43 protein-coding genes, 2 pseudogenes and 1 riboswitch are annotated in these 51,133 nt (G+C 70.6%); of the genes and pseudogenes, 22 read left to right on the top strand and 23 right to left on the bottom strand.

All coding sequences use genetic code 11. The features are described from left to right. Positions 1–357: 357 nt before the first annotated feature. From HLK59_RS20480 to HLK59_RS20455, 6 genes and pseudogenes are all read left to right on the top strand, one after another. Positions 358–804 carry a 3-oxoacyl-[acyl-carrier-protein] synthase III C-terminal domain-containing protein gene (locus tag HLK59_RS20480; RefSeq protein ID WP_346779779.1) on the top strand — a complete coding sequence of 149 codons (447 nt, stop codon included), beginning with the start codon at positions 358–360 and terminating at the stop codon, positions 802–804. After that, positions 777–1,046, top strand: a complete 270-nt coding sequence (locus HLK59_RS20475) for a phosphopantetheine-binding protein (protein ID WP_132800241.1) — start codon at positions 777–779, stop codon at positions 1,044–1,046. Before HLK59_RS20480 ends, HLK59_RS20475 begins: the two co-directional genes overlap by 28 nt. Continuing rightward, on the top strand, positions 1,043–2,257 hold the full coding sequence (locus HLK59_RS20470; RefSeq protein ID WP_171142929.1) for a beta-ketoacyl-[acyl-carrier-protein] synthase family protein: 1,215 nt from the start codon (positions 1,043–1,045) through the stop codon (positions 2,255–2,257). The genes HLK59_RS20475 and HLK59_RS20470 overlap by 4 nt, the downstream gene beginning before the upstream one ends. A gap of 194 nt (positions 2,258–2,451) precedes the next feature. Next, a complete protein-coding gene (locus tag HLK59_RS20465; protein ID WP_165951228.1) occupies positions 2,452–3,189 on the top strand; it encodes a tRNA-dependent cyclodipeptide synthase in 738 nt (245 codons plus the stop codon). A gap of 266 nt (positions 3,190–3,455) precedes the next feature. Next, positions 3,456–5,906, top strand: coding sequence for a SpoIIE family protein phosphatase (locus HLK59_RS20460; protein WP_346779778.1), 2,451 nt, complete (start codon positions 3,456–3,458; stop codon positions 5,904–5,906). A gap of 239 nt (positions 5,907–6,145) precedes the next feature. Continuing rightward, a pseudogene (locus HLK59_RS20455) lies at positions 6,146–6,518 on the top strand (YceI family protein); the annotation flags it as partial. Between the two features lie 36 nt (positions 6,519–6,554). On the opposite strand, the gene HLK59_RS20450 reads toward HLK59_RS20455, so the two are convergent. After that, entirely contained in the window at positions 6,555–8,285 is a 1,731-nt protein-coding gene (locus HLK59_RS20450; protein ID WP_171142927.1) for a SpoIIE family protein phosphatase, read from the bottom strand. 345 nt (positions 8,286–8,630) lie between these two features. Here HLK59_RS20450 and HLK59_RS20445 point away from each other — a divergent pair, with 345 nt between their 5' ends. Continuing rightward, positions 8,631–8,903: a hypothetical protein gene (locus HLK59_RS20445; RefSeq protein WP_171142926.1), complete on the top strand. Its 273-nt coding sequence runs from the start codon at positions 8,631–8,633 to the stop codon at positions 8,901–8,903. Positions 8,904–8,993: 90 nt separating this feature from the next. Here HLK59_RS20445 and HLK59_RS20440 read toward each other — a convergent pair whose 3' ends face one another. Beyond that, positions 8,994–9,386: an SCO5389 family protein gene (locus tag HLK59_RS20440; protein ID WP_171142925.1), complete on the bottom strand. Its 393-nt coding sequence runs from the start codon at positions 9,384–9,386 to the stop codon at positions 8,994–8,996. A gap of 1,183 nt (positions 9,387–10,569) precedes the next feature. Between HLK59_RS20440 and HLK59_RS20435 the strand changes: the two genes are divergently transcribed. Continuing rightward, positions 10,570–11,100 (top strand): hypothetical protein, encoded by a 531-nt coding sequence (locus HLK59_RS20435; RefSeq protein WP_171142924.1) that lies wholly within the window; start codon positions 10,570–10,572, stop codon positions 11,098–11,100. A gap of 379 nt (positions 11,101–11,479) precedes the next feature. Continuing rightward, entirely contained in the window at positions 11,480–11,812 is a 333-nt protein-coding gene (locus tag HLK59_RS20430; protein WP_171142923.1) for a helix-turn-helix domain-containing protein, read from the top strand. Here HLK59_RS20430 and HLK59_RS20425 read toward each other — a convergent pair. After that, the gene (locus HLK59_RS20425; RefSeq protein WP_171142922.1) at positions 11,770–12,117 is read right to left on the bottom strand and encodes an STAS domain-containing protein; all 348 of its coding nucleotides are present in this window, start codon (positions 12,115–12,117) and stop codon (positions 11,770–11,772) included. The two genes, HLK59_RS20430 and HLK59_RS20425, sit on opposite strands and share 43 nt — an antisense overlap. 365 nt (positions 12,118–12,482) lie before the next feature. Between HLK59_RS20425 and HLK59_RS20420 the strand changes: the two genes are divergently transcribed. Both HLK59_RS20420 and HLK59_RS20415 read left to right on the top strand, forming a co-directional pair. Then, positions 12,483–12,716 (top strand): hypothetical protein, encoded by a 234-nt coding sequence (locus HLK59_RS20420; RefSeq protein ID WP_171142921.1) that lies wholly within the window; start codon positions 12,483–12,485, stop codon positions 12,714–12,716. A 449-nt stretch (positions 12,717–13,165) separates the two neighbouring features. After that, on the top strand, positions 13,166–13,579 hold the full coding sequence (locus tag HLK59_RS20415) for a universal stress protein (protein WP_346779777.1): 414 nt from the start codon (positions 13,166–13,168) through the stop codon (positions 13,577–13,579). 739 nt (positions 13,580–14,318) lie between these two features. On the opposite strand, the gene HLK59_RS20410 is transcribed toward HLK59_RS20415, so the two are convergent. From HLK59_RS20410 to HLK59_RS20375, 8 genes are all read right to left on the bottom strand, one after another. Further along, positions 14,319–15,653: a serine/threonine-protein kinase gene (locus tag HLK59_RS20410; RefSeq protein WP_171142920.1), complete on the bottom strand. Its 1,335-nt coding sequence runs from the start codon at positions 15,651–15,653 to the stop codon at positions 14,319–14,321. Between the two features lie 252 nt (positions 15,654–15,905). Continuing rightward, positions 15,906–16,163, bottom strand: a complete 258-nt coding sequence (locus HLK59_RS20405) for a hypothetical protein (protein ID WP_171142919.1) — start codon at positions 16,161–16,163, stop codon at positions 15,906–15,908. After that, positions 16,138–17,862 carry a relaxase/mobilization nuclease domain-containing protein gene (locus tag HLK59_RS20400; RefSeq protein WP_171142918.1) on the bottom strand — a complete coding sequence of 575 codons (1,725 nt, stop codon included), beginning with the start codon at positions 17,860–17,862 and terminating at the stop codon, positions 16,138–16,140. The genes HLK59_RS20405 and HLK59_RS20400 overlap by 26 nt, the downstream gene beginning before the upstream one ends. Then, positions 17,859–18,353 carry a plasmid mobilization relaxosome protein MobC gene (gene mobC, locus HLK59_RS20395; protein WP_346779776.1) on the bottom strand — a complete coding sequence of 165 codons (495 nt, stop codon included), beginning with the start codon at positions 18,351–18,353 and terminating at the stop codon, positions 17,859–17,861. Before mobC ends, HLK59_RS20400 begins: the two co-directional genes overlap by 4 nt. A 254-nt stretch (positions 18,354–18,607) precedes the next feature. Next, on the bottom strand, positions 18,608–19,588 hold the full coding sequence (locus tag HLK59_RS20390; protein ID WP_346779775.1) for a DUF2637 domain-containing protein: 981 nt from the start codon (positions 19,586–19,588) through the stop codon (positions 18,608–18,610). 407 nt (positions 19,589–19,995) lie between these two features. Continuing rightward, positions 19,996–21,522: a DnaB-like helicase N-terminal domain-containing protein gene (locus HLK59_RS20385; protein ID WP_346779774.1), complete on the bottom strand. Its 1,527-nt coding sequence runs from the start codon at positions 21,520–21,522 to the stop codon at positions 19,996–19,998. Positions 21,523–21,667: 145 nt separating this feature from the next. Further along, on the bottom strand, positions 21,668–21,859 hold the full coding sequence (locus tag HLK59_RS20380) for a hypothetical protein (protein ID WP_171142916.1): 192 nt from the start codon (positions 21,857–21,859) through the stop codon (positions 21,668–21,670). A gap of 253 nt (positions 21,860–22,112) precedes the next feature. Further along, positions 22,113–23,546: a recombinase family protein gene (locus HLK59_RS20375; protein WP_171142915.1), complete on the bottom strand. Its 1,434-nt coding sequence runs from the start codon at positions 23,544–23,546 to the stop codon at positions 22,113–22,115. A 29-nt stretch (positions 23,547–23,575) separates the two neighbouring features. On the opposite strand from HLK59_RS20375, the pseudogene HLK59_RS20370 reads away from it, so the two are divergent. Both HLK59_RS20370 and HLK59_RS20365 read left to right on the top strand, forming a co-directional pair. Beyond that, positions 23,576–24,256: pseudogene (locus tag HLK59_RS20370) on the top strand (LLM class flavin-dependent oxidoreductase); the annotation flags it as partial. Positions 24,257–24,350: 94 nt separating this feature from the next. Beyond that, positions 24,351–25,217, top strand: coding sequence for a Cof-type HAD-IIB family hydrolase (locus tag HLK59_RS20365; RefSeq protein WP_346779773.1), 867 nt, complete (start codon positions 24,351–24,353; stop codon positions 25,215–25,217). Here HLK59_RS20365 and HLK59_RS20360 read toward each other — a convergent pair. The 6 genes from HLK59_RS20360 to hisC all read right to left on the bottom strand — a co-directional run bounded on the left by HLK59_RS20360 (position 25,214) and on the right by hisC (position 35,722). Beyond that, positions 25,214–26,269, bottom strand: a complete 1,056-nt coding sequence (locus tag HLK59_RS20360; RefSeq protein ID WP_171142913.1) for a M23 family metallopeptidase — start codon at positions 26,267–26,269, stop codon at positions 25,214–25,216. The genes HLK59_RS20365 and HLK59_RS20360 overlap by 4 nt on opposite strands. A 158-nt stretch (positions 26,270–26,427) precedes the next feature. Continuing rightward, positions 26,428–28,110, bottom strand: a complete 1,683-nt coding sequence (locus HLK59_RS20355) for a GAF domain-containing protein (protein WP_171142912.1) — start codon at positions 28,108–28,110, stop codon at positions 26,428–26,430. Positions 28,111–28,167: 57 nt separating this feature from the next. Further along, positions 28,168–31,725 carry a thiol reductant ABC exporter subunit CydD gene (cydD, locus tag HLK59_RS20350; RefSeq protein WP_171142911.1) on the bottom strand — a complete coding sequence of 1,186 codons (3,558 nt, stop codon included), beginning with the start codon at positions 31,723–31,725 and terminating at the stop codon, positions 28,168–28,170. Positions 31,726–31,866: 141 nt separating this feature from the next. Next, a complete protein-coding gene (gene cydB / locus HLK59_RS20345; RefSeq protein ID WP_171142910.1) occupies positions 31,867–32,874 on the bottom strand; it encodes a cytochrome d ubiquinol oxidase subunit II in 1,008 nt (335 codons plus the stop codon). 18 nt (positions 32,875–32,892) lie between these two features. Then, positions 32,893–34,407 carry a cytochrome ubiquinol oxidase subunit I gene (locus tag HLK59_RS20340; protein ID WP_171142909.1) on the bottom strand — a complete coding sequence of 505 codons (1,515 nt, stop codon included), beginning with the start codon at positions 34,405–34,407 and terminating at the stop codon, positions 32,893–32,895. Between the two features lie 235 nt (positions 34,408–34,642). Continuing rightward, positions 34,643–35,722, bottom strand: a complete 1,080-nt coding sequence (gene hisC / locus HLK59_RS20335; protein WP_171142908.1) for a histidinol-phosphate transaminase — start codon at positions 35,720–35,722, stop codon at positions 34,643–34,645. Between the two features lie 401 nt (positions 35,723–36,123). Here hisC and HLK59_RS20330 point away from each other — a divergent pair, with 401 nt between their 5' ends. The 3 genes from HLK59_RS20330 (at position 36,124) to HLK59_RS20320 (ending at position 39,568) form a co-directional block, all read left to right on the top strand. Continuing rightward, positions 36,124–37,236 (top strand): LacI family DNA-binding transcriptional regulator, encoded by a 1,113-nt coding sequence (locus HLK59_RS20330; protein ID WP_171142907.1) that lies wholly within the window; start codon positions 36,124–36,126, stop codon positions 37,234–37,236. A gap of 201 nt (positions 37,237–37,437) precedes the next feature. Beyond that, a complete protein-coding gene (locus HLK59_RS20325) occupies positions 37,438–38,508 on the top strand; it encodes a metallophosphoesterase (RefSeq protein ID WP_171142906.1) in 1,071 nt (356 codons plus the stop codon). 193 nt (positions 38,509–38,701) lie between these two features. After that, positions 38,702–39,568 carry a hypothetical protein gene (locus HLK59_RS20320; RefSeq protein WP_171142905.1) on the top strand — a complete coding sequence of 289 codons (867 nt, stop codon included), beginning with the start codon at positions 38,702–38,704 and terminating at the stop codon, positions 39,566–39,568. Positions 39,569–39,682: 114 nt separating this feature from the next. On the opposite strand, the gene thiC is transcribed toward HLK59_RS20320, so the two are convergent. Next, on the bottom strand, positions 39,683–41,497 hold the full coding sequence (gene thiC / locus HLK59_RS20315; RefSeq protein ID WP_171142904.1) for a phosphomethylpyrimidine synthase ThiC: 1,815 nt from the start codon (positions 41,495–41,497) through the stop codon (positions 39,683–39,685). Further along, positions 41,490–41,679, bottom strand: a riboswitch (TPP riboswitch). (Overlaps the previous gene by 8 nt.) A 71-nt stretch (positions 41,680–41,750) precedes the next feature. Here thiC and HLK59_RS20310 point away from each other — a divergent pair. Beyond that, positions 41,751–43,490, top strand: coding sequence for a YibE/F family protein (locus HLK59_RS20310; protein ID WP_171142903.1), 1,740 nt, complete (start codon positions 41,751–41,753; stop codon positions 43,488–43,490). 230 nt (positions 43,491–43,720) lie between these two features. On the opposite strand, the gene HLK59_RS20305 is transcribed toward HLK59_RS20310, so the two are convergent. From HLK59_RS20305 to HLK59_RS20290, 4 genes are all read right to left on the bottom strand, one after another. After that, positions 43,721–44,158: an SsgA family sporulation/cell division regulator gene (locus HLK59_RS20305; protein ID WP_171142902.1), complete on the bottom strand. Its 438-nt coding sequence runs from the start codon at positions 44,156–44,158 to the stop codon at positions 43,721–43,723. A gap of 99 nt (positions 44,159–44,257) precedes the next feature. After that, on the bottom strand, positions 44,258–44,992 hold the full coding sequence (locus HLK59_RS20300; protein ID WP_346779780.1) for an IclR family transcriptional regulator C-terminal domain-containing protein: 735 nt from the start codon (positions 44,990–44,992) through the stop codon (positions 44,258–44,260). Positions 44,993–45,415: 423 nt separating this feature from the next. Continuing rightward, the gene (locus tag HLK59_RS20295) at positions 45,416–45,628 is read right to left on the bottom strand and encodes a DUF5326 family protein (protein WP_046256474.1); all 213 of its coding nucleotides are present in this window, start codon (positions 45,626–45,628) and stop codon (positions 45,416–45,418) included. 180 nt (positions 45,629–45,808) lie between these two features. Beyond that, a complete protein-coding gene (locus tag HLK59_RS20290; RefSeq protein WP_171142900.1) occupies positions 45,809–46,126 on the bottom strand; it encodes a cupin domain-containing protein in 318 nt (105 codons plus the stop codon). A gap of 60 nt (positions 46,127–46,186) precedes the next feature. On the opposite strand from HLK59_RS20290, the gene HLK59_RS20285 reads away from it, so the two are divergent. The 5 genes from HLK59_RS20285 to HLK59_RS20265 all read left to right on the top strand — a co-directional run bounded on the left by HLK59_RS20285 (position 46,187) and on the right by HLK59_RS20265 (position 49,903). After that, positions 46,187–46,564 (top strand): phage holin family protein, encoded by a 378-nt coding sequence (locus HLK59_RS20285; protein ID WP_171142899.1) that lies wholly within the window; start codon positions 46,187–46,189, stop codon positions 46,562–46,564. Positions 46,565–46,570: 6 nt separating this feature from the next. Further along, positions 46,571–47,062, top strand: coding sequence for a low molecular weight protein-tyrosine-phosphatase (locus HLK59_RS20280; protein WP_171142898.1), 492 nt, complete (start codon positions 46,571–46,573; stop codon positions 47,060–47,062). Further along, a complete protein-coding gene (locus tag HLK59_RS20275) occupies positions 47,059–48,198 on the top strand; it encodes a cystathionine gamma-lyase (RefSeq protein ID WP_171142897.1) in 1,140 nt (379 codons plus the stop codon). The genes HLK59_RS20280 and HLK59_RS20275 overlap by 4 nt, the downstream gene beginning before the upstream one ends. Before the next feature lie 228 nt (positions 48,199–48,426). Next, entirely contained in the window at positions 48,427–49,332 is a 906-nt protein-coding gene (locus HLK59_RS20270; protein ID WP_171142896.1) for a LysR family transcriptional regulator, read from the top strand. 88 nt (positions 49,333–49,420) lie between these two features. Continuing rightward, positions 49,421–49,903, top strand: coding sequence for an NUDIX hydrolase (locus HLK59_RS20265; RefSeq protein WP_171142895.1), 483 nt, complete (start codon positions 49,421–49,423; stop codon positions 49,901–49,903). A gap of 21 nt (positions 49,904–49,924) precedes the next feature. Here HLK59_RS20265 and HLK59_RS20260 read toward each other — a convergent pair whose 3' ends face one another. After that, complete coding sequence (locus HLK59_RS20260; protein WP_171142894.1) at positions 49,925–51,079, bottom strand: globin domain-containing protein; 1,155 nt, start codon at positions 51,077–51,079, stop codon at positions 49,925–49,927. Positions 51,080–51,133: the final 54 nt, after the last annotated feature.

Genomic DNA, 51,133 nt, shown 5'->3' with positions numbered 1-51,133 from the left:
GACTTGCCGGAGCTCCCCCCCTCGCCCATCCACTGCCCCGCCCTCCCCTGCTCCCCCTCCCCGCCGCTCCCCGCCCCCCGCCGGCCCTACTCCCTGTAGTAGCCGCCCAGGTGCTCGACCCCGCTCTCGACGCCGCCCGCCCCCCCCCGCCCCACCTCCCCCCCCCCGCCCCCCCCCCCCTCCCCCCCCGCCCACCCCCCCCCCACCCCCCACCCCCCCCCCCCCCCCCCGCCCCCCCCCCCCCCCCCCCCCCCCCCGCCCACCCCCCCCCCCCCGCCCGCCCCCCCCCGCCCCCCCCCCCCCCCCCCCCCCCCCCAGCACCTGCCACCCGCCGACCCGGCCGCGCGTCACTTCAGCATGCAGGGCCGCACGGTCTACGCCCACGCCGTACGCCGCATGACGCAGTCCGCCAACTCAGCGCTCCAACAGGCAGGTTGGGCCCCTGACACGGTACGGGCCTTCGTCGGCCACCAGGCCAACCAGCGCATCCTGGACTCCGTCGCCGAGCGCCTGGGCATCGCGCCCGCCCACCGGTTCGGCAACATCCGCGACCTCGGCAACACTGCGGCCGCCTCCATCCCCCTCGTCCTGGCCGACCCGGCCGTCCACCAGGCCGTTCCACCCGGCGAGCGCTCCCTGCTGACCGCCTTCGGCGGCGGCCTGACCTGGGCCTCCGTCGCCCTGCACTGGCCCGCCGCCGTCCCGGCCACCGAAGCACCGCCCACTGATCTCGACACCACCCCCCTGTGCACCCCTGACCTCTCAAGGAGCCACCCGTGGACCGCGTCTACGACCACCTCGTGACCCTCCTCAGCGACAAGTTCGAGGTCGACCCCGACCGCATCGCCCCGGACGCCACCCTCGACACCCTGGAACTGGACTCCCTCGCCGTCGTCGAGCTCTACGTCACCCTCCAGGAGCAGTGGCAGATCCCGCTCGACGACTCGGGCGCCTCCGGTGAGCTCACCGTCGCCGACGTGGCCCGTGCGGTGACCGCGCTGCTGGACGCGGGCGAACCCGCCCCGGGACACCAGGCCGCACAGTGATCGGCGAGGTGGCCGTGACCGGCATCGGCCTCGTCACGCCCGGCGGCATCGGCGTGCAGGACACCTGGGAGACGGTGTGCGCCGCCCGGTCCACCGCGCGCACCGACCCCGTGCTGAGCGACCTGCCGGTGACGATGTCCTGCCGGGTCCCGGACCTCCCCGCAGGCCGGGGCCGTCTGTGGCGCTTCGACCGCGGCACCCGGTTCCTGCTGACCGCCGCACGGGAGGCCCTCGACTCCGCCGGCCTGGACCCGGCCGACTGGGATCCCGCCCGCGTGGCGGTGGTCATCGGCACCGCGGCCGGCGGCATCGACACCCTCGAAGCCCAGCACCACAAGTTCCTCACCACCGGCCCCGCCGCTCTGTCCCCGCTCACCATGCCCGCCTTCCTCCCCAACATGACGGCCGGCCACCTCGCCCTGGACCTCGGGATCACCGGCCCCTCCCTGCAGACCTCCACCGCCTGCGCCTCCGGGGCCACCGCCCTCATCACCGCCTGCCTGCTCCTGCAAACCGGGGCCTGCGACATCGCCCTCGCCGGCGGCACCGACGCCATGGTCACCCCCCTGTGCGCCGCCGCCTTCGCCAAAATGGGCGCCCTGTCGAAGCGCAGCCACGACCCCGACCATGCCTCCCGCCCCTTCGACAAGGACCGCGACGGCTTCGTACTCGGCGAGGGGTCCGGCATTCTCGTCCTCGAACGCCGACGCCACGCCGACGCCCGCGGTGCCCGCACCCTGGCCCGCCTCGCCGGCCACGGCACCACCAGCGACGCCCACCACCCGACGGCCCCTCACCCCGAGGGGGCGGGTCTGCGGGCGGCGACCCGCACCGCCCTCGCCCAGGCGGGCGCCGACCCCGACGACGTCGACCACATCAACGCCCACGGCACCAGCACCCCGCTCAACGACAGCGTGGAAGCCACCGTGATCCGCGACCTCTACCCCCGCCGGCCGCCCTCCGTCACCTCCGCCAAAGGCGCCCTGGGACACACCATGGGCGCCGCCGGCGCCATCGAGGCCGCCCTCACCGTCCTGACCATCGCCCACGCCGCCACACCACCCACCGCCAACTTCACCGCCGCCGACGCCACCACCAGCGGCATCGACCTCATCACCCAATCCCCCCGCCCCCACCCCGTCCGCCTCGCCCTCAGCCACTCCCTGGGCTTCGGAGGCCACAACACGGTGCTCGCCTTCACCGCCCCGTGACGGCGCTCCCGCCGGAGCCGCACTCCGAACTCACTCGATCACGCCGTCATACGACGGCACGCAGCCCTGACACGTCATTCGAGTGGAACTCGGGACGGAACTGATCTCAGGCAGAGACGGATGAACAGACATTCCATGTCCGCGTGTTTCGGAACGGACCGACACAGTCGGCTGATCACAGCAGGGACTCACGCGTGAAGAACTGGGCGCTCAGCTCCACCACCACAGCCAGCCCGGCTGCGCGCACCGACGGGCCATTCACCGTGTCGCCGTTCACGCAGCGGTGCGCCGGCATCCTGGACCGGCGCCGGCACATCGTGATCGGCGTCAGCCCGGGCAGCGGCTTCTTCTCACAGGAACGGCTCACCGCCCTGCTGCACTGGGCGGATGAGCGGTTCGCGCGGGTGGACATGGTGACCGCACACGTCGAGATGGCCGCGTGCACCTACCTCGGCCGCGGCTACGCACCCAAACACGCACGAGCCCGCGCGTACCGCGATGTCCGGCAGATGACCAACCGGATCACCCGGGCCGTCAAGGACAGCGGGGTAGACACATCCCGGTGCCGGGTCCTGTACATCTCGGACGGCTTCGAGACCCCGGCCTACCGGGATGCGCGCGAGCAGATCACCCGCGCGGAGCAGACGTTCCCCGCGTTCCACGACCTCTGCACGCGCATGGTGGCCGACGCACTGCGCGGCGACCGGATGCCACCGGGCTGGCAGCCCGACGCCGACCAGATCAGCGCGGGCAGGCAGTACCTGGAGATGGAACTGCCCTACCTCGTGAACTCGCCGGGGATCCTGGGAACCACGGAGTCCGTCTTCGCCTACCGGGCCGTGCCCGCGCTGGCGCCCTTCTTGTATCAGCCGGAGGCGCCGCTGCCCGCGGCGTCAGGCCAGGGCTTCGTGCAGCTGGAGCCCCGGCACTGACCTGACGACGCGGCCCGAGTCCTCGACGACCACGTTCTCCGCGCCGCGCGGCTTCCCTATCCGCGGAACGCCGTCACTGGTGACGGAGCAGCCGTAGCCCGCGCTCTACTGCTGCGGCACTCCGCCACACACGAGGGGCCCTCGCGCGCGTGGGTGCGCACCCGTCCTTCACAGGTGATGCTGTGACAAGGCCGACAGAGCGGGAAGAAAGGGAGCGGCGGGCGGGCGCGAGGAGAACGGAGCCGGTGGTTGTGGGGATACCCGAGGTGAAAGTCGGCGTCAGAGCGGACGCGGTGGGTGGCCTGGCACGGGCGGCCGAGCTGCTCCTGGACGGTCGTGGGGTGGTCGTCGGGTGGCCGGGGACGGCCGAGCGGCTGCTGGGCTATGCGGCATCGGAAGTGGTCGGTCGGCCTGCGGTGGGACTGCTGGTGTCGGACAACGGGGTGCGGGTGTCCGAGCTGGTTCAGCGGTGCCGGGCGGACGGCGGCTGGTCGGGGGTGGTCTCGGTGCGGCACGCCGACGGGCGGCCGACGCCGGTCGAGGTGCGGGTGGTGCGGCTGCCGGAGGAGACGGGCCAGGCGAGCTGGCTGGTGTCGGCGGCGGACGCGGCGCTGTCCGCGGTGTGGGGGCTGGGCCCGGCCGTGCTGGCCCAGCTGCCGGTGCGGTCCCCGGTGGGGCTGGCGGTGGTGGACGCAGAGCTGCGGTGCGTGTGGTCGAACGCCGCGCTGGAGCACTTCGGCGGCGGGACGGCCGCCGAACGTCTGGGGCGCAGGCTCGCGGAGATCCAGCCGGGCCTGAACGCCGAGGTCCTGGAGATGTACATGCGCCGGGTCCTGCACAGCGGTGAGCCGGTCGTCGGCCTGGAGCACGTGGGCCGCACCCGGTCGGACCCGCACCGGGACCATGCTCATGTGATGTCGTTCGTGCGCATCGACGACGATCTCGGCCACCCGCTGGGGGTGTGCTACTCGGTGTTCGACACCACCGACCGCTACCGGGCCCAGCAACGCCTCGCCCTGCTGGGCCGGGCCAGTGAGCAGATCGGCCGCAGCCTGGACGTGGGCAGCACCGCGCAGGACCTGGCCGACGTGGCGGTGCCCGAGCTGGCCGACTGCGTCGTCGTCGACCTGCTGGAGTCGGCGGCCACCGGCGCGGAGCCGGTGCCCAGACGGGCCGGCGACGGTCCCGGCGAACGGCTGCTGCGCCTGGGCCGGCGGGGAGCGTACGCGCAGGGCGCGGACACGGCGGTCGGGTACGACGCCACTTCACCCCTGTGGCAGGTACTGGCCGACGGCCGGTCCCGGCGGACCGCGCACCTGGACTCCGAGGCCGCGTGGTGGGCCGGCGGCATTCTGACGGGCGGTGCGTCCAGGCCGCACACGGCGATGGTGGTGCCGCTCCTCGCCCGCGGCACCGCCCTGGGCGTGGCCACCTTCATCCGCGCACAGAACGACGAGCCGTTCGACGAGGAAGACCTGCGCCTCGCCGAGGAACTCGTCGCGCGCGCCGCCGTATGCCTGGACAACGCCCGCCGCTACGCCCGCGAGCACACCGCCGCGCTGGTGCTGCAGCGCAGTCTTCTGCCGCACGGCATGCCCGCGCAGCAGGCGGTTCAGGCGGCCGCGCACTACCGGCCGGGTGATGAACTGTCCGCGCTGGGCGGCGACTGGTACGACGTCATACCGCTGTCCGGGGCCCGGGTCGCCCTGGTGGTGGGCGAGGTCCCAGGCCACGGCATCGAGGCAGTCGCTGCCATGGGACAGCTGCGCACCGCCGTACGCACCCTCGCCGACCTCGATCTGCCACCCGAGGAAGTGCTCGCCCACCTCGACGACCTCATCACCCAGGCGGCCCGCGAGGAACAGACCGGCGGTGCCGGAGGACACCAGGTGGGCGGGAGAGGCGCTGCGGGGGCGACCGGGGCCAGCTGCCTGTACGTGATCTACGACCCGGTGAGCCTGCGGTGCGTCATGGCGAGTGCGGGCCACCCCACCCCGGCGATCATCACCCCAGGCGCTGCACCTGGCTTCCCTGACCTGCCACAAGGACCCGCGCTGGGCATCGGCGGGCTGCCGTTCGAGTCCATCGAGCTGACGCTGGCCGAAGGCAGCGTGCTGGCCCTCTACACCGACGGCCTGATCGACGAACCGGACGCGGGGAGGGACGGTCTCCGCCGTGCGCTGGCGGCACCCGGGCTTTCGCTGGAGCACCTGTGCCGGCACGTCGTCGACGAACTCGCGCCGGCTCGCCCTCTCACCGACGACGCCGTCCTGCTTCTGGCCCGGACCCGCGGCCTGGATGCCGGCCATGTCGCCTCGTGGGATCTGCCCAGCGACCCGGCGGTCGTCGCCCAGGCCCGGAACATGGCCACCCGCCAGCTCATCGTCTGGGGGCGCGAGGACCTGACCGACACCACCGAGCTCGTCGTCAGCGAACTCGTCACCAACGCCATCCGGCACGCGACCGGGCCCATCCAACTGCGCCTGATCCTGGAACACACCCTGATCTGCGAGGTCTTCGACGCCAGCAACTCCGCCCCACACCTGCGCCACCCCCGCACGGCCGACGAAGGTGGACGCGGCCTGTTCCTGATCTCCCAGGTCACCCGGCGCTGGGGCACCCGCTACACAGGAGACGGAAAAATCATCTGGGCCGAACAGCCCCTCGACCACGACGCTCTGGACTTCGGCACTGCAGGGACCGCGATGGAAACCTGATGAGGTCCGATCAGCACGCGGCTGCGGCCTGGCCGGGAAGGGCGGGGCGCCGGGCTTAAGCGGAGCCGCGCCAGCCGTTCCCTGAGCGGTGCCCGGCCGGATTCGGGGCCGGACCGGGCGGTGCCGCCCATTCCCCCCACCGGGCCGACTCGCGTGGCGCAGCCTCCAGTGAACCGTGATGGCCTGCGGGACAACAGCGCGCGCAGGAAAGCGGAGTGTGTGCCCGGTTCACACAGGGTGTGCAGATGCGGGATGACCGCCTGCGCTCGCCGGACTTCCTCGCCGCCGCCCACCCCTATCTGCTTTTCGACGGCGGCGACTTCGTGCACCGTGGCGGTTCGCACTGGGAGGTGACCGGGGCGCTGGAGCTGCACGGCGTCTCCAGGACCGTGAAACTGGAGACCAGCTACCTCGGGCTGGGCACCGGCATGGAGGGGGAGCAGCGTGCGGCCTGCAAGGCCGTGACCGAGCTGCACCGCGAGGACTTCGCCCTGCCCTGGCAGAAGATGCTCGCCCACGACATCGCCGGCGATCGGCACCACCATCCGCGTCGAGATGGACATCCAGGTCCTGCGGGCCGCACAGCTGGACGCCCCGCCCGCGGCCGGGTGACACCGGGCACCCGCCGGGCAGCGCCTTCCGCGCCGCTCAGGCCGACCGTTGTCGCGTGGGGCGGGCGGCGAGCAGGGCGATGTCGTCCTCCGGGTCGTCCGGGGCGACCCGGGCGAGGACCTGGCCGATCAGGTCGGCAGGGGCCGTACCGGCGTGGATGCGGGTGAGGCGGGCCAGGGAGGCGTCGATGTCCTCGTGGCGACGTTCGACCAGGCCGTCGGTGTACAGCAGGAGTGTGGCGTCTCTCTCCCAGGGCACGGTGAGTGAGGTGTAGCGGCCGTGGCCGGTGCCCAGCGGCGGTCCCGGCGCCACCGGCAGAAACGCGGACTGGCCGTCGGGGCCGAACATCACGGGCGGCAGATGGCCAGCGCTGGCGCACATGCAGGTGCCCTCCGCCGGGTCGGCGACGGCGATCACGCAGGTCGCCGGGCGCTCGGCGCCGGTGGTGTGCAGCAGGTGGTCGAGTTCGACCAGGATGCGGTCGGGGCGGGGTTCGCGGGCGGCGACGACGCGGAGCATCGCCTGGTAGCGGCTCATCGCGGCGGCGGCCTGGATGCCGTGGCCCATCACGTCGCCCACCGCCAGCAGGGTCCGCCCGCGATCGAGGGCGACGGTCTCGAACCAGTCCCCGCCCACCAGCACCCCGCGCCCGGCGGGCCGGTAGTGGTAGGCGACGTCGAGGTCTGGGTGCGGGCGTCCGGGCTCGGCCAGCAGGGCGCGCTGCAGTTGGACGACGGCGTTGTGTTCGGCGGTGTAGCGGCGGGCGTTGTCCAAGCTGATCGCCGCCCGGCCGGCCAGGTCCTGGGCGATCACCGCGTCGGCCTCGTCGAACAGTGGCGAGGTGCCCGCCCGGACCATGCTGACCGTGCCGACGTCATGGCCTCGGGCGGTCAGCGGCACGATCAGCGCGGAGTGGATGCCCGCCGCCCGGTACGCCGCCACCCGCCCGGCGCCGGGAGCGACCCGGCCCAGTTCTGCGTCGTCGGGCACGTTGTCGATCACCGGCTGTCGTGTCTGCAGACAGCGGGGGATGGACGAGCCGGGCTGGTAATCCACGTACGTGCCGGGCACCCCGAGCGGCCGCAGCGCCACCTCCAGCTCGGGCACCGAGGCCATGGCCGCCCGCCGCAGCCGCAGCGACCCGTCCCGCGGCACCCTGCTGGTGCCGTGCTCGGGGAAGACCTCCACGGTGGCGGCGTCGGCGAGCATCTCCACCAGGAACTCGGCGAGTTCCTGACAGGTGGTGTCCATGTCCAGGGTGGTGCCGATGCGGGTAGCGGCCTCATCGAGCAGCGCGAGGCGCTCCCGGGCCCGCTCCAGCTCGCGCTGCTCGTGCCGGGCGGCGGAGATCTCCAGCAGGATGCCAACGATACCCACTGGCCGGCCGCCTTGTTCGAGGCGGTGGTAGGCGCCGTGCCAGTAACGGCGCTCCAGCGGGGAGTCGGCCCGGGTGTGGCCGCTGGAGACCGTCTCCCGCGCGATGCCATCGGCGACAACCGTGTGCAGGACGTCCTCGCGGGCCTCGACGTCGGGCACGATCTCGGCGACGGTGCGCCCCAGGTGCTTGTCGGCAGGGACCCCGTTCATCCGGGCCAGGGTGGGGTTGACGTACCGGTAGCGCAACTCGGTGTCCAGCACGCCGACCGCTGCCGGCGTCCCGTCCAGGATCTGGCCCAGCAGCTCCTGCACCTGCGCCGACCATGCGTCCCAGAACGCGGGGCCGCCCTCCCACGCCCCCTCGCCCTCATGCCTGACCTGCTGGCCCACGTCAGCATCGCACCACAGCCAGCGGGTCACCGCACCCGGAAACGCCAGGAATCCGCCACCATCCCCGCCATACCTCCACACCTCCCCTCCGACCGCACGACCGGCAGGGCCCCATGACGGCGATCTTGGCAGCGGCTCATCCCGGCGAGGCAAGGCTCATCACACCACCGTGGTGCGGCCCGAGCCAGCGCCCTACCCACGGACACCGACGACGATGGCACGTACCCAGGCGCTGGCCGCGGACAGGGCGCTGTACCGCCGTATGCCATTCCTTTAACCGGAACTGCGTGAAATGCACCCGTCCGGCAGACGCACCGGCGGCCTGCTACGCCGTTGACTTGGCCCATGAATCCCCTGTCGGCCACACCGACCCCGATCTACGACGCCCTCTACGCACAGTGGCGAGCCGGCCGCCTCGCCGTGCCGGGCGAGCGCGGCCCGGAAGACCACTGTCCGGTACCCGACTTCGGCTATCGCCCGGCCATGGATCACTGGAATCAGGCTCCGCATCCGCTGCAGTCAGGCCCCGGCGAATGGGTACCCCGGCAACTGCCCTGGCCCGGCGGCCGCAGCCCCGCCCCCGTTCCTGTCCTCCACGCCACCGCCCGGCCGTTCTGAGTCCCAGAGGCCGGTACTGGCCTCTGGGAAGAAGCAGGCGGGGGAAGGTGTGTCCGGCCGCCACGGCCGGACACACCTCTGCGGGAAGCGTCAGCAATCCCGCAGCTCCGGCGACTGGTTCAACAACTGCGCCTCGACGGAGGTGAAGCGCGCGTACCGCTCACCTGCGCCGGGCGTGGGGGCGAACACCGCGAGGCGGTGGCAGTTCTGGAAGGCCAGGCGCACCCCGAAGTGCCGCTGGAGCGCGCCGCGTATCGCATCGCTGGCCATCGCGCGCAGCAGCTGCCCGCGAGCCTGCTCGTTGGGCGGCGGTACCTGGTTGTCCGCGAAGTCGCCTCCCCCCGCCTCCGCTTGGGCGACCAGGGCGCAGACCATCTCCCAGGCGTAGGGCAGGGATGTGCGGATACAGTCGATGAACTCACCGTCGCTGACCTGGCCTTGTTCGGCCTTGGCGAGCAACTCGGGGGAAACGGCGAGGGACATGGAACCTCCGGTGAGTGGCCCGTCCGGCGTCGTTACAGCGGGCGGGGCCTGGGGCATGGACCGACCGCCGTGGCGGGGGTGCCGACGGCGGTCGCCCGGGACCGTACCCAGGCGGCATGCCGCCCATGTCCGGAGATCGTCAAACCTTTGGGTCGAATGGGTTGACCGATGGTCAATTCCACACTCGGCAGCCTCGCTCAAGGGCACCAGGTCCGGGCTGGTGGTGCCATTGAGGGCGTCGCGCAGCCGGAAGGGGCCCTCGAACTCCGCATGCCGGGCGAACCGTTTCAACAAGAGGCCGATCAGGCGGTCGTCTCCGGCACGGACGGCACTGACGATGCACGGGACGCCCCCGCAGCCATCAGTCCGGGATGCTTCATTCCAGTCCTGCATATGCCCGTGGTACCAGGCGGAACGACCGCGCAGGGAGGGCCGCCGCTCGAACGGGTGAACTCCGCACCGGCGGCGCATACCCGCCAATAGGCGTGGGCATTGCGGCCAGGCACCTCCCTGTCCCGAGGCGGCACGGCTGCCCACCTGCGCATGACCTGGAGCTCGGCGCGCTGCGGCCGCGGAGCGGCTCTTAGCCTGGGCGAAGGATGCGACGGTCGTTCGCGGCATGGACAGTTGTTGCCGACGGCCGGGGGCGGTCTGATGCGGGGCCGTTGGCGGATACTGCGAAACCCGGCTGCAGTGCTGCTTGTTGAGCCTGCAACTATCCGGGCGAGGCGCAGCGGAGGGGCAATCGTCCATAGCCGCTTGGTTCCGGCCCGGACATGCGGGTTGTCGCATATGCTCGATGGAGTTGCTGAAATCCGGTCAACAAGGCGGCGCGCTGTCTAGCGCGCCGTGGGGAGGACACGGGATGTACAGCGCTCTCACTCCCACTGCTCAAAGCCGCTACGACACCTACGTGGACCACATACAGCACTGCACCCGGTGCCCCGACGGGCCGGGACGGTGTGCTGAGGCCGAGGTACTGGTCCGGGCCTATCTGGCGGAAGTGAAGCCGCAGAGCTGACGCGGCCCCTGACGCGTCACGGGGATGTGGACGATCAGGGGCCAACGCCTTCAGCATGACAGACCGACATCGGCGGCGAAACCACGCCTTGGTGCAGGTGGGACGTGCTGTCCCCAGCCCGGAGCCGGCAGCGACCGTGAAGACGGAAGGCGACGGAAGACGGTGGCCGAGGGAACACGCCAGGCCGCACAGGCGATGTACCGGCTGATGCGCACCATCGAGGCGTCCTGTAGCGACCCGCGCACCCGAGCGGAGGTGGAAGCTCTCCAGCACGCCCTCCCCGCCGACGCGGAACTCGCCGTGCATGAGATCCCCCTCATCGCGAGCAACCTCACCCGGGCCGCCGCCGAACTCGACGCCGCCCGCATCGCCGTGAACCTCTCCGGCACCCAACTCTGGGCCGCCGTCCGCGAGCTGTACCCCGACCTCATCCTCCCCGAGCCGGACCGCTGCCAGGCCGCCGGTGACCGTGCCGACGGCTGCGAGGGGCTGGAGGACGCCGTGCTGCTCGTGCCCGCTTCCGGGCCCGCCGTCACCGCCTGCGTCCACCATGCAGCCGCCGCCCACGCCCAGCTGCCCGGCTGTCGCGTCGAACGAGGCCCCGGCTACCGGTCACCCAGGGGCTTGCGGTGGGACGGTGGGGTGTGCTTCTGCCGCAGGGGGCCGGATGGGGAAGTCGCAGTCGAAGGTTGATCTGTACGCCGCGATACGGCGCGATCATCCAGACCGGCACAGACTCCTACCGTCTCGCCCACACCAAGGCCCTGGCCGAACGCGCCGAAGCCAGCTGACCCTCGGGCAGGCTCCGGGCATGTCGGTGACTAATGCCCGGAGCCGCCCAACCGGCCGGTTCACCGGAGAGGAGCACCCCCGTGTCTGCGCGGGAGAGCAGGACACGAAGCCGCCACCGCAAGTGCACACCGTGGTGTCGCACGAGGTCAACGATTCGGGACCGGCAAGGACACGCATCACCCGTGGATTCGAACCGCGGGCCCCTGCCATCATGACGACGGAAGAGCATTTCCGGTATTTTTCAACGTGTTAGGTCGAGGCTGAGGGGCTGCTGATCACGATGTCCGACTCAGAGCGGCGGTGGACCTTCCTGACCAACCACGCCCGGGTGCTGCGGGCCATCGCGCAGGGCCCGGACGCTCGTCTGCGCGCCATCGCCGCCGCCTGCCAGATCACCGAACGAACAGTCCAGGCGATCATCACCGACATCGAACAGGCCGGCTACCTCCGTCGGCAACGGGTCGGACGTCGCAACCAGTACATCGTCGACCTCGACCAGCCGCTGCGGCACCCCGCGGAAGCCGGCCTCAACGCCCGCGCGCTCGTGGAACTCGCTGCCGGGAATGGGTCTCAGGCACCGAAGACGGCCTCTGCATCGGAAACCGTGTCATAGACCCGCAGAAGCTGATCTGCCCCGGTCATCTGAAGGATCCGCCGCAACGGCTGCGGCACACACGCCAGCACCAGCACGGCTCCGCCGGCATCCGCCTGTCTCCACGCTCCGATCAGCACATTCAGCCCGGCGGAGTCGCAGAACGAGACGCCGGACAGATCCAGCACGATGAAGCGGTCACCCCGCGCGATCAGTTCCTTGAACTGCGGGCGCAACAGCGGGTCGGTCAGGTAGTCCATCTCGCCGCTGACCCTCGCCACCAGGCAGCGCCCGGAGGCAATCGTCTCGACCGACGGATCAGCCACAGCGTTCTCCCAACCGGCTCCTCGGGAGGCCAGCGCACAATCTCAACGAGAGCCTACCGACCCCCTGCCCCGCCCTGGCCGTCCTATCCACCCGCTCACCCCATGGGAAGCACGCTCGCGCCAGCGATCAGCCCGCTGCGTCAGCCCTGACGGGCTGGCGCAGCGGCACAGTGACATCAATTCTCATCGACATTGATCGTTCAAAAGCTCGGCAGGTGACTCCCGAACTCACGTCGAAATGACATCCACGGAAGATGACACAGCCAACCGGTACCGCCCGGACCTCACCACTGTCACCGACACCGTCCACCGCTCCCTCACTCTGCGCACCAAGGCCCTCGTTCAGCATCCTGACGGCCAGTAGCTTGTACGGCACAGTCCTGTCGCGGGCCCGGCTCCCGCTCCACACCGACCGGCCCGCGACGGCGACTGCCCGCGTCGTCGACCTCGACGTCTGGTTCTCCCTCCGCCGGCTCAGTGCCCTCGCCGTACACCCCGAACGGACCGCACTGCCCACGGACGGCTCCGAGCAGCGGGGCTCCGCCCTTGCGTCGGTAGAAATCAGGGATCATCCCGTCACCGTACGACAGAGCAGGTGATATCGGATGCTCTCACTTCCGGCGGCACCCGCGACGTGCGCCGCCTTCGTCGGTGACGGGCGTGATGCAGTGCCACTGCCGTTCGCGGGGCTGACGGAGTGCAGTGAGGAGGAGGCGCCGCTGCCGCCCCACGGACCTGACCCTGTATGCCTCTGCCCGGGGAGGCGAGAGAACGTGTCCGCTGCGCCGCACCGCGCGGGCGGGATTCGCGAGGGTCCACTTGCTGTCAACATCGGTCCCACGCTCACGTACACCGGACTGCTGGCTGCCTTGCTCCGGGGGGGTATCGTGCGCGACCACGAAAGCGAAGCGGAGTCGGGCGATTGCGCCCCACTCACCCGGTACACGGTGCCCGCCGCGCTCGCCTGCACGTTGTGGGTGTTGTGGAGGGCGCTGCGCATGACCGGGGCGCGGCCCGATACCGAAGGCGGGAGGCAGAAGGGAAGAGGATGAGCGTCATCGTGTGGCTCGTTGAGGTCACCTGGTCCGCCTGCGTGGACGCGGCCCGCCGCCACGCCCCCGAGGACACTGAGATCGTCCTGCTTCATGTGAGCGGTCACGAGATCCCGGAGGCCGCATGCAGCGCGTTCACCGGACCGCTCGGCCTGGGCGAGCCCGAACACGTCTCCGCTACCCGGCTGGATACCCCCGCCACCTCCGGCGGGCACCTGCTTGAGTCCGCTGCCGACCGGCTGGGCCGCCCCTGCACCCGCATGCAACGCACCGGACACATCGCGCGAGAGGTCATCGTCGCCGCGCAGGGCGCGCAGTTGCTCATCATGGCGCGGGACGGTGACCGCAGCCGACTTGGCCCCGACAGCCTCGGACCGGCCGGCCGCTTCGTCGTCGACCACGCCCCCTGACCCGTCCTGCTGGTCTGGCCCGAACCCGCACCCGGCCTCTCCGGCATCCCTGCGCCGCCTGGCCCTCAAGGGCCCAGCCGCACCATCCGCCTTTCACCTGCGGTGGAGAGGTGAGCTTGCAGCCGTCTTCGGACGCGTGAGCTGCGAGAGGGCCTGCGGTGGGCGGGCAGATGCCGCTGGTGACACGAGCCGTCTCCGCCGCGGTCTGAAAACCCCATGTTTCAGAAGCAATTGCCTATCAAAGGATCTTGCGCAAAGGGTGGGGCGATCTGGCACACTGCGGGGGCGTGCCCAACACGCCGACCCCGTCGTCTCCCCCCGTGACGACGGGGTCGTCATGATCCCCCGGTCGTCAGCTTCCTGGCCTGCTAACCGGGTTACTCAGTCTCGGAGTTTGCTTCCGGTCGGCTCCGCAGCGCACTGCGTGCCATGCCGCGGTTGGATGCCCGGCTCCCCATTCATATGTGCAGGGACAGACCTGTCACGGGGGTTACGAGCCTGCCCCTGCACCTGGGAGCCCGCTGCCCCCTCCACAGAGGGCGGGCTCCTCGACCCTCATGATCGGGCCGCTCTCTACAGCGCGCTTCGGTTCGGTTGTGTCACACGTGACCGCTGTGGGGGGCAGGCCGCGGGGCTGTGTGGGGGCGGTTAGGCTGGCGAACTTCGAGCCCTTCCCGGCCCCTGTCGGGTTTCTCCCTGTCCTCGGCCCTCCGTCCTGTGCCGGGCCGGGCGGCTGTGATCAGTCGTCCTCGTCTTCGTCGCCGTGCGGGTTCCGCTCGCCCTTCTTCTTGCTTCCCGCCTTCTCCTTGGGGGGTACGGCGCTGGCTTCTGGCTCCGCATCGTGTTGCTCGTCGTCGGAGAGAACGGAGTCGGCCAGGATCGGGGACGGACTCGGCCCGGTCGGCCAACTCGTAGGCGGGGCAGGGGTTGTCGTGTGTCCGGGGCTGGTGGGGGTGGTTTCTGCGGAGCTGTTGTCGGGGGTGAACCACGTCATGCCGGCAAGCACGGCGGCCAGGAATAGCACGGTGGCGGCGACGGCACCCGCCCACGCGGGCCGACGGGCGGCGAGCGCGCCTACGCCTGGCCTCCGCGAGGCGGTGCGCCGCGTACCGGCGGCGGTGTGCGGGGAGGCCGTCGGCAGCAGGTACGTGGTCGCAGGTCCGGTTTTGCCGACCGGACGGACATGGCCAGAACTTGCCGGGGCGCCGAGAGGCGCGGCCTTTTGCGGGGCAGGGGCAGCGGCGGGCAGGGGCTCGGGGCGGCCCTGCCAGGCGCCGGTGGCGAACCAGTCGGCGGCCTGCTGGGCAGTAGGCCGGTCCTCGGGCTGCTTGGCGAGCAACCCGAGCAGGTAGTTCTCGAAGGCGGGCGGCAACAGGACGCCGAGATCGCGCGGCAGGAGCGGAGGGGCGTCGAGGTGCTGGTGGAGGATGGCCAGCGTGGTGTCGGCCTGGAACGGCGGGCGTCCGGTGAGGAGTTGGTAGAGCACGCAGCCCAGGGAATACACGTCGGAGGCCGGGCCCGCGAGCTTGCCCAGAGCGCGCTCGGGGGCGAGGTAGAGGCTGGTGCCGACGATCTGTCCGGTGGCGGTGAGCGCGGCGGCCGGGTCGTCGAGGAAGCGGGCGATGCCGAAGTCGCCGATCTTGAGGGTGTCGTCGGTGTCCAGGAGCAGGTTCGCGGGTTTGATGTCCCGGTGCACGATGCCCTGGTGGTGGGCGGCTGTGAGTCCGGCCGCGGCCTGGGCGGCGATGCGGGCGACCTGCGCGGCGGGCAGCCTCCCCCCGGCACCGGCCAGGACGCGGTCGAGGCTGTCACCCTCGACCAGCTCCATGACCAGGAACAGCTGATCCTCATGCTCTCCGAAGTCCAGCACCCCGACCACGTGCGGGTGGTGGAGCCGGCCGGCGGTCTGCGCCTCCAGCCGGAAGCGGGAAGCGGCGGTGGGATCAGAGCCCTGCGCCAGCAGCAGCTTGAGCGCCATGGCCCGGCCCAGCATCTCGTCGTGCGCCCGCCAGACCTCCCCCATCGCGCCCCGCCCGATCGACGTGTCCAGCCGGTATCGGCCCGCTATCAGCACCTGGTGTGTCTTTCCTCAAGCTCCGTAACGATTCGATCGCCGCAGGCCATGACGCACCGCGCGTGCGCGGCGGGTGGTGGGGATGCCGCAGCGGCCCCAGCGTACCTGCCCCAGCAACGCCGGCCACCGTCAGACAATCGGTCAAGGAGAGCGCCGTCGAGCCGACCGGCCAGGGGAGCCTTCGGCTTGTGGTGTGGTCCATAGAGGTCGCCGAATTGGCCGGCGTACGGCCACGCGGCGGCAGCGGCCCTCTCACCGAGGCAGCTTGGACACCGTGGCCGTGTGCTGCGGTCGGGGCTCGCCCGGCCCCGGCAACTCCTTGCTGCCCGAACGGAGGCCGGTCACAACCTCGTTGGCATGGGCGGCCCGCTCCCTGACCTCGGCCAGCTCCTCCTCGCCCAGCAGAGCGAACGGCACCGAGGCCGTCTCACGGTCGTCGTCGGCCTGCGGCCCCGGCCAGGTCGGGGCCTGGGCTGTTGGGCGATCACCGCCTGCGCTGACGCTGTTCAAGCCCCGGAGAGGCTGAGGCAGGCTGAGGCTGCGCCACCCAGCGAGTACGCGGACGCCCCTTCGTTCCCGGGGCCGTCGTAGTGGAGTAGCCGGGCAGGTCGGCCGTGCGGCGCAGGCGCCAGACGAGAACATCGCTGACCGACTCGGCGGTGCCCAGCTCCCGACGTACGGCAGCCTTGGTGAGGAGAGCCTGTGGGTTGTGGCCTGCTTGTGTGGCGTCGGTGAGGGTGGCGGCCAGGGCATCCCACCCGGGTTCGGCCAGGATGGTCTCGGCGAGGTCGGGCAGGGCGGCACGCACGGTGGCGGCGTGGTGGCGGAGCAGGGACGGGGCGATACGGCGGCCACGTTCGCGCAGCACGGTGAAAGGTTCGGCGGCTGCCTGCTCGTAAGCGAGCCGCAGGTGTACCGCAGCCCGGCGGGCGGCCTCGGCCTGCTGGGCGTGCAGTCGCTGGGCATGCCAGTGGGCGGCGGCGACGGCGAGGAAGACCAGCGTGTCCAGGACCATCGCGGTGCCGGCCCCGTCCTCGCCCCTGCCGAACGCAGGTCCGCTGTACACCAGGTCACGGGCTGCCCGACGCAGACCCTGCGCGTGGCGGAACTCGGCTCGGGTGTGGGAACGGGAGGCCCGCTCGAACTCCCTGGCCGCCCGCCGAAGTTCGTTCCGGGTGTGGAGCGCGGAGGTCTTGGCGAGGGCATCGAGGACCTCGCCGGTGGCGGCGATCTGGGCGGCAGCCGCGCCGTCGTCGCCGTTCGCGTCGAGGACGAACAGCGCTGCCCAGGCCGCGTCAGCGGCAGTGCGCCGAGCGGTGGCAGGCGCCGAGAACGCGGTCATGCGCTCGCCGTCAGTGCCCTCCGGGACGGCGGAATCGGTGGTGAAGCGTGCCTGGACGCGGGGCAGGGACAGGTCAGGGGCGAGCGTAGAGCCGGCGTAGTAGATCGGCTCCTTGGCCCCGTTGCGGTCCCCGGGCAAGGCGACCGTGTAGCCCTTCAGGTCGCCCGAGGGCAGCACTTTGGTGCGTACGAGCAGCCCGGCGTCCTTGAGGCGGTTGAGGAACTCGTCGGTGGAGGCGGCACCGGCGACCGCGCGGCGCACGGTCTCGCGCAGCTCCTCGCGCGCAGCACGGTCCAGGCCCAGGCGATCGGCTTTGTGCCGCTCGGCGCTGGTGGTGCGCTTCGCCGCAGTGCCGTCGCCAGGGGCAACACGATGGAGGTCGTAATCGGCCTCGATGAGGCGAGCCTCCGCCTGGGCGCGCTTGCCGGAACGGTGGTGGTCGGGGCGGCGGCCGTCTTCGCGGACGAGGGTGGCGATGATGTGGATGTGGTCGTCCGCGTGGCGGACGGCCGCCCAGCGGCAGCCCGCGCCGTCGCCGGGGTCGATGCCGGTGGCCGCGACGATACGGCGGGCGATGTCGCCCCACTGCTCGTCGGTCAGGACCGGATCGCCGGGGGCGGCGCGCACCGAGCAGTGCCACACGTGCTTCTCGGGCCGCTGGTCTTGGTCGAGGAGGTGGAGGGGCTGGTCGAGGAGGTCAGCGAGGTCCTGCCTGGTGGCCGAAGGGTCACGGCCGGGATCGGGGGCCATGTGGTCGAAGGAGGCGACCAGATGCGGATCGACGTGCTCCTCGTGCGTGCCCTTGCCGTAGAGGTAGCGGAGCAGGCCGAAGGTGCTGCTGCCCTGCCGGTGGATGCTCGGGATCAAGCCGCCTCACCCACCTGACGGTTGGCCACCCGGTCGACGGCCTTCTTCGTGGCGTTTGCCGCGCGCTGCACGTCGGCGAGTACCTCCTTGACGTAGGGCACGTCGCCGCCGGAGTTGAGCGCCTTGGCCACCTGGTTGAGGTTGCTGCCGGCCCACCCGAGTTGCCTGCGCATGGCGAACAGCTCGGTGAGCACGTCGCGTTCGGTGGCGATGGTGACGGCGGTGCGGGACTGGTCGCGGGCGGCGGCCAGCGCGGAGTGGGCGAGGAAGCCGGCCAGGCTCATGCCCACGGCATCGGCACCGGCCTGGATGAGGGCGTGCTCGTGATCGCTGAGGCGGACGCTCTGGGCGGGACGCTGCTTCTTCTCACGCAGACGCGGCTTCCCCTTGATCTGGGTCTGGCGCGTACGGCCGGCCTTTCCCGGCTGCGATCCGCCCTCGATCGCAGCCCTCCCGTCCGGCGCCCCCTGGTGCCGGACGGGCTCCGTCACCCCCGGGGCGGAGTCGGGTTCGGGCGCTCCCCCTGCGGGGGAGTGTCCGAACCTCCAACTTGCTGGGCTTTCTGGGGCTGAAGTGACGGCCGTGTCCTGCTGGGAAGTGGGAAGTTCGTGGTGCCGGTCAGACATCGGGTGGTTCTCCGTGGGGTGCTGAGTACTTCGCTATGCCTGGCCCAAGTGCCCCTGCGCTCGTTGGCGTGGGACACGGGGGAGCCAGAAGGAAGTAGGGCGATTGGTGCGCGCGGGGGTCAGGCGGTGCCGACGGGGGCCGTATCGAGGTCCTTCTGCCGCTGGGAGGGGGCTTCGTCGAGTTCGTCTGGAGGCTCGGATTCGAAATCGTCGTACGCGACCGGCTCGGCCTGTCCGGCGCGCTCGGCTTGCAGCTGGTCGCGCAGGGCTCGGGCTCGGGTCTGGCCGATCCGAAGCTCGCTGCGCAGACGCTCAGCGGTCAGCCGATCGTCGCTCCAGCCGGCGGTCAGGTGCCTGGCTTCGGTAAGGAGTTCGGCGTCGGTGCGGGTGCGGTCGGCGGCCGACTTGGCCGTGGCGGGGACTCGACCGGTGGCCCGACGGGGGGCAGCTCCGGTCGACTGCCCCGCAGCACCCGACCTGTGCGGTCGGGTCGCGGGGGCCGAGTCGTCGGCCTCGGCCGGCCTCGGCACGGGCGTCTCGGGGACCTTCACAGAGGTCGGCCCGGTCGTCTGCTCAGGAGCCGAGTCGACCTGGTCAGACCCCGACCGTGCGGCCAGCTGGTCTCGCTGACTCACCGACTGGGCAGAACCGGCTTCGGCAGAAACAGCCGACTCGGGGTTGTGGTGCAACACCTTCGCCACGAGGTCCGACCCGAAGTAGATCGACCCGACCGGGAGCGAGGTCGCCAGCAGTACGAGGGCCCAGTTCGCGGGGCCCCAGTCGACCAACCGGCCCCACTGTGTCGACTCGGTGTGCAGGGCCGGAACAATGCCGTGCACGTAGTTGAGCAGGAGACTGGCGATCGTGTAGGTCGCCAGGACCCGCAGCGCGAACTTCCGGTCGGCGCCGGTGAGCACGAGCGTGGCGATCAGCGCGAGGGCCATCAGCCCGTCGACGACGATCGGGTAGAGCAGGGCGGCGGTGGGGTCGGCGCCGATGGCGCGGGCCACGTCGGACAGCGCGTTCCACGACACCCGGAACGCCATGAGGACCACAGCCATCAGGCCGACGACGAGGGTGAAGCGTGCAGTGCGGTTCACGCGGTGATCCCCGGCCCGTACGGCTGCGCGGCGGTCGGCGCGAGCACGGAGCCGGTCGATGCGGAAGCGGAGGCTGCGGCCGCCGGGGGTGGCGTCCGAGGCTATCGGGGCAGGCGAGGGCAAGGCAGGTTTCTCCAGGGCGGTGCGGTACGGCTTATCGGGGAGACGTAAGAGGCGTTCGTTACTCGTCGGCTCCCACGCGATCCCCTCTATAAGGAGGGGACCGCGCGTGAGTGACTGGTGGTGTGAGGTGTGTGCGGGCCCGCGTGAGCTTCTGACCTGCAATTTCCTCGGCGGCGTGAGCCGTGTGAGGGGCGTGTGAGGCGTTCTCCGGGACGCGGCCCGTGAGTGCTCGCGTGAGCCGCCGCTCTCGTATCAGGGGCTCCCGTTCACCGAGCCCCGTCTCCTCAGGAGACGGCAGCCATGTGCCGCGCCCTGGCCCGGTACCGCACCTGACGGCTACCGCCGGGCTCCTGGTCCTTGGTGGCCTGCCCGGCCTCGTGAAGGGTCTTGAGCGCCCGCCGCGCCCTCTCCTGCTCCTTGGCGCTCGGGTCCGGCTCCCCGGTCAGCTGAGCCGCCAGCTCCTTGCTGGTCAGGCCGTCGGGAGCGTCGCGCAGAAGCTCGTACGGGTCGAGGGGCACGTCGACCCGCGACGTACCGCGCTGGTGGTCATGGATCACCGTCAGCGGGCCGATCTCACCCGTCACCGTCTTGGCGTGGTGGAGTTCGACCACCGTGTTGCCCGCTCCCCCACTCAGGATCATCACGCTGCCCGCGCCGGCGGTGAACCACGTGGTGCCGTACACCCGGTCCAGGGTCGGGCGTCCGCCCGGCTTGGCGTCGGCGCTGGCCTTGCGCTGGTGGTGGAGCTCCAGCAGTTCCGCTCCGGAGCGGAGAAGCTGCTGCCGGGCGCGGTTGTACGCGCCGACGGCCTCGTCGTCCGTGAGCTTGCCGACGATGTCCTTGATGCTGTCGATCACCACGGTGTCGGCGTCGTGGTGGGCGGCGAGTTCGGCAAGGAGGTTCGGCTCGCGGTCGAGCGTGGTCGGCAACGGTCCGGCCCAGACCACCAGACGGTCCCGAAGGATCTCCTCGTCGACATTGCGCACCAGGCGGCGCAGCGCGCGGGCGATCTGCGGCGGTCGGTCCATCGCGAGGTACAGCACGCGCCTGCCCTCGGTGACCGGCATGCCGAGCACCAGCCGCTGGAAGCCGAGCCTCGCCATGACGAGCTGGTGCGCGATGGTGCTCTTGCCTACCCCCGGCGGGCCGACCAGCATCACGCTCTCGCCGCTCGCCCACGCCGTCTGCTCGGGCGTGCCCCAGATCGGCGGCACCTGGGCGCCGTACTCGCTGACGAAGGCCCAGCCGTCGACTGCGAACCGGCCGAGCCTGCCACTGCCGGACACCCCTCGCCCGGCGGTGGTGTCGAGGGCGCCCTGCAACTGGGCCCGTATCTGGTCGGGGTCAGCCCCCTCGGTCCCGCTCTGCTGCAAGGTCTGCACCGCCACCGCCTGCAGGCGCCGCAGCTCCGCCTTCTCCCGCACGATCTCGGCGTAGTAGTCGCAGTTGCCCGGCCCCGGAGTCGCACTGGCGAGCGTATGGAGGTAGGCGACACCGCCGACGCGGGCGAGCGCGCCGATCCGCCCAAGCTCCTCGCCGAGCGCGATGGGGTCGGTAGGTGAACCCTCGTCGCGGAGCGAGAGCACGGACCGCCAGATGTCGGCGTGCGCCGGGCGGTAGAAGTCGGTGGCCTGGAGGATCGGGCGGACGGCGTCGACCGCCGCCGCAGTGTACATACAGGCACCGAGGACGGCCTGCTCCGCCTCCAGATGGTGGGGCGGCATGGGCAGACCAAGGCCCTCGCCGGCGTCGAACCAGGAGCTCGTCTGCGGGGATGCGGTTCGGGCAGGCTGGAACGTACCCTGGGGCACAGAACTTCCTCACTCGGTGCCGTACGGGATGGCAGTCCCGGCACCGGGGCAGATCGTTTATGGGCGGTCGTCTGGGAGTCGTTACGGCCTTCGGCGCTCCAACGCCGGGGGCCGCTCCCATGTCTGCGGCTGTCCGCCGCTGCCGCTATGCGGCCTTCGCGTACGTCGTGGTCGACATCAGGTCGGCGAGCCGCGCGGCGCTGTGCGGGCTGATGCTCGTCGTGAATCCCGCGCACACGCGCGTCAGGGCTTGGGTGCGGGCTGCCGCCTGGGCCTCACGGCGGCTCGGCGTACGCGGGGCGGCTACGGCGTCCTGGCGGTCGGACGGCAGGGGCATGAGCAGGTCCTTGCTGGCGGTGCGGAGCTGGCAGGCTCCGCACCGCCGGTCGTTCGATGGGCGGTCTGTCGCGCGCCTGGCCCGAGACGCTCCAACGCCTGGGCCGTGCGTGCCGCGTACGAAGGACTGGCAGGTCCTCCGAGGCGGCTATCAGTGTCTGGAGAATCGCCGGTTTCGGTAACCGGCGTTTTGCTGCTATGTTGCCTCGCCGCCGCGCCCAGGCGTGCCCCTCGCTGCAGCCTCGTCGCCTTGCCTACAGCTGGTTCTGCTCGATGGCGATCCGGTCCCAGTCGAAGACCCCGCTGGGCTTGCCCGAGGCGTCGATCACCACCCCTGAGAACAGGAACCGCAGCACCGCGTTGCGCCGCTCGTCCGTCATCTCCTCGGCGTGCCAGGCGGCCTTCGCCCCGGGGCCCGTCAGCCCATCGAGCAGCTTCATCGGCCGTACGACGAGGCGGCGCTGGGCCTTGGCGATGCGGTCGGTGATCTCCTTGCGCATCCTGCGGTACTCCGCCGTGGAGATCTCCTTCGCGGTCCACATGCCGTTCAGCTCGTCGAGCTGCCGCTGGTCCGCCTCGACGGACACCGCAGCCGCGTCCGGCAGCGAGGTCGACGCGAGCTTCCCGGAGACCGTAAGCCTGCCGAGCAGATCGATGGCGGCCTCCGTGACGAACTCCTCCAGCTTCACCGCCGCGATCCGCCGCACGCACTTCTTCTCGCCGTTGCGGCTCTTGCGGGTGCACAGGTACGACGGCACCCCGCCGATCTTCGTGCCGGACATGAGCGTGCCGCAGCGCAAGCACATCACCAGGCCCCGCAGCAGGTAGAAGCGCCGCAGCTCCAGGTTGGTCTCGTGGACGGCGGACCGGTACTCGCGCCGGGCCCGTGTCTCCTCCCACACCCCCTGGTCGATGATCGCGGGCCACTTGCCCGGCCCGACCTCCTCGCCCTGGTGCATGCGGATGCCGGCGACATGGCGCGAGTCGAGGAGAGCGCGGACCGTGCCCTGCGTCCACTCCTTGCCGTACACGGTCTTGATGCCGCGCTTGTGGAGAACCAGCGCGATAGCGCTCGGGCTCTGCCCCTTGAGGTACCGGTCGAAGACCTCGCGGGCGATCTCGGCCTCGTCCTCCTTGATGGTCACGCCGTCCATCTCGTACCCGAAGCGGCGCTTGCCCGAGTGCGGCAGGCCGTTCTCGGCACGCTCCTTCAGCGCCGACTTCAGCCGCCGCGAGGTGTCGTCGGACGAGCGGCAGGCATGCGCGACCTCGATCCGCAGGATGAACCGGTCGTCGGGGTCCGACAGATCCCGCCGGTTGGCCTCCCCATGCAGAGTGATCGCGTGCTCGTCCGAGACCTGGAGCAGCTCCTCCAGGTCCCTCGGCTGCCGCATCAGGCGGTCCGGGTGGTACGCGATGACGTGCCGGAACTCGCGCCGCTGGGCACGCTCCAGAAGCTGGTCCCAGCCCGGCCGCTTCCGGCCCCGGCTCCACGCCGACCGGCTGTTGTCGACGAAGACGTGGGCGGGGTCGATGGTGAGCCCCCGGCGCTCGGCGATCTCCCTGCAGATACGTTCCTGCCGATCGACGCCGGTCTGGTCGTCGTCGTCCGCCTGGGATATCCGGCAGTAGAGAGCCGCTGGCTCACCTGGGGTTATGGTCGGCTCGTGGGGCCTGGGTCGTCGCATGGGACCGATGGTATGAGCACGGAGTGGGCTCGCCGAACTTCCGGCACCCGGTCACCCTCGCCAAGGAACTGATCTCCCTCGACGACATCTCCGGCGGCCGGGTCACCCTCGGTATCGGCGCGGGCGGCACCGGCTTCGACGCCACCGCTCTCGGCCAGGAGCCGTGGACGCCGCGTGAGCGGGCCGACCGGCTCGCGGAGTTCGTGCCGCTGCTGGACCGGCTGCTGACCGAGGACTCGGTGTCCTACGAGGGCGACTTCTACTCGGCGCACGAGGCACGCAACATCCCGGGCTGTGTCCAGCGGCCCCGGCTGCCGTTCGCGGTGGCGGCCACCGGTCCGCGCGGGCTGCGGCTCGCCGCCCGCCACGGGCAGGCGTGGGTGACCACCGGCGACCCGAAGCTGTACGAGAACGGCACTCCTGAACAGTCGATTCAAGCCATTCGCGGTCAGGTCGAGAAGCTCGCCGACGCATGTGCGGAGATCGGCCGTGACGTGACCGGGCTCGACAAGATCCTGCTCACCGGATTCACGCCGGACCGCGCCCGGCCACTGGAGTCGCTCGGCGCGTTCGTCGACTTCGCGGGCCGGCACCGGGACTTGGGCTTCACGGAGATCGTCGTCCACTGGCCGGTCGCCGACTCGGACTTCGCCGCGGACGAGAAGGTCTTCGAGCAGATCGCCATGGAGGCGCCGGGGCAGCTGCGCTGAGGCGACGGAGCGTGATCGTACCGGTGGGGGCGGTAACCACTCACATGCGCGGGCTCCCGCACGGCCGTGCGGGCATATGCGGGAGAATGAGCGGGTGACCTCAGCGACTCGACAGCCCGAGACCCCGGCCTCCACCGTCCCGCCGCGCCTGATAGCCACGGACCTCGACGGCACCCTGCTGCGCGACGACAAGTCCGTCTCCCCGCGCACCGTCGCGGCCCTCGCCGCCGCCGAGGAGGCGGGCATCGAGGTCTTCTTCGTCACCGGCCGCCCCGCCCGCTGGATGGACGTCGTCAGCGACCACGTCCACGGCCACGGCCTGGCGATCTGCGGCAACGGCGCCGCGGTGGTCGATCTGCACGGCGGCGCCGGCGCCCACCGGTTCGTGAAGGTGCGGGAGCTGGCGCGGGACAACGCGCTGGACGCCGTACGACTGCTGCGGGACGCGGCGCCGGGCACGGTGTACGCGGTGGAGCAGACGTACGGCTTCCACCAGGAGCCGGACTATCCGAAGCTGCACATGGAGATCCCCGACGAGCTCCAGCCGGCCGAGAAGCTGCTCGCGCCGGACGGTCCCGGGGCCGACGAGCCGGTCCTCAAGATTCTCGCCTTCCACCCCACGATCGACCCGGACGCCTTCCTCACCCTCGCCCGTCTCGCCATCGGCGAGCGCGCCAACGTCACCCGCTCCAGCCCCAGCGCCCTGCTGGAGATCAGCGGCCCCGGTGTCTCCAAGGCCAGCACGCTCGCCCTGTGCTGCGCCGAACGCGGTATCTCGCACGAGGAGGTCGTGGCGTTCGGGGACATGCCGAACGACGTGGAGATGCTGACCTGGGCAGGGCAGTCGTACGCGATGGGCAACGCCCACCCCGACGTGATCGCCGCGGCCTCGGGGCGGACGGTCGCGAACAACGAGGACGGGGTGGCGGTCGTCATCGAGCAGTTGCTGGCGCGGCGCTAACCGAGCGGGATGCCGCGTTCCGCCAGCCACGGCACCGGGTCCGTCGCCGAGCCCAGCTCCGGTGTGACCCGGACCTCGAAGTGCAGGTGAGGTCCGGTGGAGTTGCCGGAGGTGCCCGACTGGCCGATCCACTGCCCCGGCGTCACCTGGTCCCCCTGGTCGACGGTGACGGCGGCGAGATGGGCGTACTGCGTGTAGTAGCCGCCCAGGTGCTCGACCACGATCTCGATGCCGAACGGGCCCCCGCAGGACACCTTCACCACCCGGCCCGCGCCGACCGACCGCACCGGCGTGCCGATCGGCACGGCGAAGTCCTGCCCGGTGTGCCGGTTCGCCCACCGCGAGCCGCCGCTGCCGAAGCCCGCGGACAGTTCGTACGCCTCCACCGGCGCGACCCAGGCGCCGACGACCTGTGTCGGAGGCTGGTCGAGCCGGACGGCGCCCCGGCAGGCACCCGCCGCGACCGACGCGTCCGCCTGGCCCTGCAACCGCAGGCGCGCTTCTTCGAGCTTCTGCTCGATGTCCGTCTTCAGGCCGGCGAGTTCGACCTTCCGCTTCTCCAGCGACTGCCATGCCGCCGCGGCCCTGGCCTCGTCCTTCGCGAGCCGCCGCTCGGCCCGCCGGCTCTTCTCGATGGAGTTGTTCACCGCCAGATTCGCCTGGGAGAAGACCTGCTGACCGCGCATCAGCTCCTCCGGACTGCCGGCGAGGATGATCTGCGCGGTGAGCGGAAGGTCACCGCCGCTGCGGTACTGGGTACGGGCGATCCGGCCCAGGTCCTCGTGCATGACGGCGATGGCCTGCCGCTCCCGGACGAGCAGCGCCTCGAACCGCTGCGCCCGGGCGCGCTGTACCTCCGCCTCCTGCCTTCCCTTCTCGTACTGCTGTGTCGCCACGGCCGCGTCCTCGTACAGCCGCGCCACCTGCGCGCTGATCCCGGGGTCACCGCCGTCGCGCCTCGTCTCCGCCGCGCCGGTGGGGCGCGCGGCGAGCACGGCGAGCGCGCACAGCGCGACGGGAACGAGCAGGGGATGACGGCGGGGCAGTCGCATGTCAGCGATCGTGGCCCGAGTGCGGGACAGCGGCATGTCCAGGTCGTACAGCCGGGGGAATCACGGCTCCGTTCGGCGGAGTCGTACGACCGAACAGGCTCCCGTGGAGTCGCGGTTGACGGTCCGTCATGGGTGAGGTCGCTCACCGGGGTGGCTCCTCAGTCGAGCGGTGCCTCCCACACCACGGTCGTACCGCCGCCGCCCTCCCCGATGCCCGGCCCGTGCCGGCTGTCGCCGCCCAGCGACTCGGCACGCCTCTTGAGGTTCTTCAGGCCACTGCGCCGGCCGCCCTCGGGGATGCCGACGCCGTCGTCCCCGACGGTCAGACGGACGCCCTCGCGCCCGCCCGGCAGGGTCACGGTCGCGTCGACGACGACGTCGATACGGGAGGCTCCGGCATGCCGGAAGGCGTTGGAGAGGGCCTCGCGCAGGGCCGCGATGAGGTTCTTGCCGGTGAGGTCTCCGACGAGGGCGTCGACCGGGCCGACGAAGCGGGGGGAGGGTTTGAAGCCGAGCGGCACGGCAGCGGTGTTGATCTCCCGCAGCACGCGTGTGCGCAACCCCGCGGGCACCTCGGCGGGCCCCTGTTGCAGCGCGAAGATCGCGGTGCGGATCTCCTGGATCGTGACGTCGAGTTCGTCGACGGCCTTGCCGACGCCCTCGCGCACCTCGGGCACGACCGACCCGCGCTGCGCGCTCTCCAGCATCATCCCGGTGGCGAACAGCCGCTGGATCACGAGGTCGTGCAGGTCACGGGCGATACGGTCACGGTCCTCGTAGACCGCGAGCCGTTCCCGGTCGCGCTGTGCGTCGGCCATCATCAGCGCGAGGGCGGCCTGCGAGGCGAACTGGATCGCGAGGGTGCGTTCCGACTCCGTGAACGCCCGTTCCCCCCGCGCGCGGGGCGTGACGAGAGCGCCCAGGACACGGCCGTCGCTGTGCAGGGGCAGCATCATGGTCGGCCCGTAGCCGCGCGCGAGCGTGGTGACCATGCGCGGGTCGGCGGCCGCGTCGTCCATGAACACGGCCTGTCCGTGGAGGAGTTCGGTGACGACCTTGCTCTCCGGCGGGACGACCGTGCCCAGGATGTTCGACGGCTGGTCCGCGGCCACCGCGGCGACCTCCAGGCCGCCCTCGTCGGCGGGCAGCAGCACGATCCCGGCCGTCGACCCCGACAGCCGCCGGGCCTGCTCCGCGACGACCTGGAGGGCGTCGTCGACGTCGCCGCCCGACAGCAGGGCGGTGGTGACGGCGACCGACCCGTCGATCCACCGCTCACGCTGCTTGGCGGCCTCGTACAGCCGCGCGTTGCCGATCGCGATGCCGGCCTCCGTGGCGAGCACCCGGACCATGTCGAGGTCGTAGTCGTCGAACGGCTCGCCGCCGTGCTTCTCCGTCAGATACAGGTTCCCGAAGATCTCGCCCTGGACCCGGATCGGCAGACCGAGGAAGCCGCGCATCGACGGATGGTGCTCGGGGAAGCCGCAGGAACGCGGATCCCGGGTGAGGTCCGCGAGCCGGACCGGCTCCGGATCGCGGATGAGTGCGCCGAGCAGCCCCCGGTGCCCGTCCGGCAGCCGTCCGATACGGCGGGCGGTCGCCTCGTCCACGCCGTGGGAGACGAAGTCGCAGAGCCCCCGGCCGTCCTCGTCGACGACGCCGATGGCCGCGTAACGGGCCCGCGTCAGCGCGGCCGCGGTCTGGCAGATCCGGTCCAGCGTGGAGTGCAGCTCAAGACCGCTGCCGACGGACCGCATCGCCTCCAGCAACTGCGGCACCCGCGCGGCCAGCTCGGTCGGGAGAGTCCGGGGCGGGGCACCGGGGGACGATACGTCGGACATGAGGCGAGCGTAATTAGTCCCCTTTGATACAGAAAGTCGAGAGCCTCGGGCAGCGGCTCACGCGGTGAGCGCCAGCACCTCCGACTCCGCCTCCCGCTCCACCATCCCCCGCAGCGGCCCCGCCACGGCGGCCAGCTCCGCATAGGAACCCCGCTGCACCACACGCCCCTCGTCCAGCACGATCACCTCGTCCACCCCTTCGAGACCGGCCAGCCGGTGGGTGATGAGCAGCGTCGTACGCCCCTCGGTGGCGGCCAGGAGATCGGCGGTGAGCGCGTCGGCGGTGGGCAGGTCGAGATGTTCGGCGGGCTCGTCGAGCACGAGGACGGGGAAGTCGGCGAGCAGCGCACGGGCCAGTGCCAGCCGCTGGCGCTGCCCCCCGGACAGCCTCGCCCCGTGCTCGCCGACCAGCGTGTCCAGGCCGCCGGGCAGACCGTCGGCCCACTCCAGCAGCCGGGCCCGCCGCAGAGCGTCGCGCAGCTCGTCCTCGCTCGCGTCCTTCTTGGCGAGCAGCAGGTTCTCCCGCAGCGAGCTGTCGAAGAGGTGCGCGTCCTGGGCGCACAGCCCCACGAACCGCCGTACGTCGTCACCGTCCAGCGCGTAAGCGTCCACGCCGCCCAGCGTGTACGAGCCGGCCTCCGCGTCCAGGAACCGCAACAACACCTGCGCGAGGGTCGTCTTGCCCGACCCGGACGGGCCCACGACGGCGATCCGGCGGCCCTGCGCGAGGGTCAGGTCCAGCCCGGCGAGGGCGTCCCGGTCCTGCCCGGCGTAACGGGCGGACAGTCCCTCCACGACGACCGGGAACGGCGACACGGGTGCCTCCCGCGGCTGCTCCGGCTCCCGTACCGGCTCCGGGGCGTCCAGCACCTCGTACACGCGCTCCGCGCTCTTGCGGACCCGCTGGCGGTACTGGACGGCGAGCGGCAGTCCGAGGACGGCCTCGAAGGCGGCCAGCGGGGTGAGTACGACGACGGCCATGGTGACGCCGCTCAGCCGTCCGTCGGCGACGCCCTGGGCGCCCACGAGGGCGGTGGCGGCGACGGTCAGGCCGGAGACCAGCGCGGTGAGCCCGTCACCGAGCGCGGTGGCGGTGGCGGCGCGCGAGGCGATCCGGGCGAGCACTCCGTCGGCCTGCCGCGCTTCGGCGGTACGAGCGGGCAGGGCGCCGGCGACGGCCAGTTCGGCGGTCCCGGTGAGCAGGCCGGTCACGCGCGTCGCCAGCACTCCGCGTGCGGGGGCCAGGCGCCGCTCCGCCCGCCGGGCCACCGCACCGGTGACCAGCGGCACCCCGACACCGGCCGCCAGCAGCCCGCCGGCGAGCACGGCACCGGCCTCGGGCAGCAGCCAGGCGGTGAAGCCGACGGACGCCGCGGACACCGTGAGGGCGGCACCGGCGGGCAGCAGCCAGCGCAGCCAGTAGTCCTGGAGGGCGTCGACATCGGCGACCAGGCGCGACAGCAGATCACCGCGGCGGGTCCGGCGCAGCCCGGCGGGCGCCAGCCGCTCAAGACGCCGGTAGACGGCGACCCGGGTGTCGGCGAGCATCCGCAGCACGGCGTCGTGCGACACGAGCCGCTCCGCGTACCGGAAGACGGCCCGCCCGATCCCGAAGGCCCGCGTCGCCGTCACGGCCACCATCAGATACAGCACCGGCGGCTGCTGCGAGGCCCGCGAGATGAGCCATCCGGAGGTGGCCATGAGCCCGACGGCACTGCCGAGGGCGAGGCTTCCGAGCAGCAGGGCGAGCGCGAGGCTCCCGCGCCGGGGGACGGCCATGGCACGGACACGGGCGAGGACGCCCCGGGTGCGCACCGCCGCTTCCGGATCGCCGGGCGCGGCCTCGCCGGAGGGCCCCGCTTCGACATCGCAAGAATGCTCCTCGATGTCGGAGGAATGCTCTTCGATCGCACGCGCCGCGGCCGCCTTCGCCACGACCTCCGCACGAGCGGCAGCAGCGGCCTCCTCCAGCGGCACCACCCGCTCCGCCTCCGCCAGCCGCACCACCCGGTCCGCCACGCCCAGAAGTGCCGGCCGATGGACGACGAGCAGCACCGTCCGCCCCACCGCCAGCCGTCGTACCGCCGCCACGACCTCCGCCTCGGTGGCCCCGTCGAGCGCCGCCGTCGGCTCGTCGAGGAGCAGCACAGGCCGGTCCGCCAGGAATGCCCGGGCCAGTGCGAGCCGTTGCCGCTGACCGGCGGACAGCCCTGCCCCGTCCTCCCCGAGCACGGTGTCGGCGCCCTGCGGCAGCGCGTCGACGAACTCCAGCGCGCCCGCGTCCCCGAGCGCCTGCCGTACGGCGGTGTCGTCCGCGTCGGGCCGTGCCAGCCGTACGTTCTCGGCGATCGTCCCGGCGAACAGGTGCGGCCGCTGCGGCACCCACGCGATCTGTGACCGCCACTCCTCCAGATCGGCCTCGGCGAGATCGACTCCCCCGACCAGCGCCCGCCCCCCGGCAGGCGGCACGAACCCCAACAGCACGTTCAGCAGCGTCGACTTGCCCGCACCGCTCGGCCCCACGAGCGCGACGGTCTCCCCGGGCTCGACGGTGAAGGACACGTCGGAGACGACGTCTCCGGACCGGCCGGGGTAGCGGACGGTGACGTCGTCGAAGGACAGCGCTCCGGCGGGCACGGCACGGGTGCCCGACGCCGGGACCGGCGTCTCCAGCACCTCGAAGATCTCCTCGGCCGCGGCCAGCCCCTCCGCCGCCGCGTGGTACTGCGCCCCCACCTGTCGCAGCGGGAGATACGCCTCGGGCGCCAGCACGAGGATGACCAGACCGATGTACAGGTCCATCTCACCGTGGACGAGCCGCATACCGATCGTCACGGCGACCAGCGCCACCGACAGCGTCGAGAGCAGCTCCAGGGCGAAGGAGGAGATGAAGGCGATCCGCAGCGTCCGCATGGTCGCCTGCCGGTACTCGCCGGTGATGCGCCGGATCGAGTCGGCCTGCGCCTTGGCCCGCCCGAACACCTTCAGGGTCGGCAGCCCGGCGACGACGTCCAGGAAGTGCCCGGACAGCCGGGACAGCAGCTGCCACTGACGGTCCATCCGGGACTGCGTGGCCCAGCCGATCAGCACCATGAAGATCGGGATGAGGGGGAGCGTGCCGACGATGATGGCCGCCGAGACCCAGTCCTCGGTGACGATCCGCGCCAGCACCGCCACCGGCACGACCACCGCGAGGCCCAACTGCGGCAGGTAGCGCGAGAAGTAGTCGTCGAAGGCGTCGACCCCGCGCGTGGCGAGCGCGACCAGCGATCCGGTCCGCTGTCCGCTCAGCCACCCGGGCCCGAGCGCCGCGGCCCGTTCCAGCAGCCGCCCCCGCAGCTCGGACTTGACCGCCGCGCTCGCCCGGTGCGCGGCGAGTTCGGTGAGCCAGGACACCAGCGCACGCCCACCCGCGACCGCCAACAGCAGCAGCAGGGGAGTGCGGAGTTCGGAGACCGCCAGACCGTACTGGAACGCGCCGACCACGACCTCGGCGATGAGCATCGCCTGGGCGATGACCAGGGCCGCCCCGACGGCACCGAGGCCGACGACGGCCACCATGAAGAGCCGGGTGGCTCGGGCGTACCGGAGGAGACGCGGATCGATCGGTTTCACGTGAAACACACCCTCTTCTCAGCGGGGTCAAGCTATTCAGCGGGGCTACAGGGGCTTGTTTCACGTGAAACAAGCCCCCATCCGAACTCCCCAGCTCGGACTCCCGACCCGGATTCCCCGGCCCGATCCCCCGGCTCGGACTCAGTGCGCGACGTCCGCCGCGATGTGCTGCGTACCGATCCGCTTGCGGAACACCCAGTAGGTCCAGCCCTGGTAGATCATCACGACGGGCGTGGCGATCACCGCGCACCAGGTCATGATCTTCAGGGTGTACGGGCTCGACGAGGCGTTGGTGACCGTGAGGCTCCAGTCCTCATTGAGCGAGGACGGCATCACGTTCGGGAAGAGCGTCAGGAAGAGCATCGCCACGGCGGCCATGATGGTGACGCCCGAGAACGCGAACGACCAGCCCTCGCGCCCCGCCTGATTGGCCACCAGCGCGGCGACCAGGGCGGCCACCGCCACGACCATGGCGACCAGGCTCTTGCCGTCACCGCTCTCGACCTGCGTCCAGATCAGGAAGACGAGCGCCGCGACGGCCGTCACGAGCCCGACCTGAAGCGCCAGCTTCCGCGCCCGCTCCCGGATCTCACCGACCGTCTTGAGCGCCGTGAACACGGCCCCGTGGAAGGTGAACAGCGTCAGCGTCACCACTCCGCCGAGAAGCGCGTACGGGTTGAGCAGGTCCCAGACGGTGCCGACGTACTCGAAGTTCTTGTCGATCTTCACGCCGTGCACGATGTTGCCGAAGGCCACGCCCCACAGGAACGCCGGGAGCAGCGAGGTCCAGAAGATCGCGGTCTCCCAGTTGCGCTGCCAGTTCTCCTCGGGCCGCTTGACCCGGTACTCGAAGGCGACACCACGGACGATGAGGCAGACCAGGATGAGCAGCAGGGGCAGGTAGAAGCCCGAGAAGAGTGTGGCGTACCACTCGGGGAAGGCGGCGAAGGTCGCGCCGCCCGCCGAGAGCAGCCAGACCTCGTTGCCGTCCCAGACGGGGCCGATGGTGTTGATCAGCACCCGCTTCTCGGGCCGGTTCCGGGCCAGCAGCTTGGTGAGGACACCGACCCCGAAGTCGAAGCCCTCCAGGAAGAAGTAGCCGGTCCACAGGACGGCGATGAGCACGAACCAGACGTCGTGAAGTTCCATGACTCGATCCCCCTCGGCCTAGTACGAGAAAGCCATCGGCTTGTCGGCGTCACGTGTGTCGCCGCCGATCTTCGTGGGCGGGTTGAGGTCGGCCTCGGTGAGTTCGGGCGGGCCGGCCTTGATGTACTTCGCGAGCAGCTTGACCTCGACGACGGCGAGGACGGCGTACAGCGAGGTGAAGACGATCATCGAGGTGAGGACCTCGGCCTGGGAGACACCGGGGGAGACCGCGTCGCGGGTCCGCAGGACGCCGTAGACGACCCACGGCTGGCGGCCCATCTCGGTGAAGATCCAGCCCCAGGAGTTGGCGATCAGCGGGAAGCCCATGGTGAGGACGGCGATGCGCCAGTACCACGTGGTGAGCTTCGGGCCGAGGGACTTCTTGGCCCTGGGAAGCAGCACGATATGCGGCACCTCGTCGTCGGCGACCCTCAGTGCCTGTGGCAGCAGGAACTTCTTGCGGGTCAGCCAGAGTCCGAGCAGGCCGATCGCGAAGGACGTCATGCCGAAGCCGATCATCCAGCGGAAGCCCCAGTAGGCGACGGGGATGTTGGGCCGGTAGTCGCCGGGCCCGTACTTCTCCTGCTCGGCCTTGTTGACGTCGTTGATGCCGGGGACGTAGGAGGTGAAGTCGTCCTTGGCCAGGAAGGACAGCAGGCCCGGGATCTCTATGGCGACCTTGTTGTGGCCCTTGTCGACGTCGCCGACGGCGAAGATCGAGAAGGGGGCCGGCTTCTCGCCGTCCCACAGCGCCTCGGCGGCGGCCATCTTCATCGGCTGCTGCTCGTACATGATCTTGCCGAGGGTGTCGCCGCTGATCGCGGTGAGCATGCCGCCGATGACGACGGTGACCAGGCCGAGCCGCAGCGAGGTCTTCATGTCGCTGATGTGCTTCTTGCGCAGCAGATGGAAGGCGGAGATGCCGACCATGAAGGCGCCGCCGGTGAGGAACGCCGCCGAGAGAGTGTGGAAGGCCTGGGCGAGCGCGGTGTTCTGGGTCAGGACCAGCCAGAAGTCGGTGAGTTCGGCCCTGCCCTTCGCCTCGTTGATCCGGTAGCCGACCGGGTGCTGCATCCACGAGTTGGCCGCGAGGATGAAGTACGCCGACAGGATCGTGCCGATCGAGACCATCCAGATGCAGGCCAGGTGGATCTTCTTGGGCAGCTTGTCCCAGCCGAAGATCCACAGGCCGATGAACGTCGACTCGAAGAAGAAGGCGATCAGGGCCTCGAAGGCGAGCGGGGCGCCGAAGACATCACCGACGAAGCGCGAGTAGTCGGACCAGTTCATACCGAACTGGAACTCCTGCACGATGCCGGTGACCACACCCATCGCGATGTTGATCAGGAAGAGCTTGCCCCAGAACTTCGTCGCCCTGAGGTACTTCTCCTTCTCCGTGCGCACCCAGGCGGTCTGCAGTCCGGCCGTGAGGGCGGCCAGCGAGATCGTCAGGGGCACGAAGAGGAAGTGGTAGACGGTGGTGATGCCGAACTGCCAGCGCGCCAGTGTCTCCGGCGCCAAAGCCAGGTCCACGTCGTCAGGTCTCCTTAGGTCGCCGTAGTACGGCAGTTTGCCCCTTATGTCACACGCATCATTGGAGCAACCGGGACACGCTTGTGAACGCGTTCACATTCACAAGCCCAGTATGACGTACTGGTTTTCGACAAACGGCAGGGGGGTCGTGTCTCCTGTGTCACGTAAACGCACACGGCGGCCGCTTCGACATCTTGTTGAAGCGGCCGCCGTGCGGCATGTCTCCCGCGAAGCTTCAGAGCTCCTTGCGGAACGTCTCCGCCACCTTCAGGAAGATGTCGTTGGCCTCGGTCTCCCCGACCGTCACCCGCACACCCTCGCCCGGGAACGGCCGGACCACCACACCGTGCCCCTCGCACGCCGCCGCGAAGTCCACCGTGCGCTCCCCCAGCCGCAGCCACACGAAGTTCGCCTGGGTCTCGGGCACCGTCCAGCCCTGGCCCCGCAGCCCTTCGACCACGCGGTTGCGCTCACACACCAACGAGCCGACCCGGCCGAGCAGTTCGTCCTCGGCACGCAGCGAGGCGATCGCCGCGTCCTGCGCGAGCTGGCTGACACCGAAGGGCACCGCGGTCTTGCGCAGCGCCGCCGCCACCGGCTCGTGGGCGATCGCGAACCCGACACGCAGACCGGCGAGACCGTACGCCTTGGAGAAGGTCCGCAGGACGCAGACGTTCGGCCGGTCGCGGTACAGCTCGACGCCGTCCGGCACCTCGGGATCCCGGACGAACTCGCGGTACGCCTCGTCCAGCACCACGAGCACATCGCCCGGCACCCGGTCGAGGAAGCGCTCCAGCTCGGCCCGTCGCACGACCGTGCCCGTGGGGTTGTTGGGGTTGCAGACGAAGATCAGGCGCGTCCGGTCGGTGAAGGCATCGGCCATGGCGTCCAGGTCGTGCACATCGCCCGGCGTCAGCGGGACCTTCACCGAGGTCGCTCCGCTGATCTGCGCGATGATCGGGTACGCCTCGAAGGACCGCCAGGCGTAGATGATCTCGTCGCCCGGGCCCGAGGTCGCCTGGATGAGCTGCTGGGCGACGCCGACCGAGCCGGTGCCGGTGGCCAGGTGGGAGAGCGGGACGCCGAAGCGGTCCGACAGCTCGTTCATCAGGCCTGTACAGGCCATGTCCGGGTAGCGGTTGAAGGACGAGGCCGCGGCCGTGACGCTCTGCATCACGCCCGGCAGCGGCGGATAGGGGTTCTCGTTGGAGGACAGCTTGTAGGCGACCGGGCCGCCGGCCGCTGCGGGCTTGCCCGGCTTGTAGGTGGGGATACCCTCCAGCTCGGCGCGCAGCTTGGGGCTCGTCTCGCTCACCGCAGTCCTCCTTGTGACCACCACCGGCTTCGAATACTCCTTACCTTATGAGGATTCGGCGCCGCTGCGAACAGCTGGGACGCAAACCTCATCAGCCCCACTGGCATCAGGGGCATCACCGTACGAAGACAGACGAATCACAGGGCGCTCTCACATATATCTATGCGCCGGTGGCTCGCGCCGTGGCGCGCATCACCCGTGAAGGTGAGTTGAGACCTCTTCGAAACATCGGCGACTTGGCAGGCCCATGCGCGTCGACAAGTCACGTAGTGCCATTGGATCGTTCAACTCCCTTTCATTCAAAGGGGATTGACGCGGTATGACCATGCAGAAACGTGCCTGTCAACGCGTGCATATGCGCCCGCCCTACCCCACCGCCTGAGCCCTACTATCGGCTCGCCATGACAGCAGCAGGGAAGCACCAGGTGAGCCGCGCGGAAACCTCACGCCGAGGCAGCCGGCCGGGCCGTGCGGGCATCAGAGACGTTGCCGCCGCCGCCGGAGTCTCCATCACGACCGTCTCCGACGCCCTCAACGGCAAGGGGCGGCTCCCGGACGCCACCCGCCGACATGTCCGCGAGGTCGCCGACCGGTTGGGTTATCGCCCGTCGGCCGCCGCCCGAACCCTCCGTACCGGAAAGTCGGGCCTCATCGGCCTCACCGTGACGACGTACGGGGATGAACCTTTCACCTTCACGGAGTTCGCGTACTTCGCCGAGATGGCCCGGGCCGCCACCTCGGCGGCGCTCGCCCGCGGCTACGCGCTCGTCATCCTCCCCGCGACCTCGCGCCACGACGTGTGGTCCAACGTCGCCCTGGACGGAACGGTCGTCATCGACCCCTCCGACCAGGACCCGGTGGTCAGCGAACTCGTCCGGCAGGGTTTACCGGTCGTCTCCGACGGCCGCCCGGCCGGCTCGCTGCCGGTCACCGCGTGGGTCGACAACGACCACGAGGCCGCCGTCCTCGGCATCCTCGACCACCTGGCCGACGCCGGCGCCCGCCGCATCGGCCTGCTGACGGGGACGTCGACGGACACGTACACCCATCTGTCGACCACGGCGTATCTGCGCTGGTGCGAGCGGGTCGGCCAGGATCCGGTGTACGAGGCCTACCCGGCCCACGATCCGTGCGCGGGCGCCGTCGCCGCCGACCGGCTGCTGGCCCGGCCGGACCGCCCCGACGCGGTCTACGGGCTGTTCGACCCGAACGGCACCGACCTGCTCGCCGCCGCCCGCCGCTACGGACTGCGGGTACCGGACGATCTGCTTCTGGTCTGCTGCAGCGAGTCCACCGTCTACGCGAGCACCGAACCGCCCATCACCACGCTCTCGCTGAAGCCCCGGCGCATCGGCACGGCCGTGGTCCAGCTCCTCATCGACGCCATCGAGGGGGTCGAATCGGACCAACCGGTCGAGCAGGTGATACCGACGGAGTTGATCGTGCGCACCTCGTCCGAGCGGCGTCCTCCCCGGACGACCGTCAGTCCGCCCCGGTCACCCGAGGAGGAGTAGGGCGAGGGCCGTCAGCAGGCGGCACAGGCCCTGCCCAATCGGGGCGAAAGCCGCGGTGAACAGGAGTCTTGCTCCGATTCACCACCCCTGGGTCATCACATGGCGCGATCCGCATTCCTATGATGGGCCCACGACACCGCGGGCCGCTGCGACCAGGCAGTCCGAAGCGGTGCAGATGCGGCGTGATGGTGGAGGGGTCTGATGACTCAGGGGGCCGGTCAGGGACCCGAGACGGAGCGGACGGCGACGTTGCGCGACTTCCGGGTACCCGCGTACGTCCACGAGACCGGTCCGTACGGCCACAGTGCGCACCCCGGCGACGTCGTACCGGCGCACGAGGCGGACTACCCGGAGGGGTACACGCCCACCGAGCGCAATCTGCCGGTCGTCAACCGGGGTGACACGCTTCAGGTGGCCGTCGACCCCGCGGCGGTCCCGCGGGCCGTCGTCGGTCCGGGCGCGCTGTTCGTCGTCGGTGACGTCCACGGCTATCTCGACGAGCTGGTGGCGGCGCTCCAGGAGAAGGGTCTCGTCGACGCCGCGGGCAACTGGTGCGCGGGCACCGCCCGCCTGTGGTTCCTCGGCGACTTCACCGACCGCGGCCCGGACGGCATCGGCGTCATCGACCTCGTGATGCGACTGTCCGCCGAGGCCGCCGCGGCCGGCGGCTACTGCAAGGCCCTCATGGGCAACCACGAGCTGCTGCTGCTCGGCGCCAAGCGGTTCGGCGACACCCCCGTCAACTCCGGCGCGGGCACCGCCACCTTCCAGGCGGCCTGGCTGCTCAACGGCGGGCAGAAGACCGACATGGACCGTCTCCAGGACCACCACCTCCAGTGGATGGCCCGCCTCGACGCCATGGAGGAGGTCGACGGGCACCTGCTCGTCCACTCGGACACCACCGCCTACCTCGACTACGGCGACTCGATCGAGGCGGTCAACGACACCGTCCGCGAAACGATCACGCGCAATGACGCGGACGAGGTGTGGGATCTGTTCCGCAAGTTCACCAAGCGCTTCTCCTTCCGCGACGAAGGCGGTGCCGACCATGTGCGTTCGCTGCTCGACGTGTACGGCGGCACCCGGATCGTTCACGGTCACAGCCCGATCCCCTACCTGCTGGGCGAGGTCGGCTCGGAGGACGGCGAGGACTCCTCGGGTCCTCTGGTCGAAGGGCCGCACGTCTACGCCGAAGGGCTGGCCATCGCGATGGACGGCGGGGTGACCATGGCCGGAAAACTGCTGGTCCAGCAACTTCCCCTGGATATCTGAACGTTCACGGGGCAGTTGACCCCTTATGCCGGACCGAGCAGAAACGGCGCAGGCCAGGGCCCAATTTCTGGAAACCCCCTGTCACCGTGTGCCGTCACCGCTCTACCATCGGCTTATCCGTAGCAGGCTCCCCTCCGTTTCTGCCCGACGGCTCACAGTCATGCGAGCCCCAAGCCCTACGGAGCATCGGGGGATGCACATGAACAGCGTTCCGCAGCACCTGCTGATCGAGGACCGCCAGGAGTACGAGCGGATCCTCGATGAGGCGCTGCGCTCTGCCCCACACCGCCCGGAACTGGCCGCTGTGGGGCAGCGGCTCAATCCCGAACAGCTGCGCACCATGGCGCTCAACGCCACCGCGATCATCACGGCGGCCGCGGCGACCGAGTACCAGCACTACGTGAAGGTCCGCGAGGAACTGCGCCAGCCGGCGCCGTCCACCCCGTCGTCCGTCCGTGAAACCGGCTCCGCGGAGCCGGGCGCGGGCACGGTGGGGCTCGCCGCCACCATGGGAGAGGTCGCCGAGACCGCCGGCGCGGGCGCCGTCGCCGTCGTCGCGGTCCTGGCCCCCGTCCTCGCCGGAACCGCCGCGGCGATCTTCCTGCTGGTCGGGTACATCCTGAAGATGCTCGACCCGCAGCCGGCGTTCGCCCAGACCATGCTGACCACCGGTTGGGTGTTCGGCGCGGTGACCGCGCTGGCGATCCTGGTCGCCGCGGTCGGCCTTCTGCTCACCGCCCTGCGCAACCGGCCCTCGCTCGACACGGGGCCGTACGGCGAGCTGAGCGGGGAGGTGGCCCGGGCCAGGGAAGCCTGGCGCGAGGCCCTGCTGGAGCGGGGTGTCCTGCCGTTCCTTCGGGACGCGCTGGCCGACCCCGGCACGGCGGCCGCCCTGCACCGCCCCGCACCGCCCGCGCCGACCAGCCGCATGCCGAACCTCGGCTACGGCCGTCCGGGCTTCAGCAGCCCGGACGACGGCCCCGCCGGCCCCCGGCCCAGCTTCACGAGCCCGGACTACACCAGCCCGGACTTCGGCGGCCCGGAGCACCAGCCGGAGTAGCCCCCGGCTTGCGCCCCTCACCGCGGGGAAACCCGCTTTCGGGGGCGCGCAAGCCGGTTGTCCGGCGCCTGACGGACAACCGGACGACCCACGCCGCCCCCAGCGTGCCTCCGCTCAGTCGGCGAGCGGCAGATACACCCGGTTCCCCGCCGCCGCGAACTCCTTCGACTTCTGAGCCATACCCTCCTCGATCTCCTCCTGATTCCCGCCGTGCCGGCGACGGATGTCCTGGGAGATCTTCATCGAGCAGAACTTCGGCCCGCACATGGAGCAGAAGTGGGCCGTCTTGGCCGGCTCGGCCGGGAGTGTCTCGTCGTGGAACTCGCGGGCCGTGTCGGGGTCGAGGGCCAGGTTGAACTGGTCCTCCCAGCGGAACTCGAAGCGGGCGTCCGACAGCGCGTCGTCCCACTCCTGTGCGCCAGGGTGTCCCTTGGCGAGGTCCGCCGCATGAGCCGCGATCTTGTAGGTGATGACGCCCGTCTTCACGTCGTCACGATTGGGCAGGCCCAAGTGCTCCTTGGGCGTGACGTAGCAGAGCATCGCAGTGCCCCACCACGCGATCATCGCGGCACCGATGCCTGAGGTGATGTGGTCGTACGCCGGGGCGACGTCCGTGGTCAGCGGGCCGAGCGTATAGAACGGAGCCTCCTCGCAGATCTCCTGCTGAAGGTCGATGTTCTCCTTGATCTTGTGCATCGGGACGTGCCCCGGACCCTCGATCATGGTCTGTACGTTGAAACGCTTGGCGATCGTGTTGAGTTCCCCGAGCGTCCTCAACTCGGCGAACTGCGCCTCGTCGTTGGCGTCCGCGATCGAGCCCGGCCGCAGGCCGTCGCCGAGCGAGTACGTGACGTCGTAGGCGGCGAGGATCTCGCAGAGCTCCTCGAAGTTCTCGTAGAGGAAGCTCTCCTTGTGGTGCGCGAGGCACCAGGCCGCCATGATCGAGCCGCCTCGCGAGACGATGCCCGTCTTGCGGTTGGCCGTCAGCGGTACGTACGGCAGGCGGACGCCCGCGTGGACCGTCATGTAGTCCACGCCCTGCTCGGCCTGCTCGATGACCGTGTCCTTGTAGATCTCCCAGGTCAGTTCCTCGGCCTTGCCGTCCACCTTCTCCAGTGCCTGGTAGAGCGGCACCGTGCCGATAGGGACGGGGGAGTTGCGCAGCACCCACTCGCGGGTGGTGTGGATGTTGCGGCCCGTGGACAGGTCCATGACCGTGTCGGCGCCCCAACGGGTCGCCCAGGTCATCTTCTCGACCTCCTCCTCGATGGAGGACGTCACCGCGGAGTTGCCGATGTTGGCGTTGACCTTCACCAGGAACCGCTTGCCGATGATCATCGGCTCGATCTCCGGGTGGTTGACGTTGGCCGGGAGGACCGCGCGGCCGGCCGCGATCTCCTCCCGGACGACCTCGGGGGACACGTTCTCCCGCAGGGCCACGTACTCCATCTCCGGCGTGATCTCACCGCGGCGCGCGTACGCGAGCTGCGTGACCGCTCCACCGTCGCGGCTACGGCGCGGCAGTCGGGGCCGCCCGGGAAAGACCGCGTCGAGGTTGCGGAGGTTGCCGCCCCGCGGCGAGGTGTGCTTGATGCCGTCGTCCTCGGGACGGACGGGACGGCCCGCGTACTCCTCGGTGTCGCCGCGGGTGATGATCCAGTTCTCCCGGAGCGGGGCCAGTCCCCGGCGGACGTCGGTATCGACCAGGGGGTCGGTGTACGGACCCGATGTGTCGTACAGCGTGACCGACTGCCCGTTGGTGAGGTGCACCTGACGGACCGGCACTCGCAGATCGGGGCGAGAGCCCACGGGGCCCGTCACGTATCCCTTGTGCCAGCCGATGGACTTCCCGACCTCCGCGGACTGTTCGCCCTGAATGGGCTGTTCGTCCTGGCTGAAGGCAGGCGTGCGCGCGTCCTTGATGGTCATGAGACCTACTCCCTACGCCGGCATTACCCGGTAACAGGTTCGGCGGTCGACGCAGCGGCTTCCGTCTGCCGACGTTTCGTGTGGAACGTCACTCGCTGGTGACGATGTTCCACGTGAAACATCGCTGGGACGGAGGTCAGCGCCCTCTCAGCCCGGTGCTCCGAGCTCCCGCGTGTACAAAGGTGCCCCCACGCTAGCGTCAATTCGGGCGCGGTGAACAGAGGGCCCCTTTCGTTCTTGCGATGATCGGTCGGTGACCACGACACATCAGCCCCCGTTCCCACCGCCCGAGCCTCCGCGCAGGCCCGGCTCCGGAAACGGACCCGGCAACGGACCCGGCCCCGGACCCGGCCCCGGACCCGCGGGCGGACAGGGGGCCGGGTACGGCCCAGGCCCGGGCTCCGGCGACTGGCACGGGCATGGGCATGGCGCAGGTGGCGGTGGCGGTGGCGGGTTCGGACAGTCCGGATCGAGCGGTGGGTTCGGGCAGGGTCCCGGATCGGGCGGCCGGTTCGAGCAGGGGACCGGTTCCGACGGAGGCCACGATCACGACGCCGGTGGCGGACACGGGCATGGGCACGGCCCCGGCCCCGGCCCCGGTGGCGGCGGCACGGGCGGTGGCGATGGCGGTGGACACGGTCACTCGCACGGCCACAGTCACAATCACGGCCCGGCGGCTCCCGTCTCCCAGCACCTGCGCAAGGTCATCGCCGCGATCCTCATCCCCTTCGGTGTCGCCGTGATCGTCGGGCTCGCCGTGCTGTGGCCCGGGGGCGCGCCGGGTCATGAGCGCACCGGCGTCGGCTTCGACCGGCAGACCCAGCAGGCCACGGTCACCAAAGTCGTGAGCGTGAGCTGCAAGTCGGTGAACGCCTCGGGCGAGACCCCGACCGGCGACACCTCCACCGCCGAGGGCTCCTCCGCCCAGCAGCAGGCCGACGGCGACTGCAAGAAGGCGACGATCCGCGTCGACACCGGCGACGACAAGGGCCGTACATTCACCGAGATCGTGCAGCCGGACCAGTCACGGCAGTTGCACCAGGGCCAGAAGGTCGTGGTCGCCTACGAGCCCTCCGCCCCGAAGGACCTGCAGTACTCGGTCACCGACGTGAACCGCAGGCTCCCCATGGCACTGCTCGCCGGGATCTTCGCACTCGCCGTCGTGGTCGTCGGGCGATTGCGGGGTGTCATGGCGCTGGTCGCGCTGGCCATCAGCTTCATGATCCTGAACTTCTTCATCCTGCCCGCGATCCTCCAGGGCTCGAACCCGCTGGTCGTGGCCGTGGTCGGGGCGAGCGCCATCATGCTGATCGCCCTGTATCTGTGCCACGGACTGTCGGCGAGAACATCCGTCGCGGTGCTCGGCACGCTGATCTCGCTGCTGCTGATCGGCGTGCTCGGCTCGCTGTTCATCGGCTGGGCCGCGCTCACCGGCAACACGGACGACAACACCGGCCTGATCCACGGCCTGTACCCGTCGATCGACATGAGCGGTCTGCTGCTCGCCGGCGTCATCATCGGTTCGCTCGGTGTCCTCGACGATGTGACGGTCACCCAGACGTCGGCGGTCTGGGAGCTGCACGAGGCCAACCCCTCGATGGGCTGGCGTGACCTGTACCGCGCCGGCATCCGCATCGGCCGCGACCACATCGCGTCCGTCGTCAACACGCTGGTCCTCGCCTACGCGGGCGCTGCCCTGCCGCTGCTGCTGCTCTTCTCCATCGCGCAGAGCAGTGTGGGGACGGTCGCCAACAGCGAGCTCGTCGCCGAGGAGATCGTGCGCACGCTGGTGGGCTCGATCGGCCTGGTCGCGTCCGTGCCGGTGACGACCGCCCTCGCGGCCCTGGTGGTGTCGGCCGACCGGCCCGTGCTCGCGGGCTCCGGGGCGGTGCCGGTGGGCGGGCGACCGGCTCCGGCGGGAGCCCAGTCGATGTCCGCGGGCACACAGCCGCCCGCGGCCCGGGGTGGACGCGGGCGGCGCCGCAAGCGCTGACGCCGTGGTCTGCGACGCGTCTGCGCGCCTGCGCCGCGCCCTGCGTGCGTCTGCTGCCGCGAGAAGGGCTGTACGGCGCCGTACAGCCCTTCTGGCATTCCCCTGGCCCCGCCCGAAGCACCCGAAGCACCCGAAGCACCCGAAGCACCCGAAGCACCCGAAGGAGAAGCGTTTCTGCGCAAACCCCACGTCCGCGCTGAAGCGTTACCCCCCCCCATGGCCGTAACGCTTCAGCCCGCGCTCTGTTCCTCCGCCAGAATCCGGTCCAGTGCCTCATCGAGGTGGGCGTCGAAGTCGGCGTGCGCCCCCTCCTGGCCCAGCGGCACCAGCTTGTCGGTGCGGTCGAGGAAGGCGATGAGCGGCGCGGCCGACGAGCGGAACAGCGCCTGGTCGACGCCGACCTGAAGGCGGATCAGGACCTCACCCAGCGTGTCCACCTCGGCCGGCGCGATACGCACGTCCCCGTCCCCGCACGGCCGCCCCACCCCGTCGATCAGCAGCTCACGCCCGAACGCCCAGGTCACCGGCGCGTCACCGGGCAGATGGAAGGTGAGCCGCACGGCGTAGGGATCGCAGGTCTCGTAGCGCAGCTCCACCGGGATGCGGAAGGAGAGCTCCTCGGACACGAGAAAGCTCATCATGACCTCTGCCTGTACGGACTCACCCATCGTCTACCCCGTCATCTGCCGTCGACTGGCCGGGAATGATCCCTTTGACTGTGGTGGAAGTTTGCTGAACGTACACGGGAGATCACAAGGAGTGAGTTTTCAGATACTGATAGAGATCGCGAGCGACCCGAGAAGGCGTCCGACCTCGCTCTGCAACTGACGGCTGGCGTCGGCCAGTCGGTCGGCCTGGTGGACGGGAAGCGAAATGGCCATCGTCCCGGCGGTGGTGCCCACGGTGATCGGAATCGCCGCGCAGACCGTCCCCAGTGCGTACTCCTGCCGTTCGAAGACGGGTTCCATCCGTTTCGTCCGGTCCAGACGCCGCAGCAGCGTGTGGTTGTCCCGCACGGTGTACGGGGTGATGGCCCGCACGGGGTAGCGGTCCAGGTGGTCGCGGCGGTCGTCCTCGTCCAGTTGGGCAAGCAGGCACTGGCCGATGGCGTGCGCGTGCGCCGTCTCGCGGAAGTCGGCCCATTCCTCGACCGCCGGGTTGCCCGGGGTGTCGGAGACGCACATGACCTCGATCTCGCCGTCCCGGTAGACCGCGTAGTACACGGGTACGCCGATGGCGTCGCGCCAGTGGGCCAGTGTCTCGGCGATCGTGCTGCGACGTTTCTGCTGTGCTCCGCTGCTGCTCAGCCGTTCGGCCGCCTCCCCGAGGAAGAACAGGCCCTTGTCCCGGCGCAGATATCCCTCGTGGACCAGGGTGCGCAGCAGGTGATAGGCCGTGGGCAGGGCCAGGCCGGTCTCGCGGGCCAGTTGTTTGGCGGGGGCGCCGTGCTCGTGCTCGGCGACGGATTCCAGCAGGCGCATCGCGCGCTGGACGGAGCCGATGAGGGTCGTGGAGTGCGGTGGTTCCGGAGAGTCGGTGGGGGCTGCTCCCGGAGCCGGGTCCGATGGCGGTGCCAGAGGTGTCCCCGGGCGGGACCGGCTCGTGGCCGCGGGCTGTGCCGGCGGCCGGAGTCGATGTTCCGGCGACGGGACGGCCGCCCGGACCGGTGCGGGGGCTGTGAGGCGTTCTGCGGGTGCGGTGTCAACCGTGGCCAAGGGTCACTCCCGAAGCGCGAGGGGGCCGCCCGTGCGGGGGGACACGGGAGGGGGTGTGCGCCGCTCGCGGGGGATCGTCCCCGCGTCGAATTCCGGACTTTAACCGTCCGGCACCGCTCGCACTCGGCCTGTACCGAAACTTCCCTCGCGCGAGGGAACCGGTGATTCCTGTTACCGATCACCGGTGCCGTTCGCCGATGGCCGCACGTGTCACCAGTCGCCGCGCGACGAGGAGCTCGACGTGAACTTCCGCACCACGTAGATCAGTCCGCCGACCAGGGCCACGAAGACCAGCAGCTTGAAGAGCAGTCCGATGACGAACCCGACGACGCTGGCTATCAGCCCGCCGAACACGACCAGGGCGATGACCGGCACCGCGATCCACTTCACCCACCAGGGCAGTCCCGCGAAGAAATCTCCCATTGCTCTCGTCCTTACCTCTCCGCCCGTCGCTCGTGCCGGGTCCGGTCGAAGACCCGGGCTCGTGTGCCGGATCCTTCTGATGTCCTGCACTCGATGCTAGAGCGGGGAGGGGCCCCGGCGGGGGCCTCGCACCCCTTGTCCTCCCCTGACTGATCCCCTAGGGAATCCCGGGGTGCCGGGTCAGCTCTCGGGCGGAGAGAACACCACGAGCACCCGCAGGTCCTCGCTGATGTGGTGGAACTTGTGGGCGACACCGGCCGGTACGTAGACCACGCTGCCGCGTGCGACCTGGGTGGTCTCCATGCCGACGGTGATCGCGGCGCGGCCGCTCACAACGAAGTAGACCTCGTCCTGATTGTGCGGCTTCTGTGGATCATGTTCACCGGCGTCCAGCGCGTACAGCCCGACCGACATGTTCCGCTCACGCAGAAACTGCAGGTAGGCGCCCTCGTTGGCGGCGCGCTCCGCCTCCAGTTCATCCAGCCGGAATGCCTTCATCGCCCTTGTCCGCCTTCGTCACACTGCTCATCGTCGATCTCTTCTGCCACGATCAGACACATGAAGAATTTCGTAGTCAAGACGATCGCCAACGCGGGCGCCCTGGCGGTCGCCGTCTGGCTGCTGGACAAGATCACCCTGACCGGTGACAGCACGGGCAAGAAGATCGGCACCCTGATCCTTGTCGCGCTGATCTTCGGCGTGGTGAACTTCCTGGTCAAGCCGGTCGTAAAGCTCTTCAGCCTCCCGCTGCTGATCCTGACGCTCGGTCTGTTCACCCTGATCGTCAACGCGCTGATGCTGCTGCTGACCTCGTGGCTGGCCGACAAGGTCGACCTGAGTTTCCACGTCGACGGCTTCTGGACCGCGGTGGTCGGCGGCCTGATCATCTCGATCGTGTCCTGGGCACTCAACGTCGTCCTGCCCGACGGCGACTGAGCCCTCATGACGTACCGCGTCTGCTTCGTCTGCACCGGCAACATCTGCCGCTCGCCGATGGCCGAGTCCGTCTTCCGCGCCCGTGTGGCGGAGGACGGGCTCGACGGCCGGGTCGAGGTCGACAGTGCCGGCACGGGCGGCTGGCACGAGGGCGACGGCGCCGACCCGCGCACCGTGTCGGTCCTTGAGGAGCACGGCTACAACGGCGTCCACACGGCCCGCCAGTTCCAGCCGTCGTGGTTCTCCCGGCTCGACCTCGTCATCGCCCTCGACCACGGCCACCTCAGGGCCCTGCGCCGCCTGGCGCCGACCCCTGAGGACGCGGCGAAGGTGCGGCTCCTGCGCTCCTACGACCCGTCCGCGGGCGACGACCTCGATGTACCGGACCCCTACTACGGGGGGATGCACGGCTTCGAGGAGTGCCTTGAGATGGTGGAGGCGGCGAGCGAGGGTCTGCTCGCCGCGGTACGCGAGGACGTGGAAGGACGAGTGGCATGAACGAGACGACCGGGGGCAACGGCGAGGGCACGCGCGCGGTACGGGCGGGACTGCCGGAGCCGGTCAGGAACGAACCCACCCTGCCCGGTCCGGTCTTCGCCGCCCACTTCCATCTGCCGGGTGAGGTGGGCGGCCCGTACACCTACGGCCGGGACGAGAACCCCACCTGGACGCTCCTGGAGCAGGCGATCGGCGAACTGGAGGCGCCCGGGCAGGACGACCTCCAGACGCTCGTGTTCGCCTCGGGCATGGCCGCCATCTCCTCGGTGCTCTTCTCCCAGCTGCGCGCGGGGGACACGGTCGTCCTGCCGAACGACGGCTACCAGGTGCTGCCCCTGGTGCGCGCACAGCTCGAGGCGTACGGCATCGAGGTGCGGACCGCGCCGACCGGCGGCGACGCCCAGCTGGAGGTCCTGGACGGCGCGAAGCTGCTGTGGATCGAGACGCCGTCGAACCCCGGGCTCGACGTGTGCGACATCCGCCGGCTCGTCGAGGCGGCACACGCGCGTGGCGCCCTCGTCGCCGTCGACAACACCCTCGCGACGCCCCTCGGACAGCGCCCCCTGGAGCTCGGCGCCGACTTCTCGGTGGCCAGCGGCACCAAGCAGCTCACGGGGCACGGAGACGTCCTCCTGGGATATGTCACCGGCCGCGACGGCGAGGCGATGGCCGCCGTACGACGCTGGCGCAAGATCGTCGGGGCGATCCCGGGACCCATGGAGGCCTGGCTCGCGCACCGCTCGATCGCCACGCTCCAGCTGCGGGTCGACCGGCAGAACGCAACCGCGCTCGTGCTCGCCGAGGCCCTGAAGGGGCGGCCGGACGTCACGGGGCTGCGGTATCCGGGACTGCCCGACGATCCCTCGCACAAGGTCGCCTCGCAGCAGATGCGGCGCTACGGGTGCGTGGTCTCCTTCACGCTGGCTTCGCGCGAGCGTGCCGACCGTTTCCTCGACGCGCTGCGGCTGGTGGACGACGCGACGAGCTTCGGTGGAGTGCGTTCCACGGCCGAGCGGCGTGGGCGATGGGGCGGGGACGCGGTGCCGGACGGCTTCGTCCGCTTCTCGGTCGGCGCCGAGGACCCTGAGGATCTGGTGGCGGATGTGCTGCGTGCGCTGGACGAGTCGGCGCACTGACCTCTTCTTCTACGCCCCTGTAGGTGCCGGGCTACGCACAACGGACGGTCCGAGCCTCCCCCCTCGTGGCTCGGACCGTCCTCGGTTCCGCGCGCGAAGAACCGCGCAAGCAAGGCTAGTTGACTCTGTGTCAGTGTCCAATCACAGTAGCGACAGCGACCTATCGACATATTTATAGTTGGGCGCGGCCGGGGGCCGGGAGCAGGTACAGAACGGGGAGGGCGCGGCATGGATCTGGCCTTGTTGCGGACCTTCGTGACCGTGCACCGGGCCGGCTCCTTCACCAGGGCCGCCGCGCTGCTCGGCCTCTCCCAACCGGCCGTGACCTCGCAGATCCGTACCCTGGAGCGGCAGCTGGGCCGTCCCCTGTTCCTGCGGCAGGCCCGCGGGGTGACCCCGACGACCATCGGCGACGAGCTCGCCCACAAGGCCGCGCCGCATCTGGACGCCCTGGTGGAGATCACCGAGACCGGCCTCGACGACGCGTCCTCTTTACGAACCCTCCACCTAGCCGGGCCCCCCGAGTTCATCGCCGAGCGGGCCCTGCCCGCGCTCACCGAGCTGACCGGCGAGGACGGCCAGGGCTTCGCGCTGCGCGCCTCCTTCGGGAACGCCGAGGAGACCCTGGAGGGGCTGGCAGCCGGGCATCACGATCTGGCCATCACCACGGCCCGTCCACGCGGCTCCCTGCTCACGGCGACTGCGCTCTGCGACGAGGTGCACGTCCTGGTCGCCTCCCCGCGCTGGGCGAAGCGGATCAATACCGGGAGCCTGCGCCGCAAGGGAGCACCCGCCCTGGAGAACCTCCCGGTGGTCGAGGTCCACGAGTCACTGCCGTTCGTCTCGCGCTACTGGGCGTCCGTCTTCGACTCCCGTCCGGCGGCCCCGGGCACCGTCATCGTCCCCGACCTGCGCGCGGCGCTCGCCTGCGCAACGGCGGGCGCCGGGCTCGCGGTGCTGCCCAGCTATCTGTGCGCGTCCGCCCTGGAGCGCGGCGACGTCGTCGCCCTGCACCATCCGGCGGTACCGCCGCTGCGGACGTACTTCCTGGTGGTCCGTACCGGCACGCTGGCGATGCCGCACATCGCGCGCGCTCACGACTGGCTGCTGGAGGCGGCTACGGACTGGTGCTGACCTGCACTTTTCCTCCGGTCACCGGGCGAGCTCGACCGATGACGGTCCGCGATGTTTCACGTGGAACCAACCGGGCCACATTTCACCCATGACCGTCCGACCCGTGGTCAAGCGCACCGCACGTGCCGTTCTCCTGCATGGCGACGACCTGATCCTGATCAAGCGCACCAAACCCGGCATGGATCCCTACTGGCTCACGCCCGGTGGTGGAGTCGAGCCGACCGACACGACTGTCGTCGACGCCCTGCACCGGGAGGTGTACGAGGAGCTCGGGGCCAAGATCACCGATGTGGTGCCCTGCTTCGTCGACACCGTCGAGCACATCGGCGAGGACCCCGGCACGACCGGGGTGAAGGTCCAGCACTTCTTCGTCTGCCGTCTGGAGTCCATGGACACCTCGCTGCGGCACGGCCCCGAAATCGACGAACCCATCGGTGAGTACGAGATCGTGCGGGTGCCGTTCACCCGTGTCGGGATCGCCTCCGTCCACCTCGTCCCCCTGTCCCTGCGGCACTACCTGGACGGGAACATCGAGGGCGTCCGTGCCATGCACGCCCCCGATCTGGGCTGAGTCCCCTGCTCAGTCCTATGCTCAGTCGCCTATGACGACGAGTTCCTCCACGGAGTCGTGGCGTATGCGGTTCGACGGGATGCCGAGGTCCCGCAAGGCGTCCACACCGCTGCGGATCATTCCGGGCGGGCCCGAGACGAAGGCGTCGTACTCGTTCCAGGGGCCGTACTGGCGGATGGCATCGGGGAGTTGGACGCGCGCGAGTTGGTCGATGACCGCGCGGACCGAGAGCCACGGGTGGGACTGCTGGAGCCTGAGCATGGTGTCGATGTCGTAGAGGTCGTGGTCGGTGCGGGCGCCGTAGAACACCTCGACCGGCCGCCGTTCGCCGCGTTCGGCGACATCCTCGACCAGTGCCTTGATCGGCGCTATGCCGGTACCACCGCCCAGGCAGAGCAGTCCGCTGTCGGTGGTGTGGTCCACGGTCATCGAACCGGCCGGCGGACCGAGCCGGACGATGTCTCCGGGCCGGGCGCGGTGCACCAAGGCGTTGGAGACCCAGCCCGCCGGAACGGCCTTCACATGGAACGACAGCAGACCGTCGGAGCGGGGCGCCGAGGCGAAGGAGTAGTGCCGCCAGATCCGCGGCCACCACGGTGTCTCCAGGCTCGTGTACTGCCCGGCGAGAAAGGGATAGGGCTGGTCAGGGCGGAGGGTGACGACCGCGACGTCCGGCGTCCTGAGGTCGTGCGACACGACCTCGGCGTACCACCAGGCCGGGGCGCGCAGTTCGTCCGTGGCCGCCGCGTCGATCATCACCTGCGAGATCGTCGTGTACGCCCGGACCCAGGCCGCCTCCAGCTCCGGCTCCCAGATCTTCTCGGCGTACTTGCTCAGCGCGCCGATGAGGCACTCGCCGACGGCCGGGTAGTGCTCGGCCCGGGTGCCGTACTTGCGGTGGCCGCGGCCGAGGTTCTGCAGATAGTCGACGAGGACGGGAGTGTTGTCGATGTGCTCCGCCGCGGTGAGCAACGCCTTGAGCAGCCGGTCCCGTTGGGTGTCCATCGCGGCGGGGAACAGCGAGCGCAGGTGGGGGTGGCGGACGAAGAGGAGCGCGTAGAAGTACGAGGTGACCTTGTCGGCCACTGGGGCGACTTCCGCCATGGTCCGGCGGATGAGGATCGCGTCCGGGGAAGCCTGCTGGGCCTGCGCCGGGTCCGATCGCTGCGGGGGCACGCGGTGTTCCGGGGGCGGGGGTTCCGCAGGGCCGGGGTTCGGTATCGCGTGTGA

This window comes from Streptomyces sp. S3(2020) (assembly GCF_013044505.1).
Lineage (GTDB): Bacteria > Actinomycetota > Actinomycetes > Streptomycetales > Streptomycetaceae > Streptomyces.
This window is presented reverse-complemented; position numbering and strand designations above follow the sequence as displayed.

Excerpts from the sequence above, each read along its gene's own strand:
- HLK59_RS20480 (WP_346779779.1), top strand. The coding sequence starts at position 358 with ATGCAGGGCCGCACGGTCTACGCCCACGCCGTACGCCGCATGACGCAG.
- HLK59_RS20445 (WP_171142926.1), top strand. The coding sequence starts at position 8,631 with ATGAATCCCCTGTCGGCCACACCGACCCCGATCTACGACGCCCTCTAC.
- HLK59_RS20440 (WP_171142925.1), bottom strand. The coding sequence starts at position 9,386 with ATGTCCCTCGCCGTTTCCCCCGAGTTGCTCGCCAAGGCCGAACAAGGC.
- HLK59_RS20430 (WP_171142923.1), top strand. The coding sequence starts at position 11,480 with ATGTCCGACTCAGAGCGGCGGTGGACCTTCCTGACCAACCACGCCCGG.
- HLK59_RS20415 (WP_346779777.1), top strand. The coding sequence starts at position 13,166 with ATGAGCGTCATCGTGTGGCTCGTTGAGGTCACCTGGTCCGCCTGCGTG.
- HLK59_RS20380 (WP_171142916.1), bottom strand. The coding sequence starts at position 21,859 with ATGCCCCTGCCGTCCGACCGCCAGGACGCCGTAGCCGCCCCGCGTACG.
- HLK59_RS20375 (WP_171142915.1), bottom strand. The coding sequence starts at position 23,546 with ATGCGACGACCCAGGCCCCACGAGCCGACCATAACCCCAGGTGAGCCA.
- HLK59_RS20360 (WP_171142913.1), bottom strand. The coding sequence starts at position 26,269 with ATGCGACTGCCCCGCCGTCATCCCCTGCTCGTTCCCGTCGCGCTGTGC.
- HLK59_RS20355 (WP_171142912.1), bottom strand. The coding sequence starts at position 28,110 with ATGTCCGACGTATCGTCCCCCGGTGCCCCGCCCCGGACTCTCCCGACC.
- cydB (WP_171142910.1), bottom strand. The coding sequence starts at position 32,874 with ATGGAACTTCACGACGTCTGGTTCGTGCTCATCGCCGTCCTGTGGACC.
- HLK59_RS20330 (WP_171142907.1), top strand. The coding sequence starts at position 36,124 with ATGACAGCAGCAGGGAAGCACCAGGTGAGCCGCGCGGAAACCTCACGC.
- HLK59_RS20325 (WP_171142906.1), top strand. The coding sequence starts at position 37,438 with ATGACTCAGGGGGCCGGTCAGGGACCCGAGACGGAGCGGACGGCGACG.
- HLK59_RS20320 (WP_171142905.1), top strand. The coding sequence starts at position 38,702 with ATGCACATGAACAGCGTTCCGCAGCACCTGCTGATCGAGGACCGCCAG.
- thiC (WP_171142904.1), bottom strand. The coding sequence starts at position 41,497 with ATGACCATCAAGGACGCGCGCACGCCTGCCTTCAGCCAGGACGAACAG.
- HLK59_RS20305 (WP_171142902.1), bottom strand. The coding sequence starts at position 44,158 with ATGGGTGAGTCCGTACAGGCAGAGGTCATGATGAGCTTTCTCGTGTCC.
- HLK59_RS20295 (WP_046256474.1), bottom strand. The coding sequence starts at position 45,628 with ATGGGAGATTTCTTCGCGGGACTGCCCTGGTGGGTGAAGTGGATCGCG.
- HLK59_RS20290 (WP_171142900.1), bottom strand. The coding sequence starts at position 46,126 with ATGAAGGCATTCCGGCTGGATGAACTGGAGGCGGAGCGCGCCGCCAAC.
- HLK59_RS20285 (WP_171142899.1), top strand. The coding sequence starts at position 46,187 with ATGAAGAATTTCGTAGTCAAGACGATCGCCAACGCGGGCGCCCTGGCG.
- HLK59_RS20280 (WP_171142898.1), top strand. The coding sequence starts at position 46,571 with ATGACGTACCGCGTCTGCTTCGTCTGCACCGGCAACATCTGCCGCTCG.
- HLK59_RS20275 (WP_171142897.1), top strand. The coding sequence starts at position 47,059 with ATGAACGAGACGACCGGGGGCAACGGCGAGGGCACGCGCGCGGTACGG.
- HLK59_RS20270 (WP_171142896.1), top strand. The coding sequence starts at position 48,427 with ATGGATCTGGCCTTGTTGCGGACCTTCGTGACCGTGCACCGGGCCGGC.
- HLK59_RS20265 (WP_171142895.1), top strand. The coding sequence starts at position 49,421 with ATGACCGTCCGACCCGTGGTCAAGCGCACCGCACGTGCCGTTCTCCTG.